This is a genomic window from Streptococcus sp. 1453 (assembly GCF_013276955.1).
In the GTDB taxonomy this organism is placed as follows: Bacteria; Bacillota; Bacilli; order Lactobacillales; family Streptococcaceae; genus Streptococcus.
Window position 1 is genome coordinate 1 of the sequence record NZ_VMLZ01000007.1, and the last position, 41,650, is coordinate 41,650.

The 41,650-nt window shown below is 40.4% G+C and carries 43 protein-coding genes, 11 tRNA genes and 1 pseudogene; 3 read left to right on the forward strand and 52 right to left on the reverse strand.

From position 1 onward, the window contains the following. Positions 1-215: 215 nt before the first annotated feature. From HW098_RS06785 to pbp2a, 6 genes are all read right to left on the reverse strand, one after another. Positions 216-287 (reverse strand) — tRNA-Glu (locus HW098_RS06785). Between the two features lie 92 nt (positions 288-379). After that, positions 380-859 (reverse strand): sigma-70 family RNA polymerase sigma factor, encoded by a 480-nt coding sequence (locus HW098_RS06790; RefSeq protein WP_176139639.1) that lies wholly within the window; start codon positions 857-859, stop codon positions 380-382. 120 nt (positions 860-979) lie between these two features. Next, complete coding sequence (gene nusG, locus HW098_RS06795; protein ID WP_000376734.1) at positions 980-1,516, reverse strand: transcription termination/antitermination protein NusG; 537 nt, start codon at positions 1,514-1,516, stop codon at positions 980-982. A 54-nt stretch (positions 1,517-1,570) separates the two neighbouring features. Further along, positions 1,571-1,747, reverse strand: a complete 177-nt coding sequence (gene secE / locus HW098_RS06800; protein WP_001210991.1) for a preprotein translocase subunit SecE — start codon at positions 1,745-1,747, stop codon at positions 1,571-1,573. Between the two features lie 9 nt (positions 1,748-1,756). Then, a complete protein-coding gene (gene rpmG, locus HW098_RS06805) occupies positions 1,757-1,909 on the reverse strand; it encodes a 50S ribosomal protein L33 (RefSeq protein ID WP_001809375.1) in 153 nt (50 codons plus the stop codon). A 52-nt stretch (positions 1,910-1,961) separates the two neighbouring features. Further along, a complete protein-coding gene (gene pbp2a, locus HW098_RS06810) occupies positions 1,962-4,157 on the reverse strand; it encodes a penicillin-binding protein PBP2A (protein WP_176139640.1) in 2,196 nt (731 codons plus the stop codon). A gap of 86 nt (positions 4,158-4,243) precedes the next feature. Between pbp2a and HW098_RS06815 the strand changes: the two genes are divergently transcribed. Then, on the forward strand, positions 4,244-5,119 hold the full coding sequence (locus HW098_RS06815; protein ID WP_345789774.1) for an RluA family pseudouridine synthase: 876 nt from the start codon (positions 4,244-4,246) through the stop codon (positions 5,117-5,119). A 67-nt stretch (positions 5,120-5,186) separates the two neighbouring features. Here HW098_RS06815 and gap read toward each other — a convergent pair whose 3' ends face one another. The 28 genes from gap to tgt form a co-directional block, all read right to left on the reverse strand. After that, entirely contained in the window at positions 5,187-6,197 is a 1,011-nt protein-coding gene (gap, locus tag HW098_RS06820) for a type I glyceraldehyde-3-phosphate dehydrogenase (RefSeq protein ID WP_000260687.1), read from the reverse strand. 176 nt (positions 6,198-6,373) lie between these two features. Next, positions 6,374-7,675 (reverse strand): ABC transporter permease, encoded by a 1,302-nt coding sequence (locus tag HW098_RS06825; protein WP_173275319.1) that lies wholly within the window; start codon positions 7,673-7,675, stop codon positions 6,374-6,376. After that, positions 7,644-8,327, reverse strand: coding sequence for an ABC transporter ATP-binding protein (locus tag HW098_RS06830; protein ID WP_049512664.1), 684 nt, complete (start codon positions 8,325-8,327; stop codon positions 7,644-7,646). The genes HW098_RS06825 and HW098_RS06830 overlap by 32 nt, the downstream gene beginning before the upstream one ends. A 316-nt stretch (positions 8,328-8,643) precedes the next feature. Further along, entirely contained in the window at positions 8,644-9,564 is a 921-nt protein-coding gene (locus HW098_RS06835; protein WP_176139641.1) for an XRE family transcriptional regulator, read from the reverse strand. A gap of 122 nt (positions 9,565-9,686) precedes the next feature. Beyond that, positions 9,687-12,338, reverse strand: coding sequence for a bifunctional acetaldehyde-CoA/alcohol dehydrogenase (gene adhE / locus HW098_RS06840; protein ID WP_173276537.1), 2,652 nt, complete (start codon positions 12,336-12,338; stop codon positions 9,687-9,689). 299 nt (positions 12,339-12,637) lie between these two features. After that, on the reverse strand, positions 12,638-13,048 hold the full coding sequence (locus HW098_RS06845; protein ID WP_000429317.1) for an MORN repeat-containing protein: 411 nt from the start codon (positions 13,046-13,048) through the stop codon (positions 12,638-12,640). Continuing rightward, positions 13,035-13,478 carry a low molecular weight protein-tyrosine-phosphatase gene (locus HW098_RS06850; protein WP_176139642.1) on the reverse strand — a complete coding sequence of 148 codons (444 nt, stop codon included), beginning with the start codon at positions 13,476-13,478 and terminating at the stop codon, positions 13,035-13,037. Before HW098_RS06850 ends, HW098_RS06845 begins: the two co-directional genes overlap by 14 nt. A 46-nt stretch (positions 13,479-13,524) precedes the next feature. Then, positions 13,525-13,824: a preprotein translocase subunit YajC gene (yajC, locus tag HW098_RS06855; protein ID WP_020901078.1), complete on the reverse strand. Its 300-nt coding sequence runs from the start codon at positions 13,822-13,824 to the stop codon at positions 13,525-13,527. Between the two features lie 117 nt (positions 13,825-13,941). Beyond that, positions 13,942-15,918: a transketolase gene (gene tkt, locus HW098_RS06860; RefSeq protein WP_176139643.1), complete on the reverse strand. Its 1,977-nt coding sequence runs from the start codon at positions 15,916-15,918 to the stop codon at positions 13,942-13,944. A gap of 115 nt (positions 15,919-16,033) precedes the next feature. Further along, complete coding sequence (locus HW098_RS06865; RefSeq protein WP_176139644.1) at positions 16,034-16,657, reverse strand: ribonuclease P; 624 nt, start codon at positions 16,655-16,657, stop codon at positions 16,034-16,036. Positions 16,658-16,707: 50 nt separating this feature from the next. Beyond that, positions 16,708-17,694, reverse strand: a complete 987-nt coding sequence (gene jag / locus HW098_RS06870; protein ID WP_176139645.1) for an RNA-binding cell elongation regulator Jag/EloR — start codon at positions 17,692-17,694, stop codon at positions 16,708-16,710. Positions 17,695-17,711: 17 nt separating this feature from the next. Further along, complete coding sequence (locus HW098_RS06875; RefSeq protein WP_345789775.1) at positions 17,712-18,536, reverse strand: membrane protein insertase YidC; 825 nt, start codon at positions 18,534-18,536, stop codon at positions 17,712-17,714. After that, positions 18,511-18,882 (reverse strand): ribonuclease P protein component, encoded by a 372-nt coding sequence (rnpA, locus tag HW098_RS06880; RefSeq protein WP_176139647.1) that lies wholly within the window; start codon positions 18,880-18,882, stop codon positions 18,511-18,513. Before rnpA ends, HW098_RS06875 begins: the two co-directional genes overlap by 26 nt. Before the next feature lie 148 nt (positions 18,883-19,030). Beyond that, complete coding sequence (locus HW098_RS06885; RefSeq protein WP_050243357.1) at positions 19,031-20,221, reverse strand: acetate kinase; 1,191 nt, start codon at positions 20,219-20,221, stop codon at positions 19,031-19,033. 50 nt (positions 20,222-20,271) lie between these two features. After that, complete coding sequence (locus tag HW098_RS06890; protein ID WP_176139648.1) at positions 20,272-21,225, reverse strand: class I SAM-dependent methyltransferase; 954 nt, start codon at positions 21,223-21,225, stop codon at positions 20,272-20,274. Between the two features lie 60 nt (positions 21,226-21,285). Then, positions 21,286-21,873, reverse strand: a complete 588-nt coding sequence (locus HW098_RS06895) for a class I SAM-dependent methyltransferase (RefSeq protein WP_176139649.1) — start codon at positions 21,871-21,873, stop codon at positions 21,286-21,288. Between the two features lie 32 nt (positions 21,874-21,905). Further along, positions 21,906-22,319, reverse strand: coding sequence for a competence type IV pilus minor pilin ComGG (gene comGG / locus HW098_RS06900; protein WP_176139650.1), 414 nt, complete (start codon positions 22,317-22,319; stop codon positions 21,906-21,908). After that, positions 22,297-22,758 carry a competence type IV pilus minor pilin ComGF gene (gene comGF / locus HW098_RS06905; protein WP_050243361.1) on the reverse strand — a complete coding sequence of 154 codons (462 nt, stop codon included), beginning with the start codon at positions 22,756-22,758 and terminating at the stop codon, positions 22,297-22,299. The genes comGG and comGF overlap by 23 nt, the downstream gene beginning before the upstream one ends. Then, complete coding sequence (gene comGE, locus HW098_RS06910; RefSeq protein ID WP_071478895.1) at positions 22,721-23,023, reverse strand: competence type IV pilus minor pilin ComGE; 303 nt, start codon at positions 23,021-23,023, stop codon at positions 22,721-22,723. Before comGE ends, comGF begins: the two co-directional genes overlap by 38 nt. Beyond that, on the reverse strand, positions 22,986-23,390 hold the full coding sequence (gene comGD / locus HW098_RS06915; RefSeq protein ID WP_240149468.1) for a competence type IV pilus minor pilin ComGD: 405 nt from the start codon (positions 23,388-23,390) through the stop codon (positions 22,986-22,988). Before comGD ends, comGE begins: the two co-directional genes overlap by 38 nt. Continuing rightward, positions 23,383-23,709, reverse strand: a complete 327-nt coding sequence (comGC, locus tag HW098_RS06920) for a competence type IV pilus major pilin ComGC (protein WP_176139652.1) — start codon at positions 23,707-23,709, stop codon at positions 23,383-23,385. The genes comGD and comGC overlap by 8 nt, the downstream gene beginning before the upstream one ends. Before the next feature lies 1 nt (position 23,710). After that, positions 23,711-24,727, reverse strand: a complete 1,017-nt coding sequence (gene comGB / locus HW098_RS06925) for a competence type IV pilus assembly protein ComGB (protein ID WP_176139653.1) — start codon at positions 24,725-24,727, stop codon at positions 23,711-23,713. Next, positions 24,675-25,616 carry a competence type IV pilus ATPase ComGA gene (comGA, locus tag HW098_RS06930; RefSeq protein WP_176139654.1) on the reverse strand — a complete coding sequence of 314 codons (942 nt, stop codon included), beginning with the start codon at positions 25,614-25,616 and terminating at the stop codon, positions 24,675-24,677. Before comGA ends, comGB begins: the two co-directional genes overlap by 53 nt. A 76-nt stretch (positions 25,617-25,692) precedes the next feature. Further along, positions 25,693-26,058: a DUF1033 family protein gene (locus tag HW098_RS06935; protein WP_050271133.1), complete on the reverse strand. Its 366-nt coding sequence runs from the start codon at positions 26,056-26,058 to the stop codon at positions 25,693-25,695. A 150-nt stretch (positions 26,059-26,208) separates the two neighbouring features. After that, a complete protein-coding gene (locus HW098_RS06940) occupies positions 26,209-27,267 on the reverse strand; it encodes a zinc-dependent alcohol dehydrogenase family protein (protein ID WP_000649459.1) in 1,059 nt (352 codons plus the stop codon). Between the two features lie 162 nt (positions 27,268-27,429). Continuing rightward, positions 27,430-28,581 carry an N-acetylglucosamine-6-phosphate deacetylase gene (gene nagA / locus HW098_RS06945; protein ID WP_176139655.1) on the reverse strand — a complete coding sequence of 384 codons (1,152 nt, stop codon included), beginning with the start codon at positions 28,579-28,581 and terminating at the stop codon, positions 27,430-27,432. 151 nt (positions 28,582-28,732) lie between these two features. Next, positions 28,733-30,550 (reverse strand): acyltransferase family protein, encoded by a 1,818-nt coding sequence (locus HW098_RS06950; protein WP_176139656.1) that lies wholly within the window; start codon positions 30,548-30,550, stop codon positions 28,733-28,735. A gap of 100 nt (positions 30,551-30,650) precedes the next feature. Continuing rightward, positions 30,651-31,793, reverse strand: a complete 1,143-nt coding sequence (gene tgt / locus HW098_RS06955) for a tRNA guanosine(34) transglycosylase Tgt (RefSeq protein WP_176139657.1) — start codon at positions 31,791-31,793, stop codon at positions 30,651-30,653. Positions 31,794-31,909: 116 nt separating this feature from the next. On the opposite strand from tgt, the gene HW098_RS06960 reads away from it, so the two are divergent. Both HW098_RS06960 and HW098_RS06965 read left to right on the forward strand, forming a co-directional pair. Further along, entirely contained in the window at positions 31,910-32,788 is an 879-nt protein-coding gene (locus HW098_RS06960) for a DUF975 family protein (protein WP_050973134.1), read from the forward strand. Beyond that, positions 32,778-32,876: pseudogene (locus HW098_RS06965) on the forward strand (beta-carotene 15,15'-monooxygenase); the annotation flags it as partial. The gene HW098_RS06960 and the pseudogene HW098_RS06965, both read left to right, overlap by 11 nt. Before the next feature lie 26 nt (positions 32,877-32,902). Here HW098_RS06965 and pcp read toward each other — a convergent pair. The 18 genes from pcp to HW098_RS07055 form a co-directional block, all read right to left on the reverse strand. Continuing rightward, positions 32,903-33,547 carry a pyroglutamyl-peptidase I gene (pcp, locus tag HW098_RS06970; RefSeq protein ID WP_176139658.1) on the reverse strand — a complete coding sequence of 215 codons (645 nt, stop codon included), beginning with the start codon at positions 33,545-33,547 and terminating at the stop codon, positions 32,903-32,905. 118 nt (positions 33,548-33,665) lie between these two features. Then, a complete protein-coding gene (locus HW098_RS06975) occupies positions 33,666-34,028 on the reverse strand; it encodes a DUF1304 domain-containing protein (RefSeq protein ID WP_176139659.1) in 363 nt (120 codons plus the stop codon). A gap of 10 nt (positions 34,029-34,038) precedes the next feature. Further along, on the reverse strand, positions 34,039-34,464 hold the full coding sequence (locus HW098_RS06980) for a MarR family winged helix-turn-helix transcriptional regulator (RefSeq protein WP_049513257.1): 426 nt from the start codon (positions 34,462-34,464) through the stop codon (positions 34,039-34,041). A gap of 199 nt (positions 34,465-34,663) precedes the next feature. Next, a complete protein-coding gene (locus HW098_RS06985) occupies positions 34,664-35,617 on the reverse strand; it encodes a peptidoglycan-binding protein LysM (protein WP_176139660.1) in 954 nt (317 codons plus the stop codon). A 151-nt stretch (positions 35,618-35,768) separates the two neighbouring features. Beyond that, positions 35,769-36,392 (reverse strand): HAD family hydrolase, encoded by a 624-nt coding sequence (locus tag HW098_RS06990; protein ID WP_176139661.1) that lies wholly within the window; start codon positions 36,390-36,392, stop codon positions 35,769-35,771. 3 nt (positions 36,393-36,395) lie between these two features. Further along, complete coding sequence (locus tag HW098_RS06995; RefSeq protein WP_176139662.1) at positions 36,396-37,676, reverse strand: MATE family efflux transporter; 1,281 nt, start codon at positions 37,674-37,676, stop codon at positions 36,396-36,398. Positions 37,677-37,736: 60 nt separating this feature from the next. After that, complete coding sequence (gene thrC, locus HW098_RS07000) at positions 37,737-39,221, reverse strand: threonine synthase (protein ID WP_176139663.1); 1,485 nt, start codon at positions 39,219-39,221, stop codon at positions 37,737-37,739. 75 nt (positions 39,222-39,296) lie between these two features. Further along, positions 39,297-40,574: a gamma-glutamylcysteine synthetase gene (locus tag HW098_RS07005; RefSeq protein WP_176139664.1), complete on the reverse strand. Its 1,278-nt coding sequence runs from the start codon at positions 40,572-40,574 to the stop codon at positions 39,297-39,299. A 106-nt stretch (positions 40,575-40,680) separates the two neighbouring features. Further along, positions 40,681-40,764, reverse strand: a tRNA-Leu gene (locus tag HW098_RS07010). 9 nt (positions 40,765-40,773) lie between these two features. Then, positions 40,774-40,845 (reverse strand) — tRNA-Gln (locus HW098_RS07015). A gap of 13 nt (positions 40,846-40,858) precedes the next feature. Next, positions 40,859-40,931: transfer RNA gene (locus tag HW098_RS07020), tRNA-His, on the reverse strand. A 14-nt stretch (positions 40,932-40,945) separates the two neighbouring features. Further along, positions 40,946-41,016, reverse strand: a tRNA-Trp gene (locus HW098_RS07025). 4 nt (positions 41,017-41,020) lie between these two features. Beyond that, positions 41,021-41,101, reverse strand: a tRNA-Tyr gene (locus HW098_RS07030). A 12-nt stretch (positions 41,102-41,113) separates the two neighbouring features. Beyond that, a tRNA-Phe gene (locus HW098_RS07035) sits at positions 41,114-41,186 on the reverse strand. 3 nt (positions 41,187-41,189) lie between these two features. Beyond that, positions 41,190-41,263, reverse strand: a tRNA-Met gene (locus tag HW098_RS07040). A gap of 10 nt (positions 41,264-41,273) precedes the next feature. Continuing rightward, positions 41,274-41,363: transfer RNA gene (locus HW098_RS07045), tRNA-Ser, on the reverse strand. Positions 41,364-41,445: 82 nt separating this feature from the next. Beyond that, positions 41,446-41,519, reverse strand: a tRNA-Ile gene (locus HW098_RS07050). 34 nt (positions 41,520-41,553) lie between these two features. Then, a tRNA-Gly gene (locus tag HW098_RS07055) sits at positions 41,554-41,624 on the reverse strand. Between the last annotated feature and the right edge of the window lie 26 nt (positions 41,625-41,650).

Consider the following 41,650-nt stretch of genomic DNA (forward strand, 5'->3'; position numbering starts at 1 on the left):
CTGACAGATTTATTGTTTTTTTCATTGTTCAGTACTACAACCTTAGTTGTAGTGCCCTGCACATTGGTTCGTCTTGTTCAGTTTTCAAAGGTCTTTGTCACTCGCTTCTCTCAAGCGACAACTATATTAGTATATCACAGCCGCTTTCGCTTGTCAACACTTTTTTGAAACTTTTTAAAACTTTTTTCATCAAGTGTTCCAACCGCAACATACCATAGTCCGTACGGGATTCGAACCCGTGTTACCGCCGTGAAAAGGCGGTGTCTTAACCCCTTGACCAACGGACCAGAGTTGTTATTTTCAACTCTTACTATTATACAGGCTTTTCAAACTTTGTCAACACCTTTTTTAAACTTTTTTTACTTTTTTGCATGGATTCCTAATGAGTACGGATGTCAAACTCTTTAAACACAATACGTAAGTCCTTTAGCACTCTTTGACGCCCTCGGAAGCGTTCATCTCTTAAGACGCGTTCTAGCTCTTCTTGTTTCTCTTTACTTTGTTTGTTTCTATAATCTCTTAGTGTTTCATGAAAGAGATAATAGTCATCTAGCCAGAGACCTCCCTCACTTATACGATGACTAATCTCGCCTACTTCTTCATAAGGTTCTTTATTATATCTTCGTTTGTGACTTTCTTGCTTACGAAGATAATCTAAAATTCGATTCCGGAATTTTGTTTTGAAATATTTACGTAAGCGTGGGATATCTTCTACTAGCCCTTCTTCTCTACTAATCAATTCATATAAGCAAATCATGCCCTCTTGGTCCCAATCCGATAGTTCCCATAAATGCAAGTAATATTCATTTCTACACTTGTACACACTCCCCTGGACTTCTTCATACAATTCTTTAAGCATAGTCTTCCCCTTTCTGTGTACAGTCTAACAGATTCAAACACACTTTTGGCACATTTCATCCATTCTGTTCTCTTTATCTCCTAAACTGCACAAAAAAGAGAGGACGGGCCTCTCTCAGGGTTATAATTCCGCAATTTGGTTTAGGTTTACTTCTGCAACTGTGTCATTACCAAACATAGAGATAATCATTTTTACTTTGTTATTATCAATTTCTGTAATCTTACCAGTGTAGTCTGCAAAAGCACCATCAATAATACGTACAGTTTGACCAACCTCAACATCGAAATCAAATTCTTGAACAGTTTGTCCCATAGATATCAAAATGTCACGAATTTCTTGTTCCAATAATGGAGTTGGTTTTGATCTGTTCCCGTGTGATCCGACAAATCCTGTAACATTTGGTGTGTTTCGAACAACAAACCAAGCTTCATCTGTCATCACCATTTCTACAAGAACATAACCTGGAAAGCGATTTTCTTCTACTTCTTTTCTCTTTCCATTTTTTTCAACTTGCACTGTTTGTGTTGGAATTTCAACGCGTAGAATATTATCCAACATATTGTAGGTTTGTGCACGTTGTAATAGATTTTCTTTTACCTTATTTTCATAACCAGAATAAGTTTGTAAGACAAACCATCCTTTATCAAAACTATCCATGATATTTCCTTTCATAAATAGAAGATTTCTAGTGTAATTAACTCCACTAACCTTCTAAAAAATGTTAATAAATCGAATCAAACCTGAAACAATCAACTGGTCAAAAATGTAAATAATTACTACAAAGAAAGCTGTGTATTCCATGATAGAACGAAAATCTCTCCAGCTTTCCTTGCGAGTTGGCCATGTTGTGTCTTTAAGAAGTCTAAAAATATCTCCAATAAAACGCATCGCTCTCTCCTATCTCGTTTCTCTGTGTGTAGTGTACTTGCCACAATGCTTACAAAATTTATTTACTTCTAGTCGTGTAGGCTTGGGGTTTCCACTAATCTTGATTGAATAGTTTCTCGAACCACAAACCGCACAAGCTAGGCTTGCTTTTTTTAGTGCCATAACGCCTCCATCCTATCTATTATAACAAGAAAGCTAGGCTTTGACAAGCATCTTAACGAAATAGATTGACTACCGAATCCCATATTGTTTGAGCTTTTTCCTTAATCTTGGCATCCGAGATAGCCCGGCTAGCCTCATCTACCAGATTTTGTGCACGACTTCTAATATCAGAAAGGCTATTATCTGCCTGATTTTCTTCATTACTCTGTACTTGATTTCTTGTATTGGCTGGTCCAATTCCATTTTGCTTATAAGCATTTTCAACCGTAAAAGTGCTTCCTGGCGTATAAGGTAAAATGGTATTTGCAATGTTTCTAAAGACATGTGCTGCACCGTTTGAAGTCGAACCTGCTAGATAGTGATTTTCATCAGTGGTCGGAAAGCCAAGCCAGTGGCTAATCACTACATCCGGAGTATAACCAATTACCCACTGGTCACTTGTGTAATCCGGATTGAAAACTGCTTCAGTTGTTCCAGTTTTCCCTGCCATGACATAGTCTGCAGGCGATGAACTAATACCGGTACCGTTGGTGAATGTCCCCAACATCATACTGGTCATCTTATCAGCTACAGACTTATCAATCACCCGTTTTTGTGAATTTTTATGGCTCGCAATAACCTGACCACTAGCATTTTCAATTCTACTAATAAAATGAGCTTCCGGCATTAAACCTTCATTTGCAAAGGCAGCATATGCTTGAGCCATTTGCAGAGGATTGGTTTCAACACCGCTTCCCAAGGCGACACCAAGAACACGATCAACTTTTTCCATGTTGAGTCCGAATTTTTCGCCCGCCTCAAAAGCCTTATCAACGCCCAAATCATTAACAGTGGCAACAGCAGGCAGATTAAGCGACTCTGCCAAGGCTTGATACATAGGAACTTCTCGACTCGTTTTGATTCCTGCATAGTTATCAAGCTTATAGCTGTCGTACTGCATGGTATGGTTATCCAAGAGCTTATTCAAAGCCCAGCCTGCTTCAACTGCTGGCGTATAAACAACTAAAGGCTTAATTGCAGAACCAGGACTACGTTTTGATTGAGTTGCATAGTTGAAATTCCGGAATCCAGTTTTATCATTATCAGCAACTTGACCGACAACTCCACGAACTCCACCTGTTTTCGGTTCGAGAGCTACACTTCCTGATTGAGCAAATGTTCCATCCTCTGCCCTCGGAAATAGCGATGTGTTTTCATAAACAACCTGCATATTTGCTTGGTAATTTTGGTCCAGCTCTGTGTAAATGCGGTAGCCATTATTTACGATTTCTTCCTCTGTTAAATTATACTTAGACACAGCTTCATTAACCACCGCATCAAAGTAAGAAGGATAGCGGTAATCTGAGATTTTTCCTTCATACTTATCGTGCAATTGCGAAGTCATATCAACTTCTGCAGCTTCGGTTTCTTGGTTTTTATCAATGTAACCCGCTGCAAGCATATTTTGCAAGACAGTATCACGCCGATTAGTCGAATCTTCTACAGAATTCAAAGGATTATACAGTTCCGGCCCTTTGAGCATCCCTGCCAGAGTCGCAGCTTGATTCAGACTCAATTCTGACGCAGAAACTCCAAAGTATTTCTTACTGGCATCTTCTACACCCCACACACCATTTCCAAAATAAGCGTTGTTAAGGTACATGGTTAGAATTTGATCCTTACTATATTTTTTTGTTAATTCTAAAGCAAGGAAAAATTCTTTCGCTTTTCTCTCAACAGTTTGATCCTGCGACAGATAGGCATTTTTAGCCAGCTGTTGGGTAATAGTAGAACCACCACCTGAACGACCAGCAGTTACAATCGCCAAGAAGAAACGACCATAGTTAATCCCATCATTTTTATAAAAAGAACGGTCTTCTGTCGCAATAACGGCATTCTGCAAATTTTTACTGATGTCAGTCAATTCAACATAAGTTCCTTTTTGACCAGACAAGGCACCAGCCTCCTTTTCTTCACGGTCAAAAATGAGTGTTCGAGTTTTCAAGGCGTTTTGCAAATCGTTAACATTGGTTGACTTAGCTACAGCAAACAAATAGGTTCCAACTAGCAAGCCTGCACTCAAACCTAGTATAAGGACAATCTTTGTTAGATGATAGCGACGCCAGAATTTTCGAATCGGACCCACTTGGGCTAATTTTTTTCGATCACTGCGAGAACGACGCAAGCTAGTAGACCCCGAATCCTCTGATTCACTTGTTTCTTTTTTAAAAAGAGAAAGAAATTTCTCGAATAATTTATCTAATTTCATGCGTTTATTTTATCATCTTCATCATAGGAAGACAAGAATTTAGCTATTTCCTATCCAAATAGGGCTTTTTTTGTTACAATATCTGTATGCAATTCACATTTACATTACCAGACTCTCTACCTCAAATGACGGTAAAGCAATTACTTGAGGAGCAACTCCTCATCCCTAGAAAAATCCGTCATTTTTTGAGAATCAAAAAACACATTTTGATTAATCAGCGAGAAGTTCATTGGAACGAGACGGCAAATCCTGGAGATGTTTGCCAATTGACTTTTGACGAGGAAGATTATCCCGAAAAAGAAATCCCTTGGGGCAACCCAAACCTCATTCAGGAAGTTTATCAAGATCAACACTTGATTATTGTAAACAAACCTGAGGGTATGAAAACACACGGTAACCAACCAAACGAAATTGCTCTTCTTAACCATGTCAGTGCCTATGTTGGCCAAACCTGCTATGTCGTTCATCGTCTGGACATGGAAACCAGTGGTTTGGTTCTCTTTGCCAAAAATCCTTTTATCCTGCCTATTCTCAATCGCTTACTGGAGAAAAAAGAAATTTCTAGGGAATACTGGGCACTAGTTGATGGAAATATCAGCAGCAAAGAACTTGTTTTCAAAGACAAAATCGGACGTGATCGCCATGATCGCAGAAAACGAGTAGTTGATACAAAAAATGGGCAATATGCCGAAACGCATGTAAGCAGATTAAAGCAATTTCCAAACAAGACTTCCTTGGTTCGTTGCAAGCTAAAGACAGGGCGAACCCATCAGATTCGTGTGCACCTTTCGCATCATAACTTCCCTATTTTAGGCGACCCTCTCTATAATAGTAAATCAAAAACAAGTCGGCTTATGCTTCATGCCTTTCGACTGTCCTTTACCCATCCGCTTACTCTAGAGAAATTAAGCTTCACTACCCTATCAGATACTTTTGAAAAAGAATTAAAAAAGAATGGATGATAGCGTCATCCATTTTTTAATATTTAAAAAGCAAGACCAGAGGCCTTGCTTTTTATCGACTCATGAATTATTTAGCGATTTTTGCGAAGTATTCAAGAGTACGAACAAGTTGTGCAGTGTATGACATTTCGTTGTCGTACCATGATACAACTTTAACCAATTGTTTACCGTCAACGTCAAGAACTTTAGTTTGAGTTGCGTCAAACAATGAACCGTAAGACATACCTACGATATCTGAAGATACGATTGGATCTTCTGTGTAACCGTATGATTCGTTTGAAGCTGCTTTCATAGCTGCGTTCACTTCATCAACAGTAACGTTCTTTTCAAGAACTGCTACCAATTCAGTAACTGATCCAGTTGGAGTTGGAACGCGTTGTGCAGATCCGTCAAGTTTACCGTTCAATTCTGGGATTACAAGACCGATAGCTTTTGCAGCACCAGTTGAGTTAGGAACGATGTTTGCAGCACCAGCGCGAGCACGGCGAAGGTCACCACCACGGTGTGGTCCGTCAAGGATCATTTGGTCACCAGTGTAAGCGTGGATAGTAGTCATCAATCCTTCAACAACACCAAAGTTATCTTGAAGAGCTTTAGCCATAGGAGCCAAGCAGTTTGTAGTACATGAAGCACCTGAGATAACTGTTTCAGTACCGTCAAGAACGTCGTGGTTAGTGTTGAATACAACTGTTTTAACGTCGTTTCCACCAGGAGCAGTGATAACAACTTTTTTAGCTCCACCAGCGTGCAAGTGTTTTTCAGCAGCTGCTTTCTTAGCAAAGAAACCAGTAGCTTCAAGAACGATTTCTACACCGTCGTTAGCCCAGTCGATTTGTTCTGGATCACGTTCAGCAGAAACTTTGATGAATTTACCGTTAACTTCAAATCCACCTTCTCTAACTTCAACAGTACCGTCGAAACGACCTTGAGTTGTGTCGTATTTCAACAAGTGTGCAAGCATAACTGGATCTGTAAGGTCGTTGATACGAGTAACTTCAACACCTTCTACGTTTTGGATACGACGGAAAGCAAGACGACCGATACGTCCGAAACCGTTAATACCAACTTTAACTACCATTAGTGATTTCCTCCTTATGAAAATCATGAAATTTTTATTGTGAAAAGAGTAACTTGAATCACTACAAATCACCTTTCAACAAACCTATTATATAACTATTTAAGTTTAATTGCAAGTACGGGCATTGTTTTTCTATGTTAGTTTCTTTTTAAGGCTATAAATCAAGAACTTCCTTACTATTCATATCGTAGCGATTCTACAGGATCCATTTTACTAATTTTACGCGCTGGGAAGTAGGCTGAGACATAACCAAGTAATAGAGCGAAAGCTAGAGTTCCTAAAACAGATAACAAATTTAATTCAAAAACCTTCGTGATGGATGGGTAAAAGTGATTTACAACCGCATTCGCCAAACTTCCCACCCCTTGTGCAACCAAAAAGGCCAGTAGCAAGGCGATTCCTACAATCCAGATAGCCTCGTAAATAAAAATTCCTTTGACATCACGATTTTGATAACCAACTGCCTTCATGACACCTATTTCCTTAGAACGTTGCATGATATTGATGTAAATGATAATACCAATCATGACCGCTGCTACCACAATAGCTTGTGAGGAAAGCACAATCAACAATCCCTGAATGACACGAATAAAGGTAATCACAATATCAAGAACCTTCTGTTGAGAAAGAACAGTATACTTCTTATTTTTCTGTAATTCTTCTGTTACCGTTTTTGTCTGTGATGGATCTTTGAGTTCCAAGATAAAATAAGATACAGCTTTTGTAAATCCAGCCTCTTTCAAAATCGTTTCCATTTGATGAGACGGCATGAAACTGTTGCTGTCCTCCATGTCATCTTCATCATTGATCACACGCACAATCTTTGTTTGAAATTGAGCAGTCTTGCTAGCTTCGGCAGCATTTTCTACAATACTTGCTGAGACTGATTTGCCAATAACATCACTAGCTGTCAGATTTTTTCCTGTCTGTTCATTCCAATTTTTTAGTAAGCTGATTGGAATCGTTAAGCCTTGTTCATTTGCATCAGTATAGAGGGAGCCAGCCAACACTTTGTCCGTCTCATTACTACTAACAGAGATACTTGTATCCTCATAGAGACTCACTACTTGAGCATAAGAAGGCATCGTTTGACTCAGATCCATTTTTTGCCCATCTATAGTCATATTTGACATGGTCATCCCAAAAGGACTCTCCAAATATTTAATAGCTTCTTTTCCAACTGTATCTGTGATATAGTTCTTATCATCTTGGTTCAAAAAGCCTCGTCCAACATTTTTTGTGTTTAAAGCAATCTGAACTTGAGAAGGGATTTGACCTCCATTCGTATTTTCATCAATCATCGAAATCAATGCATTTCCCAAGCCGAAAGAAATTAAGACTCCTACAAAACCGATTGAGGTTGCTAGCGCAATCAATAGGTTACGCCACTTTCTTTCCAGAAAGTTATTTAAAGAAAGTTTGAATTTATTTTTCAATGATAATCCTTTATTTTTTGACTTCTTCAACGACTTCACCATCCTTCATTTTGATAATCACATCTGCATATTCAGCAACCTCTGGATTATGGGTTACGATCAATACTGTTTTCCCTGTTTGGGCTAATTTTTTAAACACTTCCAATACCATTTCTTGGGATTGAGAATCCAGCGAACCCGTTGGCTCATCTGCTACAATCATATCTGGCTGATTTACCAGTGCACGCGCGATTGCTACACGTTGCTTTTGCCCACCAGAAAGTTGTTTAACATTTTTAGCTACAAAAGGCTCCATGCCTAAGTTACTTAATTGCTCCTTTGCAATCATTGTCATCTCCCTGTCAGATAAATCTTTGACATAGAGAGGTAGCTTGACATTGTCCAAGACAGACTGATGAGGAATGAGGTTAAAGTTTTGAAACACAAATCCAATCTTATCTTTACGAAATTGAGTTAGTTCAATCTCTGATAAGTCACGGAGGGATTCCCCTTTAAACTCTAAATCTCCTTCATATTGTCTATCTAAACCGCTGATGATATTGAGTAGACTGGTTTTGCCACAGCCTGATGGACCGTAAATCGCTGTAATTTTACCTTTTGCAATCTGCAGGTTTATATTTCTTAGAGCCTGCTCTTGATGTTTACCGTCCAAAGTGTAAAACTTTGAAATATTTCTAATGGATAAAATGGACATTCTTTCCCCCTTGTTTAAAACTGTTGTCGTCATACATCACACTTATAGAAAATCCTTCAAGCTACATCAGCACTGATTGCCACTATGAACCTACTGCTTAGAATTTTCTCTCTATTGCCTAGTTTGCTTCTGGATGTATATCAAGTAATACTCTTCGAAAATCAAATTCAAACCACGTCAACGTCGCCTTGCCGTACTCAAGTACAGCCTGCGGCTAGTTTCCTAGTTTGCTCTTTGATTTTCATTGAGTATAAAATTCATTGTAACAAAAAAGCGGCATTCCCTCAATGACAGAAATGTCACTCCTATAAAGCATTTAACAATACCTTTCTAAGTCTTCGCTCCATTCCTTATCTAAACTAACGATTAACTTCTCATTGCCAAACATCCTCGCCATCATTTTTGCTTCTTCATACTTTTGTTTTGCCGTATTATAATCAGTCTGAAGATAATATTTCCACTCCACCATCAAGACAATCGGTTGCTTTTGGAAATCTCGTGTTTTTTCAGAAATCCAATTAAGTTTTTCCACAGCTAACTTAAATAACTCTAAGTCATTCAATAATTCACAACTTCCCAGCCCTGCAAATAACACATCACGAACAAGAAATAAATCGTCCGTACCGCTATTTTCTACGTTATTACACACTTTTTGAAACATTAATTGAAGTTTCTGCTGTTCGCTAATAGATAACTGTCCTTTTTTTATATTTTCTAAATAACTACATAAAAAATACAATCGAATTTTCAAAAGATCTGAAAACGAAAATTCTCTTTGATTCCATAGTTCCTCAAAAGATTCATCTAAAAGCGCTATTCCATACTGTTCATTATCCGTCGCTCTCACTTCATCTATTGCTTGAAGACAATCCACTATCATCTTCTCATCACGTGGCAAATCATCATAAAAATTCTCAAAAATCTCATCGAAATATTCTTCCTTTTGTTCCTGCAACTCCTTGTCTCCATAGTCAGGATGATGTAAAAGAAAGTACTTTAATTCTTGGTAGCGTTTAGGCAATTCCTTATAATCTGGCATCAAGACATAGGACGGAATTTCTAATCGATCTGCAATATATTCTAGGGTTTTTATCGTCGGTCGAAATTCTCCTTTTTCTATCCGCACCAACTGACGGACTGATAATTCAGACTCATTCCCGCAAAAAACTGGACGACTAAGTCCTTTCTCCTCTCTTAAAAGTCGCACTTTATCCCCTAACTCATTTATCTTGTTCATTTGCCCCTCGCATGATTATAAAAGATTTGATTTTCAAATAAATATATGCGATGATTATACCATTTTTCAAATAGAATTACAAAAAAGAGACAGGATAACTCCTGCCTCTAGGCTGATAACAATTATTTACGGCGTCCTGGTCTTTCTTTGTAACCATAGTAAGAATCTTCGATGATTTCTTGCATGTGGTCAACCATTGGAAGACGTGGGTTAGCTGGCGAACATTGATCTTCATAAGCAAGGAAGGCCAATTCACGAGAATGTTCTTTCCATTCTTTTTCATCAATTCCTTGTGCTTTGAAGTTCATTTGGATACCTACGCGCTCACCAAGTTCGTAAACAGCTTTTGCATAAGATTCCACACCTTCTTCTGGAGTAGAAGCTGGAAGTCCAAGCATGCGTGCGATATCTTGATATTTTTCATCTGCACGGTAGTAGTTATACTTAGGCCATGTTGCTGTCTTAGCTGGACGTGTACCGTTGTAGCGAATGACATATGGAAGCAAGATAGCATTCGTACGACCGTGGATTGTGTGGAATTGCGCACCAATCTTATGGGCCATTGAGTGAGAAATACCTAGGAAGGCATTAGCAAAGGCCATACCAGCGATTGTTGAAGCGTTATGCATTTTCTCACGTGAGTGGAAGTCTGCATTTTTAACTGAGCTTTCAAGATTTTCGAATACAAGCTTGATGGCTTGAAGTGCAAGACCGTCAGTGTAGTCGCTAGCCATTTGTGATACGTAGGCTTCAGTCGCGTGGGTCAATACGTCCATACCAGTGTCCGCAGCAACAAATCCAGGAACTGTCAATACCAAGGCAGGGTCTACGATTGCCACAGTTGGTGTCAATGAGTAGTCAGCGATTGGGTATTTACGGTTGTTTGCTTTATCAGAGATAACGGCAAATGGTGTTACTTCAGATCCTGTACCAGATGTAGTTGGGATAGCGATGAATTTAGTCTTCTTACCAAGCAATGGGAATTTGAAGGCACGTTTACGGATATCCATGAATTTTTGAACAAGATCACGGAAGTCCACTTCTGGTTGTTCGTAGAAGAGCCACATTACTTTAGCAGCATCCATTGGAGATCCACCACCGAGAGCGATGATTGTATCTGGTTTGAAGGCACGCATAATCTCAGTACCACGGTTTACAGTTGTGATATCTGGATCTGGTTCTACATCAGCAAAGATTTGGTAAACAACCTTATTGCGACGAAGATCAAGTTGTTCGATGATACGATCAAGGAAGCCAAGCTCTACCATGGCATGGTCAGTAACGATCATGACACGTTCAACGTCACGACATTTTTGAAGGTATTGAATTGAATCACGTTCAAAGTATGTTTTTGAAGGAAGTTTCATCCATTGCATGTTATTTCTCCGTCTTCCGACTTTTTTGATATTCAAGAGGTTAATGGCACTAACGTTATCCCCAACTGAATTGCGTCCGTAAGAACCACATCCAAGTGTCAATGATGGCAAGAAGGCATTGTAAACATCCCCGATACCACCGAAAGTAGAAGGCGAGTTACAGATAACACGAATAGCTTTAACAGCTTTACCAAATTCTTTAGTCAATTCTTCGTCAGCTGTGTGGATAGCTGCTGAGTGTCCAAGACCGTTAAATTCAACCATTTGACGAGCCTTAGTAATACCATCTTCACGGCTTTCAGATTTCAAAACTGCGATAACTGGTGACAATTTCTCACGAGTCAATGGCTCGTTTTCACCAACTTCTTTACATTCTGCAGCAAGAATGTTTGTTCCTTCTGGAACTGTAAATCCTGCTTGCTCTGCAATCCAAGTTGCTGGTTTACCAACGATGTCAGCGTTCAATTTCGCACCAGCACAGTTTTTGCTGTTTGCTTTCACGCCAAAGCAGAATTCTTCAAGAAGGGCTTTTTCTTTTTTGTTTACAAAGTAAGTGTGATAAGATTTGAACTCTGCTACAAATTCATCGTAAATTTCTTTGTCAATGATAACCGCTTGTTCAGATGCACAGACCATACCATTATCAAATGATTTAGACATGACGATATCGTGTGCTGCTTGACGAATGTTTGCTGATTTTTCAACATAAGCTGGAACATTTCCGGCACCTACCCCAAGAGCTGGTTTACCACATGAGTATGCGGCTTTAACCATGGCATTACCACCTGTTGCAAGGATTGTAGCAATACCTTCGTGGTTCATAAGGGCACTAGTTGCTTCCATAGATGGTTCAGTGATCCACTGTACACAGTTTTCAGGAGCTCCTGCTTTAATCGCAGCATCACGAACGATTTGAGCTGCGTGAGCTGATGATTCTTGAGCTGATGGGTGGAAGGCAAAGACGATTGGGTTACGTGTCTTCAATGAAATCAATGATTTGAAGATTGCTGTTGATGTTGGGTTTGTTGTTGGAGTGATACCACAGACAACACCAACTGGTTCAGCGATAAGAGTCAAACCTGTTACATCGTCTTCTTCGATAACGCCAACTGTCTTAGTGTGGCGCATGTTGTTTACTACGTGTTCACAAGCAAACAAGTTCTTAGTTGCTTTATCTTCAAATACACCACGTCCTGTTTCTTCAAAGGCATGTAAAGCCAATTCTCCGTGGGCATCCAAAGCTGCCACTGACGCTTTCGCTACGATGTAGTCAACTTGCTCTTGGTCCAACTTACGCATTTCTTCAAGAGCAACTAAAGCTTTTTGCACCAAGCCATCGACATGCTTTTCAGCAGCGAGTTTCTTTTCCTCTGGTGTCACAGTTTTTTTATCAGCCATATTTTCCTCCATAGCTTTCAAGGATCGATATCCTTTGTTAATTTTTTCACAATTTTATTATAACGCATTATTTCAACTTTGTAAACAGTTTCATAAACATTTCACAAAGAATTTTTAGTACCTTGTGAAATGTTTGTCATTTTCTTTTCTTAGCAAGCTTTTTCTTTAAAGTTTGTGAAATTTATTTCAAATATTTTTTATTTCACAAACTTGCTTGGAAGAGGAGCTTGGAAAGAAAGGGATTTACAGGTAAGCGCTTACTTGACAATTCTAATAATACCTCCTTTGATAAGGAGGCTTTATTTTTGTTGAAAAACGCCTTGTTTAAAAGTCCCTTCATAAACGACTTCTTGTTCTGTTGTTAGTTTTCCTTTTCCTTCAGCCTGACCATTTACAAAATCACCTTCGTAAGTCCAGCCTTCTTTAGATTGAAAGGTACCTTTTCCGTTGAAGGCTCCATTGTTGAAACCACCCGTATATTGGTCTCCATTTTGGAAGGTAATGGTTCCTTGTCCATTCATTTTACCACGGACAAGACTGCCGTCGTAAACAATCGTTCCATTATCAAGCTTTAGAACACCTTTTCCGGGAATATTTAGAAAAAAGACGAGCACAGCACAGAAAACAATGGCAACTACTGCTAAAAGCTCTAAACGTGGACGAGTCAGATAGACACGATACTTTTCGTAAAAATTCTTAAGATTTTCCATCTTCACTCTCCTTTTCTAAACGTTCTAACCAAGCTTGACACCCCTCTTGAACACGCTGATAAGTTTCCTCAAAATCTCCTGTATACCAAGGATCTGGAACACTTTCTGATGCGAATGAGTAAATCTTATCTTGACAGTCTGCTGGACACATCTGACGTAAGTCAGAAACATTTGAAGCGTCCATTCCGATAATATAATCAAAGGCTTCAAAATCTTCCTTACTAATCTGAAGCGATGTCTTATTCTTGTCATAAGGAATCTCATACTGTTGAAAAATCCCTTGAGTTCCCTTATGAATCAGATTGCCATGTTCCCAAGAGGAAGTCGCTCGACTTTGGATTTCATAATTATCTGTCATTGATTTCATAACAAACTCGGCCATAGGACTACGGCAAATATTCCCCAGACAGACAAAGACTAGTTTTTTCATCCCATTTCCTTTCTTTTATAGAAAAACGGGAGTTAGTAATCCCGTCTTATTTTTCAATTGCACCTTCTAGTGAAGCTGTTTCTTTCAGCGGTAATACTGTCTTGATAGCAGCTAGTTCAAAAGTCAAGTAAACCCCATCTACATCAAGAACAATTGTTTTCTTTTCTGTATCTACTTCATCGACTGTTCCATAAAGGCCACCGATTGTAATCACTTCATAGCCTTTTTGTAATTTATTCAAGCTTTCCATACGCTTTTGTGCTTGTTTCTTTTGAGAGCGTTGCGTAAAGAACATCAAGCCCAACATAGCCACAAGAATGATTAAAAATGTATATTGTGATTCCATTATATTCTCCTTTGTCTTTTACATAGGACTACTATATCAAATTTCAGTTACTTTTACAAGATTGTACCTTACTTTTCTAGTAAGAAAAAAACAGAGCTTGCGCCCTGATTTTTAGAATTATTTCAAGTTTTGAACGACTTTTACAAGATTTTCAACTGTAAAGCCATATTCTGCCAATACTTTTGGTGCTGGTGCAGAGGCTCCGAAGGTATCAATACCAAGAACAGCACCATCTAGACCAACATATTTGTACCAGTTTTGAGTTGCACCCATTTCGACTGCAACACGACGGCGAACTGCATTTGGAAGAATTTCTTCCTTGTATGCTGCATCTTGTTTATCAAAGACATCTGTAGATGGCATGCTGACTACGCGGACTTTTGCACCTTGACTAGCCAATTCTTTGGCAGCTGAGACAGCAAGATTAACCTCTGAACCTGTCGCAATCAAGATGGTATCAAAATCTGCTGCATTTTCATAGACAACATAGGCACCTTTTGCAACCTTGTCGAAGTCTGTTCCTTCTTCGACAGTCAAGTTTTGACGGGTCAAGACAAGGGCAGTTGGTGTTTTCTCACTTGTCACTGCAAGGTACCAAGCTGCTTGCGTTTCACGCGCATCTGCTGGACGGAAAACATTCAGATTTGGCATGGCACGAAGACCTGCTAAATGCTCAACTGGTTCGTGCGTTGGACCGTCTTCCCCAACTGCGATTGAATCGTGGGTAAAGACATAAGTCACAGGAAGACCTTGCAAAGCTGACAAGCGGACAGCTGCCTTCACATAGTCAGAGAAGACGAAGAAAGTTCCACCGTATACACGAAGTCCACCGTGAAGGGCCATCCCGTTCAAGATCGTTCCCATGGCAAATTCACGAACACCAAACTGAATGTTGCGGTTCAAGCGATTGGCATCGTCTTGAAGTCCGTCAGTCTTGATATAAGTCATGTTTGAGTGAGCTAGGTCAGCTGATCCACCCAAGAAAGTTGGTAACTTAGCTGCCACAACGTTCAAGGCATCCTGACTCGAGTTACGAGTTGCTTGAGAGAAACCATTTTCTAAGGCTGGGAAGTCTGCTGGAGTTACTTCAACTGGATCACGTCCATTGATGATGGCTTCTACTTCTGCAGCCAATTCTGGATGCACTTCTTTATAGTCAGCAACTAATTTTGTCCAAGCTTCATAAGCTGATGCGCCACGGTCTGCAACATGTTCTTTGAAATCAGCATATACTTGTTCTGGGATTTCAAATGGTTCGTAGTCCCAACCAAGAACTTGACGAGTTGCTGCAGTTTCATCTGCTCCAAGAGGAGCACCATGTACGGCATTAGTTCCTTGTTTGTTTGGTGAACCGTATCCAATAACAGTCTTCACTTCAATCAAAGATGGTTTGCCTGAAGCTTTAGCTGTTTCGATAGCAGCATGGATTGCTTCCAAGTCTGTTCCATCTTCAACCAAGGCAGTATGCCAACCGTAGGCATTGTAACGCTCACGAACACTTTCTGTAAAGGAATCCTTTGTCTCACCATCCAAGTTGATGTCATTTGAATCATAAAGAACAACCAACTTATCAAGTTTTTGCAAACCTGCGTATGAAGCCGCCTCACTTGAGACACCTTCCATCAAGTCTCCGTCTCCACAGATAACATAAGTATAGTGGTCAAAGATATTGTAGCCTTCGCGATTATATTTGGCTGCCAAGAAACGTTCTGCCTGGGCAAAACCAGTAGCAGTTGAAATCCCTTGACCTAAAGGACCTGTTGTAGCATCAATTCCTGCTGTATGGCCAAATTCTGGGTGACCTGGTGTTTTTGAACCCCATTGACGGAAGCTCTTGATCTCATCCATGCTGACATCTTCAAAACCAGAAAGGTGAAGAAGGGCATAAAGAAGCATTGAACCATGACCTGCTGAAAGAATAAAGCGGTCGCGGTTAATCCAGTTTGGTTGAGCTGGATTGATACGAAGTTGTTTTGTAAAGAGGCTGTAAGCCATCGGAGCTGCTCCCATAACCACACCTGGGTGACCTGAGTTGGCTTTATTAATGGCGTCAATACCTAGGAAACGAATTGCATTAACAGATAGATTTGACATAGAATTTCCTTTCTATTTGAGGTGATTAGTGAATCACACATTCTATTTTACTATTATATGAAAAAATACATAGAATAGCAATTAAACAATTCGACGTAAATAAGTATTCTATTTGCTATCCTCTAGTCGCCTGATAGTAGGGAAGTAAGCGCTCATAAGCTTCATCTAATTTTTCTAAAATCACTTCTAATGATTGATTTTCAATAAAAGAAACATCTGCTTTAACTAAAACTTTGCGAACTTCCTGACTTCTCAACTTCTCGCGTAAAGTACAACGATTTTCTTCGTTCGCCTCCCACCGTTGACTTTGACCATCGGAGTAGGCTAGATAATAAATCCCTTCAACGGTTGGAATGTCTAAAACTTTGGCTTGTTGCTCCAAGGTTTGCTCATCTTTCTTGCGCTCTATAAAACTAACTTCTAAGGAAATACCAAAATCAGAAGAATTCCCGTACAAACGTAAGGCTAGCATAGGCTCTGTCACTTGTCCGTCTCTCTGTAGATAGACCCAAAAATGTGGTCGCAAACGCTGCGCTTGATTCATCCACTGGCTAGTCTGTTGGAGTTGCCATTCTGGATGATTTGCCTGAAAGACTTTAGCCAATTCTGTAAAAGCCTTTCGTGCCTCTTGGCCTTTGTGACGCAATTCCAGCATCTTCTCTCGCTCATCTCCAGACTTATCCGGATTACGATACTGCAAACCAGCAAAATCTAAATAGTCTCTTATCTTATTCAACATCCGTTTCATCTCCTCTAGCTAGCAAAAAATCAGGGTAAACCTGATTTTACTTATTCTGTATCTACAACGACATAGCGATTTGGCTCATCACCCTCAGAGTAACTGGTCACGCCATCCATACGTGAAATAATACGATGGATAATCTTGCGTTCGCTATTCGACATTGGATCTGTTTGATGACTGCGTCCTTCTTCTAAAACACGAGTCGCCAATTTTTGCGCATAGGTCTGCAAGACTTCTGCACGATGTTCAACATAATCATTGACATTGATTGTAATGTAGAAGGTTCTTGAATAGCGGTTGTAAAGATAATTTTGAGCCAACAGTTGCAAGGCCTTCAAGACTTTACCATGGTAGCCGATAATACGACCTGGTTCGTTAGTATCAATTTGCAAATTGATACTACGACGGTTATAATCATTTGAAAGTGTGGCTTCAACATCCATGTCATCCACAATCGCTTGAACATAGGCAGTCACATCCGTAGCCACCTGTGCAATATCAAAGCTCGGTTCAACTTTCAAGCCCATCTCTGTCAAGTCTTGATTTTCAGTTTGGTCTTGCTCAGTTTCAAGGCCATCAGCGCCCGCTTCTTCCCTCATCGCTTCCTCGATTTGAAGTTCATTTAAAATCTCAATATGACCAGTTTCTTCTAAGATAGTGCTGGCATGTCTTTCATGTTTTAAGATTTCAGCCTTGACTTCATCAGAAATACCTTGACCTTCTTCCTCAATCTTTTTAATTGCCTCTACAACATGACCCAAATCAACAGTTGCTTCACTCACTGTTTTAACAGGCTCATTCAAATCATTGATTTGTTTTGGAACTCCCTTTACAGCTTGTTGATTTGCTTTGACAACTGTCGTTTCACTAATCGCTTCAATGTCAACCTGGGCTGGTTTTTTACCAAATAAACCAAGAAAGCCTTTTTTCTCACGAGAAATGACTTTAATATGTGCCTTCTTCCTTGGAATATCTAATTCTTTCAATCCTTTTTGGATTGCTTCTTCAACAGTTGAACCTGTAAATACTACCATTACCAGATTCCTCCTTATTATTTCGTTTTCTGAGCCTTTTTCTTGGCTTTTCTTTTTCTATTTTCCAAATCTTTCTGTGCCTGTACTACCGCCTCACGTTCTGCGATAATCTTGAATGGATTGTTCAAGAAATAGGTTTGCAAGACTTGGTAAGCATTGGACACTGTCCAGTATAGGGCGACTCCACCTGGCGCATAAACTGCAAAGATAAAAATCAAGACTGGAATCCCATACATCATCGCCGTCGTAGCTCCATTACGCTCAGACAAGGCTTTGTTAGACAACCAAGTACTTAAAAAGGTGAATACTGCTGCTAAAATCGGGAGAACAAGGGTTGTATCCACACCACCAAGGTTAATCCATAAGAAATGACCTGTCTTTAAAAAGTCAACTCTTGATAGGGCTTGGAACAAGGCCAAAATAACCGGCATCTGAATCAAAATCGGCCAAAGAGAATCTGACTGTCTGACACCCATTTCTTTAAAGACTTTACGCATTTCTTGCTCTAGCTTGGTTCTGCTCTCCATATCACGCCCTGGATATTGTTCTCGAAGCGCCTTAATGCGTGGTTGAGCTTCTTGCATTTTTCTGGATGCCACCATTTGCACCTGAAAGACTGGCAAGAGGACTGTACGAATCAAGATCGTAAAGAGAATAATCCCTACTCCGATACTGATATCAAACGATAAAAAGCGAATGATTTCCGCAAAGAAGTAAACAAATTTACTCCAAAAATCAGCCGAATCGGCTGTAATATCGCTAGTTGTCCCATTAGTCGCACAGGCTGTCATGATCAATAGAGACAGTCCTAGCAAACTAGTCAACTGTAGTTTCTTTTTCACTCCCATTTCCTTCCCGGTAAATCTTTGATAATTTTAATACGTGGAGTAGATTTTTCTCCATCTCTGCGTATTCCAAGGTTTCGACCCCTTTTCGAGCAATGACAACAAAATCGACATCTGCTACCAGACTCCCTTTTGCATTCTGGATAATATGTCTAATTCGTCGCTTGATTTGATTTCTAGTGACGGCATTCCCCAGTTTTTTGCTAACTGATAGACCTACTCGAAAATGGTTTTTCTGATTTTCTAGTTGGTAGACAACAAACTTGCGATTGGCAAAACTTGTCCCCTCCTTGAAAATCGCCTTAAAATCTTTCTCTCTTTTTACACGAAAGTTTTTCTTCAAAACTCAACTCCATCTATTAAATTACTACTATTATACCATATTTTTCAAAAAAGCCAATCATAGCAAGGTTTTGCACAATTTCATCAGAAAAAGGAGCCGGAAAATCTCTTTCCCAACTCCTTGTACGGAATATTTTTACTAGTTTTACTTATTTTTTCAAGCGTTCAACATCACGGGCAATGACTAATTCTTCATCTGTTGGAATAACCAAGACACGGATCTTCGCTGCATCTGTTGAGATGTCTCCTGTAACGCCAAAGACATTCTTTTCATCATCAACATCACAGCCAAACCACGAAATTCCTGAGATTACATCACGACGGAAATTTGCTGCATTTTCACCAACACCTGCTGTGAAAACAATGGCATCTGCTCCATTTAGCACTGCAAGGTACTGACCGATATGTTTTTGAATACGGTCAACATACATTTCATAAGCCAAGCTAGCGTCGTGATTCCCTTCTGCTACAGCTGCTTCTATATCGCGCATATCGCTAGAATTAGCAGAAACTCCCAAAAGACCTGATTCACGATTCAGAACACGACTGATATCTTCTGGTGTGTTAAAATCATCTGTATATTGCATTAAGTAAGGAATGACAGCTGGATCAATGTCCCCTGTACGAGTTCCCATCATAATACCACCCAGAGGAGTGAAGCCCATAGAAGTGTCGACAGACTTACCAGCTTTCACAGCTGTAATTGAGCCTCCGTTACCAATATGACAGGTAATCAACTTCAAGTCTTCTAATGGACGTCCCAAGAGTTTTGCTGCTTCTCCTGCTACAAACTGGTGACTTGTACCGTGGGCACCATATTTACGCACCTTGTTTTCTGTGTAATATTTTGTTGGTAGAGGGTAGCGATAAGCTTTCTCTGGCATACTTGTGTGGAAGGAAGTATCAAAAACAACTACACTGGTAATGTCTGGCAACAACTCCTTGAAGGCACGAACACCTGCTGCATTGGCTGGATTGTGGAGAGGAGCCAACAAGCTCAACTCTTCAACTTTTTCTAAAACATCCCCCTCAACAACCGTTGATTCTTTGAAATATTCTCCACCGGCAACAACACGATGTCCAACACCTGTAATCTCGTCATAAGCCTTGATAATATCGAAACGAATCAAGTCATCCAATAAAATTTTAACGGCTTGTGTATGATTTTCAATATCCAAAATTTGTTGCTCAGAACGGCCGTCAAATTTTACAGTTGAAATTGAATCTTTCAAACCGATACGTTCAATCAAACCTTTCGCCAATACTTTTTCTTCTGGCATTAAGTATAATTGCCATTTCAAACTTGAACTTCCTGCATTGATTGCAATTGTTTTTGTCATAACATGATACCCCTTTTTAAGCGTTTTCATCTATTATAACAAAATCTATTTTATATTTCAGTACCTTGAGTCCATTTTTGAAAATTTTCTTTAAATTTCATTAAAACACTTGCATTTTGTAGGCTAGCAAGTGGATAAATAAAAGGCTCTACTGCTATTTCACTTTTCTTCTGTAAGATAAAAATAGTCTTAGATTGTTTGGAATTAGCAAAGAGATTTTCAGGCAGACTAATCATAGCAGCCAGACTTGCCTCTTCTTTCAGCCACCCTTTCAACAAATTACTTTGAGGACTGGTCAACAAATCACTCGGAGCTAGAAAAATAGCGTATCTGTCTGACTTGAGATACTTAAGTCCTTGTTCCATGAGCAAGTGATGGGCGTAGGTATGTTCTTGACTAGAAGCAACTTGATGACGCGACGCAACTGCATCATCAGGATAATAGCCGGCAGGCAAGTCGCTGATGACCACATCGCTTTCTTTGAGCATTTGTGGACGAACGGCATCTCCTTGGACAAAGCCAGCCTGCAAACCAATCACATCTGCCATGCTTGCTGCCAAATCAATCAGCAAATCATCCACTTCCATTCCCAAATAATCCACCTTTTTATCAAGCGAGGTCAAGAAAGTAGCGCCTAAAATTCCCATCCCAGAACCCATTTCGAGGATAGTAATTTCCTCCTCTTTAAACAACTCTTCCACAATAAACACCAAAAGTAAAGCAATAGCATCTGGTGTAAACTGGTGATTGGCCTGCAAGGGCTCTGTCTGCCCAGCCTTCATCAAGAGAAACTGGTAGGTCTTGAGCCATTCTTCTTTGCGAAGTGCTAAACGCTTAAGGGCCTGATTGTTCTCCTTGACTTGCTCTAGCTCAGTCTCACCATCCAAATAGATGCTGTTTTGCTCCACCAAGGCATCATAAAAATTGGTCGCCAAATCACTTTGGATGACTTGGACATTCTCTAGTAAATAGGTATAAGCTTGTTCAATTTTTTCAAAATCCATATTCCTATCTTATCAAATTTCCCTTCTTTTTTCCATCCTTATAGAAAAATCACTCCCTGACTAGGCGAGTGATTTTTGGGCTACTGTTAAAAAGAGTTCTGAGTAATTTCCTTGAAACAGGTCTTCAGCACTGTAAAGAATCTGACTATCAATGCTCGAAAAACCAAACTGGGCTAGCTTGTTTTCCAGTTCAACCAATTCAAATCCATGATGGTTAGCTTCTGTCTTGGTAAAATCAGCAATGAGGAGTTGTCCGTTTTCTCTCAGATGTTGATGAAACAGTGAGAGAGCCGCATCCAAATCAGGCATATGATGAAGAACACGACAAACAACAATGAGATCAAACTCTTGCTCCAAGGGATTTTTCAATAAATCTTGCTCCAAAAACTGGATATTCTTGATGTCTTGTCGCTCCGCTTTCAAACGAGCTTGCTCCAGCATTTTCTCTGAAATATCCACCAATGTTACAGACTTTGCTTGTTTGACCAGAGGCAAGGCTAATAGCCCCGTCCCTCCACCGAAATCCAAAATTTCTTTGTCTGATAGAAGATCAATCTGTTTCTCGACTGCTTGACAAACCAAGTTTGCAAGAAAGATATTTTTAGGGGAATCGAAAGTTTCTGTTTTGTGGTTAAAATCATGTTTCATATTTTTAGTTTAGCACAAAGTAGCTTGATTAGCTAGGAATTCTCTTTCTTTTCAGGCTTCTCTTCTGATTTTTTCTTCTCCGCTTTTTCGCTTGAATCGGTCGCTACCTCTTCCTTTTTATCCTTTTTCTCTTCTTTGATTTTGACTGAAGGAAAGATGAATTCATATTGTCTCTTAGGCGTACGAACCCTTGTCACCAAGTTTGTTTTCTTGTTTTGATAACTTACCTGACCCAGATTAAAGACCTGTTCCCCGCTTTCTTGCTCGACTTTATCCTTGGTTCGTTTAGCCATGGCAAAAGCGATCAACTTTTCTTTATTTAAAGCATAGTCTTGATAGTGGGCGACTTGTCGGTTCAAGTAAAATTGTAACAAAAGACTAAAGATGGCTGCTATGGTGACCGCATAGAGGAGAACACCTGCCTTAACTTTTTTCTTTTTCCACACGATAGATAAACTCCCTTTCTAAGCCTTTTTGGAACTGAAAATGAAAACGAACCACTTGATTGTCCTCTGTAATCTGCGCAGATTTGAGACCATAAACCATAGGTTGATAACCTCGTCCACTGGCATCGGTTTTCCGAAAATCATCTGATTTTGACTTACCTATCGCAATTTCCTTGCCATCCTGCTTCATATAGAGGCGGTTGCCCTCCACTTTTTCGAACTGCGAACGGTCTAATTCTGCCTCCAGCTGGTCCACAAACAAGAGCCACTCCTTTTGCTCGCTTTGCTGCTGATAGCGAACTTCTGAAATGAGAAGCTGACTCATAGCTTGAAAGAGGAGTAAGCTTCCACTGATGACAATGAGGGCAATCAGGGATTCTAATAAGGTAAAAGCCTTGACCTTATGGCTCTTTGATTGCCAACAACTGTTCTGAACCATGGTAGACCTCCAATCCCTTTTCACTAGAAAACACCTGAATCTCAACTCCGTTTATGTTTACCTGATTTTGACCTGTCTGCAGTGCCATCTTAGCGACACGCACAACTTCTTCTTTCTGCAAGATTTTTGCTTCTTCTTGCCTATTTTTCTGAATTTGTCCCAAAAGGAGGGTTGCTATGCTGGCAAAGATAGCTAGAGCAACTACTGCTTCCAGTAAAATTACTGCCCTAATTTTTTGTTTCCTTAATGCGTTTAATTTTTCCATTTCCTAGATATAATTGATAGCGAATCGCTCCTTTACTAGTCTGAAATTCAACCTTAGCCAGGGACGAATTGCCCCCAGATCGGTCAAATGTAATACTTTGGCCTGATGGTGCTTGAATTCCTTTAGGAACTGTCAACTTTTGACCGCCATTGCTAATCGTCTGCCCATCTAAGTTCAGACTAGTCTTTTGCTGACTAGCTACACTGCGTTTTTGGGTTTCCCTATAGAGTTCTTCAAACTCCATAAAGAAAATCTGCTCCTCTACCGCCGCAAAAGTGGACTGGACAGAGCCGGATAAGCCCAAGGCTACGATACTCACAAGACCCAAAACCAAAAGACTTTCAAGCATGGTAAAGGCCTTAATCATTGACTTTACGATTTGCTCCTCCGTTTTTAGTATAGTATTCATTATAGGCTTTAGCCTGTTCAGGAGTAATACGCCCATCTGCTTGTAACTTACTTAGGCTAGCATCTTCATTTTTTTCTAAGCTATAAAGCTCTGCCTGGCTTTCCACCACCTTAACAACAGCAGCTTTCCCTTTGTCATTGACCGCCTCTTTTTGCTTGGTCAAATTAGGTACAAAGAGTAAGAGGAGAACACTGATAATCAGAAGGACTACCAACATTTCCACAAGAGTAAAGGCTTTTTCCTTCGCTGTTTTCAAGTATGTCATCATTTTTTTCATGTTAAAAATTTACCTCCATATTTTGATACATGGGCATGAGCATTGCCGCATAAAGTAAAACGATAATCAGTGCCACAAAGATAAAAACCAGTGGCTGCACCAAATTCATGGTGCGGTTGACTCGGGTAAAAAAGGCTTCCCAAGTTTTTTCAGCATAGATTTCCAACTCACTACCCAGCTTGGACTTAACTTCCCCATACTCTATGATGAGACTCAATTCCTTCCTAAAAAAAGGATAGGTTGCTATGGTTTGAGAAAATTCGCGGCCATTTTGTAGGGCTTGCGCCAAATCTCGACCGATTTCTTTAAATAATTGGGAACCTTGTTCCTGCATGATCTGAAAAATCTGCGTCAACTCCATTCCCTGCGAAATCATATTGCCCCATTCACGCGCATAATAGGCCGTCAAATAGGTCTGCACAAAAATTCCAAGAAAAGGAATGCGTGCTAGGATAGAAAAGACGCGCATCTTAGAACTTCTTTTATAAAAAGTTAGTGCTAAAAGGACACCTACTGAAATAAACCCTACCATTCCTAGAAAGATTTGTGGCAGATTACCGATAATTTGAGTGGCAATATTGCTACTATCCAGTTGTGGTAGCAGGTAATTCCGTAGTCCCAGCATAATTAAGAGAAGAAATCCCAGCAAAATCAAAGGATAGGTCGCTACTTCAATTAGTTTTTTCTTGACCTTGGCCAGATTGTCTAGATACTCTTCTATCTTTCCCAAACTCAGATGGAGATTGCCATGGACTTCAGCTAGAGATAACTGAGTGACAATGGCACTTGAAAATCCCAAACTGTCCATTATTTCTGAAAATGATTTCCCTTGAGACAAGCCCGTGCGCATCTGGGTCACACACTGCTTGTTCAACAAGGCACTCCTATCTAAAAAGGAGATGGTCTCCACCAGATGAAAACCGCTGGAAAAGAGATTGTTAAACAAGGTGATGATATTTTTTTGCTTAGCTGTAGCTAATTTTTTCTGTTTCAGCCTGAAGACTTGTGATATGTCCATCTTTAAGAAGCTGGTCAATCTGTTCATTCCAGCTAGTTGGCTGGTGTTCTTGATAGTCTTTGTTGGCAAAGTCAACGATTCCTCCTCCCCCGATTAATCTCTGGTAGCAGACTCCTTGCAGAACGACCGCTAATTCCTCCTCACTCACACCCAACTCCAGCAGGCGTTCATAAACACCTCGGATACTCTTGGCATGAATGGTTGAAAAGACTGTCGCACCTGTCAAACTAGCTCTGACTACCGCACGCGCCGTCTCGCTGTCTCGAATTTCTCCGATAATTAGGAGGTCTGGCCGATGACGTAAGGAAAGCTTGATCAAATTTTCATAGTTTAGTCCGATTGCTTCGTTCAACTGCAACTGAAGCATGTCGTCCTGCTTGATTTCGACAGGATCTTCGATGGACATAACTTGCTGTCCTTTAAAGAGAGATTTAGCCAATTCATGCATCAAGGTCGTCTTGCCACTTCCGACTGGACCAGCAAAGAGATAGAGACCACGTTGCCTGTACTGCTTGCCCAGTTCATCAATATTCTGAAACCAAAAATGCAAATCCTGCTCCTCATCATGCAACAAGCGAATTACTAAACTCTCATGTCCTCGATAATCGCCTACGGTAGATAGACGTAGGGACGCCATCTTATCATCATAGGCATAGTCGCAGGAACCAAGCTGACTACGTCGCTTTTCTCCCACATTCATACCTGCCACAAACTTGAAGTGACTGATGACGGCCGCAAACTTTTCAAAATCATAACAACCAATTTTACAGCGCTCGTCTCCTACCCTCATATGAAGCTCATAGGCGTATAACTTGGGGACAAAATAAATGTCTTGCGCCCCTTTTTTCCGAGCCGAACGAATGATTTCTTGTGCAATTTCTTGAACCATACTTACCTCCTCACCTATACTATTCGCAAAGATTTGGAAAAATAAAAAAAGCAACTCCAAAAAAGTTACTTTTTCTCTATTTTAATTTCATACGGCAAGAACGGTGTCTTTCCTTACCTGTTTGTTTTTCATAGCCTGGGCGTAGTTTTTCATCTGGAATAACCTGCTCATCCTGTAAAAGAGCCAAAGAATGGTATTGTTGTAAATACTCATCACATTCATCGCACCAGCGTTGGTCTTCCGGGTCCCAAAAAATGGTCATCAAATCGCTTCTGCTTTTATAAAGAGGGGATTCTTGTTCCAATCTAAACCAGCAAGTTTTGTAGTATTTGAGAGCATCATAATACCGGTCAAATTTTCTACTTGCTACAATATCTTCTTCCCAACCTTCTAAGAACCACCACGGTTCAAAATCTCCGTACATTTCTATAACACGATACATATTCATTCATTCCTTTGTACCGTATATTATAACCAATTCCGCCAGACAAGGAAAGAAATATGCTCATTTCTTAATTTTTTGATAAAAAATCCAGCCATCTGATGGATGACTGAATTTCTGTTTGCTTATGTTCCAAAATCTTGTCACTACCTAGGCTTCAGAAATATCGTTTTCGATGATGACCTTAATTGCATGGTGGTCTGCTGCCTTACTGAAAACTTCATAGGCTTTTTCAATTTCACTGAGTTTGAAATAGTGAGTTACCAATTTTTCTGGTTCAATCTTATGACTTTCAAGAGCTTTCAACAATTGTGGAGTTGTATTTGTAGATACCAAACCAGTTGTTACATTGATGTTGCGAATCCAAAGTTTGTCCAAATCGAATTCAACTGGTTTACCATGCACACCACAGTTGGCAACCGTTCCGTCTACACCGATAATCTTTTGACAGAAATCAAATGTTGCAGGAATACCAACAGCTTCGATAGCAACATCTACACCACGACCATCTGTCAAATCATAAATTTCTTTAATGGCTTTTTCAGGGTCTGAAGAATTAATCTTGTGAGTCGCACCAAATGATACAGCAGTTTCCAAGCGGTTATCGTCTAGGTCTACCATAATCAATTTAGCTGGTGAATAGAATTGAGCTGTCAATAGAGCAGCCAATCCAACTGGACCTGAACCGATAATGGCTACGCTACAACCAGGTTCTACTTTTCCTTTCAAGACACCAATTTCATACCCAGTAGGCAAAATGTCTGATAGCATAACCAAAGCCTCATCTGACAAGTCTTCTGGAGTGTGGTAAAGAGTGTTATCTGCATGAGGGACACGTAGATACTCAGCCTGCATACCGTCAATCAAGTGACCGAAAATCCAGCCCCCTTCGTCTTCACAATGGGCATAAATTCCTTTTTTACAGTAGTAGCATTTACCACAGGCACAGACACAAGAAATCAAGACCTTGTCGCCTTTTTTGAAGTTAGAAACTCCTTCTCCAACTTCTTCAACAATCCCAATTCCTTCGTGGCCAAGAATGGTACCACTTTGACAAGCAGGAACATCTCCTTTAATGATATGGAGGTCTGTTCCACAAATAGTGGTTTTTACGATACGCACAATAGCGTCTGTTGGCTTGCGAATAACTGGTTTGTCTACATCAACAAAAGAAGCAAGTCCTGGTTTAACATAAGTATAGGCTTTCATAAAGCACTCCTCCGTTTTTTTATTTGTACTATTTATAATATAATTGTAAGCTTTTTCATTTGTTTGCTCAAGCTTTTTTGTGATTTTTTTAACTTTTTTATTTACTGGTAAAGCAATATAGATAAAAAAGCAGAAGCTAATCTCTAACTTCTGCTTTCTCTCTTATGCTTGATAACGTTTCACACCATCTAGATAGGTTGCTACCAATTCCAAATCTTTATCTAATACGATAAAGTCAGCATCGTAGCCTTCACGGATTTGGCCACAGACGTCATCGATGTGAACAGATTTAGCTGGGTTGAGGCTGGCCATCATGACTGCTTCATGTGGATTCGCAATTCCCCATTCGACAACATTTTTCAAACCGTCCTTGAGTTTAAGGATAGAACCTGCCAAGTTACCAGTAGATTTGAGACGTGCAGTTCCATTTGCTACTACAACAGGGAATTCTCCCAACATATAGTCACCGTCTTCAAGCCCACCAGCTGTCATACAGTCCGTAATAAGAGCGATGTTTTCTGTCCCCTTTTGCTTAAGTAAAATCTCACAAGCTTTTGGATCTACGTGATAACCATCACAAATCAATTCTGCGTAAGTATGTGGGAGCTCATACATAGCTCCTACCATACCTAGTTCGCGGTGTGTTAAACCACGCATCCCATTATAGGCATGTACCCATACACTAGCTCCAGCATCAACTGCCTTCTTAGCTTGTTCAAATGTCGCATCTGAGTGTCCAAGTGCAACTGTCACACCTTCACCTGTAATAGTACGTACAAAATCTTCCACCCCATCACGTTCTGGTGCAATAGCGATTTTATTTAGCATCCCTTTTGCAGCATCTTGCCAAGAATGAAACTCCTCAACACCCGGGTCTCTCATATAAGTTGGATTTTGTGCCCCCTTAAAAGTTTCTGTGAAATATGGACCTTCATAATAAATCCCACGAATCTTAGCACCTGTTGCTTCTTTATAATGGTTTCCAAGATTTTCAGTGACTGCAAGCAATTGCTCATAAGTGGCTGTTAAAGTTGTGGGCAAGAAACTGGTAACACCAGTACTAAGAAGTCCTTCACTCATAGTATGCAATGTACCTTCAATGTTGTTGTCCATCACATCTACACCTGCATATCCATGAATATGAGTATCCACAAGACCTGGTGCAATGCTATAACCAGTATAGTCAAGAACCTCTGCTCCTTCAGGAATTTGATCCACATGTTTCCCAAATTTGCCATCAACAAGTTCTAAGTACCCACCGCGACGAATGCCAAATGGATAGAAAAACTGATCCGCTTTAACGTAATTAGGCATAATAATGACCTCCTTAAAAGATTACTTTTGATATTTATTATGTCAATTACATTATAAACCTTTATGATTCATTTGTAAATGGTATAGACCTATTTTCTAAAGATATTTTAAAAGAGCTGGATTTCTCCAACTCTTTTCTCTGTAATACAGGTTATTTTGATTTGACTGGCTTGTCTTGAGCTGTTTGCAAGGCTGTAGCAATGGTATCTGCATACAATTTAGCTCCTGCTTCAATAGTGCTAGTGTCACTTCCGAAATGGACTTGGTCTGTTCCTGCCCAAATTTCTGGATGTTCTTTCGCAACTTGATTCCAATCTGCTATCGTGATGTAAGGAGTCTTCTCTGCCAATTCTCTCATATAGGCAGCAGCCTTCTCAACGATGGCATAGGTCTCTTTTGTCTTATCTCCCTCATAAGGAGTCACTAAAATCATATGGTGGCCCTTAGGAAGATTTTTTACGATACTATCCCAGTCTTCCTTGTAATTTTCAGGATTATTTACCCCAGTCGCAATGACCACCATCTTAGGTAAAAATTTATTCTGGCTATTATTTAGCATGATTTCATTGGCATTCTTGGTTGTTCTGCTGACTTGCGCGTTAATCTGTGCTCCAGGAAGGGCTGTCTGCAGGGCTGTATTTGCCCTTAAAGCCACCGAGTCACCAATTAACATAGTACCATCAGCAATCCCCAAACTATCAGCTTCTGCTCGTTCTGCCATCACTTTTGTTTGGCTAATATTTGTTGCAGCCTGCTTCAAACCATTGACAGTTAAGTCTGTCTCAAACGCTCCCACTTGTGGTGCCAACAAAGTCACTAAGAAGACAATGAAGGCCAAGATTCCTGTACTTGTTGCAAGAATTGCGTGAATATAAGGCAGGGGACGAAGAGTTTGTAAAGCAGGTGTGTTCTTGCCTGCAATCCAAGGTTCCAATACATAGAATGATAGGCTAGCAAAGCCATAAGAAAAAATCAAAGTCAGTAATACAGCAAGAAGATTTGATGTCAACTGTGAAAAAATGATATAGAAAGGCCAATGGAAAAGATAAACCGCATAGCTAGTATCCGCTAAAAAGCTGATCATCTTTGGCTCCTGCACGTTAGGAGTCTTTTCATGTAAGACACGCGCCGCCAGAATCATAGCAAGAGCTGCAAGGCTGGCAAGCAAGAAGCCAATAAGATAGGCAAAGAGATAGGTAAATTTGACAAAGAAGGTCAAAATGAGTAAGAAGGCAAAACCTCCTGCAAAAATCAACAGGGTCTTTCGTAAATCCCAGATTTTATCCAACTGCTTGACGAGGGAAGTCGTCTGACGAACGCCTACAATAGTTGCTAGGATACTTCCCAAAAAGAATGGATAGACATGAGTTAAACTGGAGAAGTAAACAGAGGAATAAGAGGTTACTAGAAAACTACCAATAAACATGGAGAAGAAGCTGATCAAGAAGGCAGTGGCAGATAAAAGAAAGACCATCCCCTTCAACTGACCATTTGATTTAGCCTGTTTAGATAAGAACCAAACTGCCAATCCCCAAAGAATATAGTAGTGAACCTCAACGGCCAAGCTCCAATTATGAACAAACAAATGAGGAATGAACTGAGATTCATAACTCCCACCTGTTAGAAGTTCATAGAAGTTGGTCATAAAGCCTAAAACACCCGCAATCTGACCCCCAATTCCAGCAACATAGTCTTGGCGAACTAGGAAGGTAAAGGGCATGGTTACCAAGACCATCAAAACCACAGGTGGCACGATACGATAAAAACGTCTTCTAAAAAATCCAATCAAGTCAATCTCATGGTTTTTAGAAAATTCTTCGATGAGTAGAGCCGTAATCAGGAAACCTGAAAATGTGAAAAAGACATCCACCCCGAAAAATCCTCCAGGAAAGATGGTCTGAAAGAAATGATACAAGAGTACCAGTAGTAAACCTGTAATCCTAATCAAGGAAAACCATTTAATGCGCATACGAGTTTATTCTTCCTTTCATTGTACACTTTATTCTATCAAAAAAAGAAGAAAAATCCTAAGAGAAAACTTAGGATTTTTAGCTTATATCAATTCCATTTTAGAAATTACGGCCTGACTTATTGTAGCCATATTTTTCCACAAAATACTCACGGAATTCCAAGAGATTGTCATCCATGATGGCTTGTCGCACTTGCTTCATCAGGTTAAGCAAGAAGTAAAGATTGTGGTAGCTAGTCAAGCGGATACCAAAGGTTTCATCAGCCTTGAGCAGGTGACGAAGGTAGGCGCGTGTGTAGTTCTTACATGTGTAGCAATCACATTCAGGATCCAGTGGTGTAAAGTCCTCAGCAAACTGGGCATTTTTGACAACCAAACGACCTTGACTAGTCATACAAGTCCCGTTACGAGCGATACGAGTCGGCAAGACACAGTCAAACATATCCACACCACGAATCACCCCATCAATCAAACTATCTGGCGCTCCCACACCCATCAGATAACGAGGTTTATTTTCAGGCAGCAGTTGAGTTGTAAAGTCCAAGACCGCATTCATCTCTTCGTGGGTTTCTCCCACTGCCAAGCCACCGATAGAGTAGCCTGGAAAATCCATGCTGACAAGGTCATGAGCCGATTGGCGACGCAGGTCTTCAAATCCTGCCCCCTGCACAATCCCAAATAGTCCTTGGTCATGCGAGCGACGGTGAGCCTTCAAACCACGCTCAGCCCAACGACTGGTACGCTCGATTGATTTCTTAACGTAATCATAAGGTTGATAAAACTGGGGACATTCGTCAAAGGACATCATGATGTCTGAGCCCAGATTATTCTGAATAGAAATGGCTTTTTCTGGGGATAAGAACATCTTGGACCCATTGAGATGGTTTTTAAAGGTTACTCCTTCTTCTGTGATATTACGGCTATCAGCTAGGGAATAAACCTGAAAACCACCACTATCTGTCAAGATAGGCTGGTCCCAATTCATGAACTTGTGGAGACCACCTGCGCGTGCAATGAGTTCATCTCCAGGACGAAGCCAGAGATGATAGGTGTTTGACAGGATAATTCCCGAACCCATCTCCTTCAATTCTTCAGGTGACTGAGTTTTGACAGTGGCTTGAGTCCCAACTGGCATAAACATAGGTGTCGGGAAGGTACCGTGGGGTGTGATGATTTCTCCCAGACGAGCTCCCGTGTGTTTTTCTTTCTTAATCAAACGATATTTGATTGGTGAATCTGACATTTTTTACCTCCGAAGCTGGGAAAGACAGTCCCAGTTCATACTTTGTGCCCAAGGGCATACTGTATGATTTTATCAAAAAAAGTAGGAACTGTCACGAACTATGGTATAATAAGAGAATGAACTATCCAAAAATTGATTTAAAAACAATTCGTCAGGAGTCAAAACATTTTCAGGCTGACACCCCCCGTCTCTTTCTCCTCTATATCCTTCCCAGTATGCTGGTCATCTTATCTGGTTTTCTTAATCCCTTATCTCGGATCCACGGGACTGTTTTAGAACAACCATTTTTCAGCATACTTGGTCAAATACTTCAAGCCTACCTCTTTCCTCTACTAGTCTCCTTTATCGGGACTATTCTTTTGACCAGTTCCGTCTATGCAACACTGACACTCATGAAAGATTCTAAAACGGAGCCATCTGTAAAAAACAGCCTAGCTCTCTTTGATGAGGAGCTCTTTTCTCAAACCTTTTTGACCCTACTTCTCAAACGTTTCTATCTCTTTTTATGGAGTATCCCTAATTTACTTGGGATTTACTTCCTCTTTTATAGTAGCTTTTTAGCCAAAAAATTCGTCACCCTACATCCTGAGTTTCCAAATCTAGATCTCTCATCAGTTGAAACCGAGCGTTTCCTCATGGTCTTTGGACTCTACTTTCTTGCAAGTCTCATCTTGATCATTGTAGGAAATATCCTCTATATTCCACAGTATTATGCCTATTCACAGGTGGAATTTCTTCTCTGTTATAGTCTAGACCTAGGACAGGCCTCACCAAGACGAATCCTAAAAACTAGCCGTTCCTTTATGAAGGGCTACAAGTTCCAGCACTTTGTCCTAGATTTACAGCTTCTTCCTTGGTACTTCCTCAATTGGATTACCTTTGGCATTGCTAGTTTTTTACTCCTACCTTATATCCAATGTACTAAAATCAGCTTTTATAGAGCAGTACTTAGAGCAGCACTTAGTAAAAAATACCAACTAAACTACCCCTGGTAGGGCTAGTTTTTCACTCCTACCCTACATTCAAATCAATAAAATAATTTTTTACCGAGCAGTACTGGCTCGAAAACGTCCAAAAGCTTGAAGGTTTTCCCCTCAAGCTTTTTTCTATCAATGAGTTTCTCCGCCTACCAACTTGAGATCCTGATCTCCATGTTCTATAATAGCGCCGATTGCCGCTTCTATCCCTCGCCTAATATCCACTAAACTCATAGCTGGGGTAGTCGGTCGATTCACCACCTGTTCCATCATATAAGGAATATGCATAAAACCTGCCTTAACATATGGAAATTTCTTTTCGACCAAATAGAGGACTTGATACATCAAATGATTGCAGACAAAAGTCCCTGCAGTATTGGAAACAGAGGCCGGCAATCCCTCTTTTTTTATAGCTTGAACCATCGCTTTAATCGGCAGACTGCTAAAGTAGGCCGAAGCACCATCTGGGCGAATGGGAAGGTCAATCGGTTGATTACCTTCGTTATCAGGAATGCGTGCATCGTCTTGGTTAATAGCCACTCGTTCAGGCGTCAAACTAGATCTTCCACCTGCTTGGCCAATACAAAGGACAAAGTCAGGTTGATAACGGTTCATCTCTTCTTTCAATACTTGGGCCGATTTGTGAAAGACTGTCGGCACTTCTAGGCAATGGACCTCAGCACCATGAATTTCAGCTGGTAAACCTTTAATGGCCTCCAAGGCTGGATTGACCTTTTCCCCTCCAAAGGGCTCAAAACCTGTCACTAATACTTTCATTTCTAACTCCTTACAACCAATTCCATGAAACTCTTTTTCCGACAATAAAACAAGTATAACATATTTCCCTTATTCTCGAGTTGAAAAGAACTAGCGAGTCTAGGATTGATTTTTGAGTTTATTTAAAGAATAAAATACTCATCAAGGTCAAAATAGCTGGTCCTCCTTGCTTCAAAATAATTTTCTTATCTGCTGTGAGAGAGCCATAAGCCGCAGCACCAATCACAAATAAAACAAAAATAGTCACAATTTCTAAATTCTGTGAGAAATAAATTCCATACAAGAGAAAGACTCCTAGCAAAGCATTATAAATCCCTTGATTTTTAAACAATGAACTTACTGACGGACGAGCCAGTTCTTCCTTGTTCATGTTAAAAACACGACTAGTAGTGTCTGATTGCGTAGCCACACTTTCCAGATAAAAAATGTAAAAATGCTCCAAAGCAATGATCGTTGCTAAAATAATTGTCATAATTGACATATTTTTCTCCTTAGATCTCTATATTCTCAATGCCCAAAACCAATTTATTTAATAAACGGCTGAGTTCTGTTCTTTCAGACTCTGTTAAGATACTTTCCATCTCTTGCTTAACCTTGATATGTTGCAGAGGGGGATTCACCACTAACTGCTCCTTGGCATACTTCGTAGCCTCTACCAACACTTCCCGCTGATTTTCAGGATTACGATGACGCTCCACCAAACCTTCCTTTTCCAGAATTTTGAAATGTCGGGTCAAAGCAGCCTGATCAATCTTCAAACGCTCCTGAACCGCTATTTGATTACAGGGAGAATGCTTCAGTAAAAATAATAAAATCTGATACCGTGTCAAACTAATCCCAAGCCTTTTTTTAAACAATTGCGTACTCGCTTGCTCAGACAAGCGGAGTTGATACAGTAAATCTTGAATCTCTATCATTTCTTCTTTCCTTTTATTGATTTATCAATAGTTGACTAATCAAGTATAATATAAAGTAAAATAGATTGCAAGAATGTTGCTTAACTCATTACAAGATGGTAATTTTCCATTCAAATTGACAAAGAAAAAAACGAACGAGACTCGCTTCCTATCATGAAAGCTAAATCTCATTCGTCAAAATGATATTACAAAGTCTGGTTTATCCATTCATTGAAACGTGAACGTGGTCATAGTGATTTTCTGTCACGCTACCACGGTCTGGCATTGGGTTCCAAGTGTTAGCTGGTCCATATTTGCTATCGAATGGAGCATAGAAACGTTGTTTCCAGATGATATAACTAATGCCACGGCTGGCCATATTTTGAATAGCGTATTCCGCAATCTTATCCCCTAGTTCTGAGCTTTCTGGTACCATAAAGTCAATAGCCAAACCTTTTCCGTGATCTCCACTGTCTCCTGGACGGTAACCACTAAAGGATGTGATGCCAAACAAGTTGGCGATTTCTTCTTTAAAGGCAGCCGTTTGTGGTTGAAGGCCTGCATTTTCAGATTTCGCTACTGCAAGTCCAGCATAATCGGGCGCAGCTGGAGCTGTGTAAGTTGTTGAAACTATCTTCGTCTCTTCTGGTTGATAAGTAGAAACTGCTGTTATAGCTTCATTTGATGAGGCTTCTTTTGCTTCTTCTGAACTTGTCGCAAGTGTTTCAGGCGCTTTTTCTTCTACTGGCGTTGTAGTTGCTTCTACTGCTGATTCAGCTTGAATGCTTTCTTGTATTTCCTGCTTCTCAGCTGGAGTCGTTGCCTGAGGAGCTGCTTCTGAAACTGCACTGCTTGTTTCGGCTGTTTGCTCCTCTGAAACAGAAGTTCCTGTAGAAGGCGTGGCTTCTTCTGCAGTAGCAACTTTCTCTGCAACTTCTGAATTTGTTGCTACTTCTTTTGTACTTGTAGTTTCTACCGCTTTTGGAGCTTCTGCAATGGTGCTCAAGGTATCACCATACTGAACGGTATAACTTGTTTTGTTGTCCGTTTTAGTCAAATCGTTTTGGATTTGCTCAACACTACGTGCAGTCCAAAGAACTTCTTCTGCTTGAGTTGCCAATACTGGGGCAAATGACAAGGCTACTGTTGAGGCTAATAATATTCTTTTCTTCATTCTTTCAAATGAGTACCTGTCTATGATAACACAAAAAAAGCAGAAAAAAAGCCCTCTCGGGCCTATTTAACAGAACTGTCTATTCCTTGTAACAAACTCGATTACTTGAAATAGTTTGTTAGGTCTCTGTCACAAAACTGACACAATCTTTTTATCGCTCAGACTCAAAAATACGGGAAATATCTGCTAACCCTTGAATCCTATGATTGCCTCCATAAGACGACTCTAAAAAGTTAATACTTTGAATTCTACTATTCTGGGCAAATTCCACATCCAGAGTCCGATCCCCTATATAATAGGTCTTCTCAGAATCCAACTGATACTTGTCTAACAGATAGGTAGCAGCTTCCGGATTAGGCTTGCGCGCAAAGCCACTCTGACTGGTTAGAATCTCTGTAAAATAAGATCCCAAATCCAAGTCTCTTAGAATGGTAAAAGCATTATCTCCTTTATGAGTATAGACAAATTGCTGAATCCCTACTTGGTTTGCCCAACTCAACACCTCACGCGCACCTGGCATTAAGACTACCTGAGCATTCTTCTCAGCCAAACTCTGGGCACGCACCTGATTTAGCACTTCCACATCTAGCTTTCGCTCTTCCGCCACCTGCACAAGCAAATCCTGCACCGAATACTTGAGGATAAACTCTCTTACCTTCTCCTTATCATAAGGAATAGAAAACTGAGCAAAAGTCTCCTCAATCCCTGATAAAATCGCTTCGTAAGAGTCCAATAAAGTCCCGTCTAAATCCCAAATAAAAGCTGTTTTTTGCATTTCCTATCCTTTCAAACTCATATAGCGCTGGTAACGATAGCGTAGAAATAGCCAACGAAAACCATTATCCAAAAGGGTTCCGGCCCAAATACCAGGCAAGCCCCAACCAAGCACAAGCCCCATCAGATATCCTGTTCCAATGCGGATACACCACATTCCTATACTTGTCGCATAAAAGGGAAGCCGAGCATTGCCCAAACCCTGCCAGACTGCTGTATAGATGACTGTTCCTATCGTCATAGGAGTACCAAGTAGTGAAAAAAGTGTCACTAGAACACTAGCCTCAACAGCTAGAGGATCAGTCGTATAGAGATGAGTTAGTGGTATACCCAAAGCATAGATACTAAAGGTCAAGGGTAACATGAGGACCAGAGAAAGCCAAAAGGTTTGCTTGCTCAAACTAGCTACTCTTTTCCAATTATCCTCTCCAACCGCTCGAGCCACTTGCATGACTGTTGCTGTAGCGACGCCAAAGGCAGGCATGTAGTTAAACTGGGTCAAGACTTCTCCGACCGCATTTCCCGCCACCGCCTCCGTTCCAAAAGAAACGACCAAGGCAATGATCACGACATCACCAGCCCGCATCATAAGCCGCTCTCCAGCTGCTGGCAAAGCTAAGGTCAGTAAGTCTTTATCCAGTCCAAAAGTCGGTTTCGTATAAGGAAGTTTTAATTGTGACCACAAAATCATAAGACCGACCAAACGAGACAGAATAGTCCCCCAAGCAACACCAGCTATCCCCATATCCAGAACAAAAATAGCTAGACTAGAAAAGAGAATATTCAAAGCATTTGACAAGAGACTAACATAAAGAGGCAGACGTGGATTATGTGTTGCACGAATCAAGGCTCCCAGACTAGTCATTAAACCTAAGAAAACAATCGATCCGCCTACCAAAGATAGGTAGAGTCCACCACTCTCAGCTACCTCTCTCTCCGTCCCCAAAAGTCCAATCATCTCTTGCCCAGAGAAGATAGACAAAGCTCCCAAAAGGAAACTTAAGAGTAAAGTAATTTTCAACGCCTCAGTCACATGATAGGCTAGCTTAGACTGATCCTTCTGCCCCAAACTTTTTGAAATAACACTGGAAATAGCAGCTCCCAGAGCTATGAAAATCGCCTGATAAATCGTGATAATATTGCCAGCTACTGATACACCCGAAATAGCTATCAAACCCAAGTGAGCAACCAGATAACTGTCCACCATACCCATGAGCATCTGCAAAAAGTTTTCGCCCATAGCTGGCAAGGCAATATTAAGAATGTCTTTATTTTTCTTAAACAATCTCTCCTCCTGATGAAAAGAAACTCAGTTGGTTTCCCAACCGAGTTTACTCCCTCTGTCTTAAAGTCCTAGATAAGCCTCAACCGCTGCTTGCATATCAGTAGCCGCCACAGTTGTCTTGTGACGAACTTGCGCTGTTTCAAGACCATCAACTGCTGGTGGCACTGCAACTCCTGAGATTTCATGTAATTGAGCCAAGGCTTCAAAGTCGCCAAGCCCTGATTTTCCAGTTACAGCTTCTACTGCAACCACTGGGAACTTGTATGGACTCGCTGTTGAAGCAATCACTGTCTTAGTCACATCGCCAGTAGCCGCTTGGTATTTCTTATAAACTGCTGAGGCAACCGCTGTATGAGGATCCTCGATATAAGAATCTGACTCATAAACACGCTTGATTTCTGCTGCCGTTTCTTCTTCAGTCGCATATTCAGCTGCAAAGAGGTTAAGAATCTCTGTATCAAAGTCTGTCAACTCATATTGACCTTGGCTATTCAAAGCATTCATGAGTTCAGCTGTATTTTCAGCGTCATTTCCCAAAAGATGGAAAATCAAACGCTCCAAGTTTGAAGATACCAAAATATCCATAGATGGACTAGTTGTTACCTTAAACTCACGCTTCTTGTCGTAAACACGTGTCTTGAAGAAGTCTGTCAAGACATTGTTGTCATTTGAAGCACAGATCAATTTACCAACTGGGAGACCGATTTGTTTGGCATAAAAGGCAGCCAAGATATTTCCAAAGTTTCCTGTTGGTACTGTGAAGTTAATCTTATCACCAGCCACGATCTCAGCAGTCTTGACCAACTGAGCGTAAGCATACACATAGTAGACAATCTGTGGCACCAGACGACCAATGTTCATCGAGTTAGCTGATGAAAATTGCAACTTGTTGGTAGCCAATTTTTCACGAAGAGCCACGTCGTTAAACATGTACTTCACACTTGTTTGCGCATCGTCAAAGTTACCATCTATAGCGATAACATGAGTATTGTCACCAGTCTGAGTGGTCATTTGCAACTCTTGTACCTTGCTGACACCATCCTTTGGATAAAAGACGATAATCTCAGTACCAGGGACATCTGCAAATCCCGCCATAGCAGCTTTCCCAGTATCACCAGATGTCGCTGTTAAGATGACAATTTTGTTCTCCAAACCATGTTTCTTAGCAGCAGTCGTCATAAAGTATGGCAAGATAGATAAGGCCATATCCTTAAAGGCAATCGTTGAACCATGGAATAGTTCCAAGTTGTATTGCCCGTCTAATTTCACCAAAGGTGCGATAGCTGGAGTATCAAATTTACTATCGTAGGCATTGTTGATACAGTAGTCCAACTCCTCAGTTGTAAAGTCATCTAAAAATGCTGACAAAACTAACTTAGCAACTTCCTGGTAAGAAGCATCTTTCAATTTGTCAAAGTTCAAATCTACCTTTGGATAAGTAAGCGGTGTAAACAAACCACCGTCCGTCGCCAAACCTTGCAAAATAGCTTGGCTAGCAGTTACTGTATTGTTGGCATCACGCGTTGATTGATAAACTAATGTCATTACTCTCTATCCTTTATCTATAGTCTCTTCCATTATATCATGATTTTTCAGAAAATTCTCCCTTTATAAAAGAAATTATAGTCCTAATTCTTTCTTCAAAGGCTCTAAATAAATCATTTCTTGCTTATTTCTCATCTCCAGTCCTTCCTCAGATAGGATAAGTAATTCTTTGGAAAATTCAATAATCGTAGTTTCTTCCTCATCTGTAAGCTTTTTCCTAGAAAATTGTCGTCTTAAAAACTTATAATCACAACCAAATTTCTTAAAGAAAGGTGCTGTTTCTAAGTAAGCTACTAACTTATCTAAATTAACTAACAATCCCAAGTGAAAGGCTGCAGAAGCAAAAGTCCTATCAAGTGGCTGTGTACACACACTACGAAACTCAACTGTTCCTCGAGTCGTTAAGTCTTGGTACTGGTAACTACGATGAGTTTCAAAATCCTTCTCTTGAGGATAAATAAGAATCTCATCCCCATTAAGAGCATATGCTTGGATTTCAGATGTAGGCAAATAGTCCCTAGCCTGAATCGGATAAAAATAATAGGTTTGTCCATCACGTTCCGCAGTAAAAATTGCAGAATGATCTAAATAATCAAAAAAATCATCCTCATCTTTAAAGAGTCTAGCATTGACCCCGACGTTCTCTGGATAGATACCATGCATAGATTCTTCCCAGAAAATATCCCTTGAAATTTTCGTATCCCAATCTGCTCCCGAAAACTCAGAGTTTGGAAATAAATAAGCCTTAGCCGCTTCAATTTGAGTAAAAGCACTCATCACACGTAAGTAGTTGTATTTTGAAATATCCAGCTGAACCTGACTCCCACAGATAAAAGCACCATATTCAGGGAAATGATGTAAGTTTGATTTAGTAACATTTCTACTCAAATTCAAATAGTCCATCAACATCTGATAGCGTGGGTAAGCCACTGGACAATTCTCATTTTTATCCCAGTTAGGATGGATACCACAGCCAACAATAGCATGATTTGATTCGCCTAATTTTCTCTGAATTACATCCATATAATTATTAAAACGATTTTCGACCTCTTGAATCGTTTCAGCCTTACCAAATGCAAACTCAATCGTTGTATAGGAAACTTCAAATAAAATAGCATCCTGACTTATCGGATCTACTAACTGGATAGGATTGCCAAAATCATCTACCTTTTCTACAATGAAATCCAGAGCGGAAACTAAATAATGAAATAGATCCTTTATAATTTCAACATTTGTAGCATCCCCTTCCAAGTTTACAACAGGATACTCCAACTCAATTCCGACAAACAATTCAGGATTTTCTTTAATATTTTTCAGATACCGATGTTTTAATAAATCGATAGAACGAGACATACTATCCTACACTTTCTTAATCTAAATAAAATTTGAATAACTATAATTATAGCAAAACTAATATAAAAAAGGAACGAAGAATAACAACGTTCCTAACTCTATACTATACCGGCGGCCGGGGTCGAACCGGCACGTCCTTGCGGACACTGGATTTTGAGTCCAGCGCGTCTGCCAATTCCGCCACGCCGGCAAATAGTAACTGGGGTAGCTGGATTCGAACCAACGCATGAGGGAGTCAAAGTCCCTTGCCTTACCGCTTGGCTATACCCCAATAATATAAAATAGGCGAGTGATGGGGATCGAACCCACGCATGCCAGAGCCACAATCTGGTGTGTTAACCACTTCACCACACCCGCCATAATTCTATTAACACGGGCAGTAGGAATTGAACCCACACTGAAGGTTTTGGAGACCTTAGTTCTACCTTTAAACTATGCCCGTAAAATGGAAGGGGAGGGATTCGAACCCCCGAACCCGAAGGAGCGGATTTACAGTCCGCCGCGTTTAGCCTCTTCGCTACCCTTCCAAAATATATAAATGGCGCGAGACGGAATCGAACCGCCGACACATGGAGCTTCAATCCATTGCTCTACCAACTGAGCTACCGAGCCTTATTGCGGGAGCAGGATTTGAACCTACGACCTTCGGGTTATGAGCCCGACGAGCTACCGAGCTGCTCCATCCCGCGTTAATACAAAAGGAGGATGTGGGATTCGAACCCACGCACGCTTTTACACGCCTGACGGTTTTCAAGACCGTTCCCTTCAGCCGGACTTGGGTAATCCTCCAAAATAGTTTATACGGGAACAAACCCGTGTCCTCTTAGTGAACAGATAATATTCCAATCCCCTAGTAATGGACTAAACACTATGGGCACGAGTGGACTCGAACCACCGACCTCACGCTTATCAGGCGTGCGCTCTAACCACCTGAGCTACGCGCCCAAGTTAAAAACTTGGTACAAAGAACAAAGTTCTAAGCGGGTGACGAGAATCGAACTCGCGACAACAGCTTGGAAGGCTGTAGTTTTACCACTAAACTACACCCGCTAAAATGGGAGTTAACGGGATCGAAC

What these genes read in the sequence shown, in the direction of transcription:
- HW098_RS06790 (WP_176139639.1), bottom strand. Translation starts at nt 859, where the DNA reads ATGCTTAAAGAATTGTATGAAGAAGTCCAGGGGAGTGTGTACAAGTGT.
- nusG (WP_000376734.1), bottom strand. Translation starts at nt 1,516, where the DNA reads ATGGATAGTTTTGATAAAGGATGGTTTGTCTTACAAACTTATTCTGGT.
- secE (WP_001210991.1), bottom strand. Translation starts at nt 1,747, where the DNA reads ATGCGTTTTATTGGAGATATTTTTAGACTTCTTAAAGACACAACATGG.
- rpmG (WP_001809375.1), bottom strand. Translation starts at nt 1,909, where the DNA reads ATGGCACTAAAAAAAGCAAGCCTAGCTTGTGCGGTTTGTGGTTCGAGA.
- pbp2a (WP_176139640.1), bottom strand. Translation starts at nt 4,157, where the DNA reads ATGAAATTAGATAAATTATTCGAGAAATTTCTTTCTCTTTTTAAAAAA.
- HW098_RS06815 (WP_345789774.1), top strand. Translation starts at nt 4,244, where the DNA reads ATGCAATTCACATTTACATTACCAGACTCTCTACCTCAAATGACGGTA.
- gap (WP_000260687.1), bottom strand. Translation starts at nt 6,197, where the DNA reads ATGGTAGTTAAAGTTGGTATTAACGGTTTCGGACGTATCGGTCGTCTT.
- HW098_RS06825 (WP_173275319.1), bottom strand. Translation starts at nt 7,675, where the DNA reads ATGGTGAAGTCGTTGAAGAAGTCAAAAAATAAAGGATTATCATTGAAA.
- HW098_RS06830 (WP_049512664.1), bottom strand. Translation starts at nt 8,327, where the DNA reads ATGTCCATTTTATCCATTAGAAATATTTCAAAGTTTTACACTTTGGAC.
- HW098_RS06835 (WP_176139641.1), bottom strand. Translation starts at nt 9,564, where the DNA reads ATGAACAAGATAAATGAGTTAGGGGATAAAGTGCGACTTTTAAGAGAG.
- adhE (WP_173276537.1), bottom strand. Translation starts at nt 12,338, where the DNA reads ATGGCTGATAAAAAAACTGTGACACCAGAGGAAAAGAAACTCGCTGCT.
- HW098_RS06845 (WP_000429317.1), bottom strand. Translation starts at nt 13,048, where the DNA reads ATGGAAAATCTTAAGAATTTTTACGAAAAGTATCGTGTCTATCTGACT.
- HW098_RS06850 (WP_176139642.1), bottom strand. Translation starts at nt 13,478, where the DNA reads ATGAAAAAACTAGTCTTTGTCTGTCTGGGGAATATTTGCCGTAGTCCT.
- yajC (WP_020901078.1), bottom strand. Translation starts at nt 13,824, where the DNA reads ATGGAATCACAATATACATTTTTAATCATTCTTGTGGCTATGTTGGGC.
- tkt (WP_176139643.1), bottom strand. Translation starts at nt 15,918, where the DNA reads ATGTCAAATCTATCTGTTAATGCAATTCGTTTCCTAGGTATTGACGCC.
- HW098_RS06865 (WP_176139644.1), bottom strand. Translation starts at nt 16,657, where the DNA reads ATGTTGAATAAGATAAGAGACTATTTAGATTTTGCTGGTTTGCAGTAT.
- jag (WP_176139645.1), bottom strand. Translation starts at nt 17,694, where the DNA reads ATGGTAGTATTTACAGGTTCAACTGTTGAAGAAGCAATCCAAAAAGGA.
- HW098_RS06885 (WP_050243357.1), bottom strand. Translation starts at nt 20,221, where the DNA reads ATGACAAAAACAATTGCAATCAATGCAGGAAGTTCAAGTTTGAAATGG.
- HW098_RS06890 (WP_176139648.1), bottom strand. Translation starts at nt 21,225, where the DNA reads ATGGATTTTGAAAAAATTGAACAAGCTTATACCTATTTACTAGAGAAT.
- HW098_RS06895 (WP_176139649.1), bottom strand. Translation starts at nt 21,873, where the DNA reads ATGAAACATGATTTTAACCACAAAACAGAAACTTTCGATTCCCCTAAA.
- comGF (WP_050243361.1), bottom strand. Translation starts at nt 22,758, where the DNA reads ATGGTTCAGAACAGTTGTTGGCAATCAAAGAGCCATAAGGTCAAGGCT.
- comGE (WP_071478895.1), bottom strand. Translation starts at nt 23,023, where the DNA reads ATGGAAAAATTAAACGCATTAAGGAAACAAAAAATTAGGGCAGTAATT.
- comGD (WP_240149468.1), bottom strand. Translation starts at nt 23,390, where the DNA reads ATGATTAAGGCCTTTACCATGCTTGAAAGTCTTTTGGTTTTGGGTCTT.
- comGC (WP_176139652.1), bottom strand. Translation starts at nt 23,709, where the DNA reads ATGAAAAAAATGATGACATACTTGAAAACAGCGAAGGAAAAAGCCTTT.
- comGB (WP_176139653.1), bottom strand. Translation starts at nt 24,727, where the DNA reads ATGGACATATCACAAGTCTTCAGGCTGAAACAGAAAAAATTAGCTACA.
- comGA (WP_176139654.1), bottom strand. Translation starts at nt 25,616, where the DNA reads ATGGTTCAAGAAATTGCACAAGAAATCATTCGTTCGGCTCGGAAAAAA.
- HW098_RS06935 (WP_050271133.1), bottom strand. Translation starts at nt 26,058, where the DNA reads ATGTATCGTGTTATAGAAATGTACGGAGATTTTGAACCGTGGTGGTTC.
- HW098_RS06940 (WP_000649459.1), bottom strand. Translation starts at nt 27,267, where the DNA reads ATGAAAGCCTATACTTATGTTAAACCAGGACTTGCTTCTTTTGTTGAT.
- nagA (WP_176139655.1), bottom strand. Translation starts at nt 28,581, where the DNA reads ATGCCTAATTACGTTAAAGCGGATCAGTTTTTCTATCCATTTGGCATT.
- HW098_RS06950 (WP_176139656.1), bottom strand. Translation starts at nt 30,550, where the DNA reads ATGCGCATTAAATGGTTTTCCTTGATTAGGATTACAGGTTTACTACTG.
- tgt (WP_176139657.1), bottom strand. Translation starts at nt 31,793, where the DNA reads ATGTCAGATTCACCAATCAAATATCGTTTGATTAAGAAAGAAAAACAC.
- HW098_RS06960 (WP_050973134.1), top strand. Translation starts at nt 31,910, where the DNA reads ATGAACTATCCAAAAATTGATTTAAAAACAATTCGTCAGGAGTCAAAA.
- pcp (WP_176139658.1), bottom strand. Translation starts at nt 33,547, where the DNA reads ATGAAAGTATTAGTGACAGGTTTTGAGCCCTTTGGAGGGGAAAAGGTC.
- HW098_RS06975 (WP_176139659.1), bottom strand. Translation starts at nt 34,028, where the DNA reads ATGTCAATTATGACAATTATTTTAGCAACGATCATTGCTTTGGAGCAT.
- HW098_RS06980 (WP_049513257.1), bottom strand. Translation starts at nt 34,464, where the DNA reads ATGATAGAGATTCAAGATTTACTGTATCAACTCCGCTTGTCTGAGCAA.
- HW098_RS06985 (WP_176139660.1), bottom strand. Translation starts at nt 35,617, where the DNA reads ATGAAGAAAAGAATATTATTAGCCTCAACAGTAGCCTTGTCATTTGCC.
- HW098_RS06990 (WP_176139661.1), bottom strand. Translation starts at nt 36,392, where the DNA reads ATGCAAAAAACAGCTTTTATTTGGGATTTAGACGGGACTTTATTGGAC.
- thrC (WP_176139663.1), bottom strand. Translation starts at nt 39,221, where the DNA reads ATGACATTAGTTTATCAATCAACGCGTGATGCCAACAATACAGTAACT.
- HW098_RS07005 (WP_176139664.1), bottom strand. Translation starts at nt 40,574, where the DNA reads ATGTCTCGTTCTATCGATTTATTAAAACATCGGTATCTGAAAAATATT.